Origin of the sequence: Streptomyces sp. NPDC094448 (assembly GCF_044763775.1) — a bacterium.
Lineage (GTDB): Bacteria > Actinomycetota > Actinomycetes > Streptomycetales > Streptomycetaceae > Streptomyces.
The window spans coordinates 55,553-111,473 of the sequence record NZ_JBIWGU010000015.1 but is presented as its reverse complement, the minus strand read 5'-3'; the positions used below and the strand labels follow the sequence as shown (position 1 = coordinate 111,473).

Sequence of the window (55,921 nt, the reverse complement as noted above, 5' to 3'; positions counted from 1 at the left end):
GCGCGCCACCGACACCGAGGCTGCTTCGCTCGGCAGGGTGATCGAGTTCTCCAGGAGATCTGCCATCGCGACGCCGTCCTTTCCACCCGCGGCCGTGCTGTCCGAGGTCATGGCGGAGGTGTGCGCGGACGGCCACGGCTCGCGCTGAGCGCCGGACTGCCCCCATCCTCCCGCCGCAGACACGATCCGCCAAGATCTGCGGACAACAGTCGCTCAAAGCGGTGAACCATGCGACGCAAGACCGTTTCCGGCCATGCGCAGGCGCTTTGTCCGCCCTTCGGGTGCCCAGGGACCGGGGAGGCTCCGGGTGCCCAGGGGCCGCGGAGGCCCCCCTTCCGGAGACTCGGCCCGCGCCGCGGGCGCGCCGTCCCCGGCCTTCCGGGCGTATGCCCGGCCCCGGGCCGGATCCGGCGCTCCGCCCGCCCTGCCGTACGCCTGCCGGAAATCACGGCTCCGGCCCGGTGTCCGGGGGCACGGTTCGGGGACACGGGCTCGGGGGCTCGGTCCGGGGGCACGGTTCGGTGCCGGTGCTCGGGCCGGAGCCGTACGCCTGGCCGGTACTTACCACTCCGGCCCGGGGCACGGTGCCCCGGTTCGGGCCCCATGCCCACGGCCCGCAGCCCGGGGCTCGGTGCCCACTGCCCGGGGCTCGGCGCGGTGCCCGCTGACCCGGGCCCGGATACCGGGCCCGGGTCAGCGGCCGGAGCGGGCGCCGGGCGGTGCCGTCCGGACGACCACCGCCACCGCCTCCGCGAGCTGCTCGTCCGTCAGATCCGCGCGGGCCGTCAGCCGCAGCCTGGAGACCCCGTCCGGCACCGAGGGCGGCCGGAAGCAGCCCACCAGCAGCCCGGCCGTCCGGCAGTCCGCGGCCCAGCCCACGGCGGCCTCGGGTGAAGGCGCCCGTACCGACACCACCGCCGCGTCGGGCCGGGCGGCCGTCAGCCCCGCCGCCGTCAGCCCCGTGTACAGGGCGCCGGCCGCCGACCGCACCCGCTCCGCCCTGCCCGGCTCACGGGCCAGGATCCGCAGGGACTCCCGGGCCGCGCCGACCGCCGCCGGGGCCAGTCCGGTGTCGAAGATGAACGTCCGGGCGGTGTTGACCAGATGGGCGACGACCCGCGCCGGGCCGAGGACGGCACCGCCCTGACTGCCCAGCGATTTGGAGAGCGTGACCGTCGCCACCACGCCCGGCGCGCCCGCGATCCCCGCGGCGTACGCCGTACCGCGCCCGCCCTCGCCGAGGACGCCGAGACCGTGGGCGTCGTCCACCAGCAGCGCCGCGCCCCGCCCGGCCGTGATCCGGGCCAGCTCCGCGAGCGGAGCGGCGTCGCCGTCGACCGAGAAGACGGAATCGGTGACCACCAGCGCCCGCCGCCCGGGGTGCGCGTCGAGGATCTTCCGTACCGCGGCGGGATCCCGGTGGGCGGCGATCTCGGTCTGCGCCCGCGACAGCCGGCAGCCGTCGACGATGGAGGCGTGGTTGGCCGCGTCCGAGACGATCAGCGCCTCGCGCCCGCTCAGCGCCGTCACAGCGGCCAGGTTGGCCGCATAGCCGGAGGCGAGGACGAGCGCGGCCTCGAAACCGCAGTGGGCCGCCAGTTCGCGTTCGAACTCGGCGTGCAGTTCGGTGCTGCCGGTGACCAGCCGGGAGCCGGTCGAGCCCGCGCCCCAGCGGTGGGCGGCGGCCGCCGCCGCCGCGGTCACCTCGGGGTGGCGGCTCAGCCCGAGATAGTCGTTGCCCGCGAGATCCACCAGGGCCGGCCCGGCGGAGCGTGGCCGCAGCGTCCGGGTCAGCCCGGCGCGCTCCCGGCGCGCGGATTCCTCGTCGAGCCACTCGAAGGGGTCGTCGGGCATGGTGGCGTGCTCCCCCGCTCTCTGGGTGTTCCGGCGGTCCGGCCGCTGAAGGGTTCCGGCGGTCCGGTGCTCCGTACGGCGGCCGTTGAAGGCCCCGCCCGCCGCCGCCGCTTTTGTAGGCAGCGCACAGAGGCTAACCGGGTGCGCTCCCGCTCCCCATGTGGTCATGCACACACTTCGGTGAAGGTCTGTTGTGAGATTCCGACTTTCCCACGGGGAGTTCCTTAGGCCAGGATCGGCGCCATGGAGCTTCTCGGGAGACTGGTGGAGAAGGGGCTGCGGCGCGAGCCGCCGACCCGGGACGAGGCGCTGGCGGTACTGGCGACCTCCGACGACGATGTACTCGACGTGGTGGCCGCGGCGGGCCGGGTACGCCGTCAGTGGTTCGGCCGCCGGGTGAAACTCAACTATCTGGTCAATCTGAAGTCCGGGCTGTGCCCCGAGGACTGCTCGTACTGCTCGCAGCGGCTCGGTTCGACGGCCGGGATCCTCAAGTACACCTGGCTGAAACCGGAGGAGGCGTCGCAGGCGGCGGCCGCGGGGGTCGCGGGCGGCGCCAAGCGCGTCTGTCTGGTGGCCAGCGGCCGCGGTCCGACGGACCGCGACGTCGACCGGGTGTCCCGGACGATCGAAGCCATCAAGGAACAGAACGAGGGCGTCGAGGTGTGCGCCTGCCTCGGACTGCTCTCCGCGGGGCAGGCGGAGAGACTGCGCGGAGCGGGAGCTGACGCGTACAACCACAACCTCAACACGTCGGAGGCGACGTACGGGGAGATCACGACCACCCATACCTACGCGGACCGGGTGGAGACCGTGCAGCAGGCGCAGTCCGCCGGTCTGTCGGCCTGTTCCGGGCTGATCGCGGGAATGGGCGAGACGGACGAGGACCTGGTCGACGTCGTCTTCGCGCTGCGGGACCTCGACCCCGATTCGGTACCGGTGAACTTCCTGATCCCCTTCGAGGGCACTCCGCTGGCGAAGGAGTGGAACCTGACGCCGCAGCGCTGTCTGCGGATCCTCGCCATGGTGCGGTTCGTCTGCCCGGATGTGGAGGTACGGCTCGCGGGCGGCCGCGAGGTCCATCTGCGGACCCTCCAGCCGCTCGCGCTGCACCTGGCCAACTCCATTTTCCTCGGCGACTATCTGACGAGTGAGGGACAGGCCGGCCGGGCCGACCTCGACATGATCGCGGACGCCGGTTTCGAGGTGGAAGGAGCCGGGACGACCACCCTGCCCGCGCACCGGACGGGCGGGGCACCGGACGGCACGCCGGACCAGGGACCGGGCGGGGGACCGGGCTGCGGATCGCACCCGGCCGCGGGCGGGACCGCGGGATCCGTCTGCGGCCCGGCCGCGGAGCCCGGTTGCGGCTCGGGCTCAGGTTGCGGTCATGCCACCGGTCCCGGCTGCGGTTCCGTCGCAACGACCGGAACGAGCGGGGCGGGCGCGGAGCCGGCGGCTCCGGGAGCCGGGCCACGACCCGATCTGGTGACGGTACGCCGCCGGGGCGCGGGCACCGAGGTGGCGCCCAATGCCTGAGCTGCCGGTCCCGGAGCTGCTCGCGCTCGACCGGGCGCACGTCTGGCATCCGTACGCCCCGATGCCCGGCCGCACCGACCCGCTGGTCGTCGCTTCCGCTTCGGGGGTACGGCTGCGGCTGGCCGAACCGGCGCACGGCCGGCACGAACTCATCGACGGCATGTCGTCCTGGTGGTCCGCGCTGCACGGCTACAACCACCCGGTGCTCAACGAGGCCGCGCGCGGCCAGCTCGACCGGATGAGCCATGTGATGTTCGGCGGGCTCACCCACGAGCCCGCCGTACGGCTGGCGGCCCGGCTCGTGGAGATCACCCCCGAGCCGCTGCGCCATGTCTTCTTCAGCGACTCGGGCTCCGTGTCCGTCGAGGTCGCGGTGAAGATGTGCCTCCAGTACTGGCGTTCGGCCGGGCGCCCCGCCAAACAGCGGCTGCTGACCTGGCGCGGCGGCTACCACGGCGATACCTGGCAGCCGATGTCGGTATGCGATCCCGACGGCGGGATGCACCAGCTCTGGTCGGGCGTACTGCCGGAGCAGATATTCGCCGACGCGCCCCCCGCCGGGTACGACGCCTACGACGAGACGTACGCGGACCATCTGCGGGACATGGTGGCCCGGCACGCCGACGAGACGGCGGCGGTCATCGTGGAACCGGTGGTGCAGAACGCGGGCGGGATGCGTTTCCACTCACCCGCCTACCTCCGGGTCCTGCGGGAGGCCTGCGACGAGCACGGGGTGCTGCTGGTCTTCGACGAGATCGCCACCGGCTTCGGCCGCACCGGAACGCTCTTCGGGGCCGGTCACGCGGGCGTATCGCCCGATGTGATGTGTCTGGGCAAGGCGCTCACCGGCGGCTATCTCTCGATGGCCGCGACGCTGTGCACCCCGGAGGTCGCCGAGGGGATCTCCCGCGGCGAGTTCCCCGTACTGGCGCACGGGCCCACGTTCATGGCCAATCCGCTGGCCGCGGCGGTCGCGCACGCCTCGATCGGCCTGCTGCTGGACCAGGACTGGGCGTTCGAGGTCAAACGCATCGAGACCGGCCTGCGGGAGGGTCTGGCGCCCGCCGCGGAGCTGCCGGGGGTCACCGGCGTCCGGGTGCTCGGCGCGATCGGGGTCGTCCAGCTCGACCATCCGGTGGAGATGGCGGCCGCCACGGCCGCGGCGGTCCGCGCGGGCGTGTGGCTGCGGCCGTTCCGGGATCTGGTGTACGTGATGCCGCCGTTCGTGACGGGCGACGAGGATCTGGGCACGCTGTGCGAAGCGGTCCTCGCGGCCGCCGCCGCGGGATGAGGCGGACATGGGCAGGGAGAACGGTATGACGCCGGGAGTGGTGATCGTCTCCGGGACGGGCACCGAGATCGGGAAGACCGTGGTCACGGCCGCGGTCGCCGCGCTGGCCCGGGCCCGGGAGGTGAGCGTCGCGGTGGTGAAACCCGCCCAGACGGGTGTCGGACCTGATGAACCGGGTGATATCGGCGAGGTCGCGCGGCTCGCGGGCCCGGTGCGCGGGATCGAGCTGGCGCGCTATCCCGAGCCACTGGCTCCGGCGACGGCGGCGCGGCGCGCCGGAGCACCGGCCGTACGGCCCCGGGACACGGCGGACGCGGTGGCGAAGGCCGCCGTGGAACACGGTCTGGTGCTGGTGGAAGGTGCGGGCGGGCTGCTCGTCCGGTTCGACGACGACGGGGGCACGCTCGCGGATGCGGCCGCGCGGCTGGACGCCCCCGTGCTCCTCGTCGCGCCTGCCGGGCTCGGCACCCTGAACGGCGTGGCGCTGACGGCCGAGGTGCTGCGCGCCCGCGGGGTCGGCCTGCTCGGTGTGGTCGTCGGGAGCTGGCCCGCCTGCCCGGATCTGGCGGCCCGCTGCAATCTGACGGACCTGCCGGTGGTCGCGGGCGCGCCGCTGCTCGGCGCGGTTCCCGAGGGCGCGGGCGGTCTGTCCCCCATGGTCTTCCGGCAGCGGGCGGCGGACTGGCTGGCGCCGGAACTGGGCGGGCGCTGGGACGCGGCGGCCTTCACCGCCGCCGCGGGGTGACGCCGGTTCCGGAAGGAGTGCCGGGGCGTACGGTCCCGGGGGACGCGCCCCGGTGCGTCCCCTTGCGCCCCGCGCACTCCGCTCCGTTCCCCGTACGGCAGGGTGCGTCCGGGGCGGCAGGGGGAGAATGGGCGTGACGTATTCCGCCGGAGGAGGTTCTTGATGCCCCTGCGCAGAACGACCGCTCCGCCCCGGGACGCCGGCGTCGATCATCCGCTCTTCTCCCGTTTCTATGTGCGCGTCGCCGGCCGGCTCGACACCCGGGGCGGTCTTGCGGCCCATCGGCGGGAGCTGCTGGACGGGCTCTCCGGCCGGGTCGTCGAGGTCGGCGCCGGCAACGGTCTGAACTTCGCCCACTATCCGCGGGCCGTCTCCGAGGTCGTGGCCGTCGAACCGGAACGCGTCCTGCGGGCTGCGGCGCTGGAAGCCGCGCGGCGGGCCGGGGTGCCGGTGGACGTGGTCCCGGGCACGGCGGAGGCGCTGCCGGTGAAGTCGGAGGCGTTCGACGCCGCGGTGGTGTCGCTGGTGCTCTGCTCCGTACGGGATGTGCCACGGGCCCTCGCGGAGCTGCGGCGGGTGCTGCGGCCCGGGGGCGAGCTGCGGTTCTTCGAGCACGGACGGGCCGGGTCCGCGGGGAGGTTCCGGGTGCAGCGGGCGCTGGACGCGACGGTGTGGCCCCGGCTGTTCGGGAACTGCCATACGGCCCGCGATCCGCTCGCGGAGCTGTCGGCGGCCGGGTTCGAGCTCGGCGCGTACCGCCGGCTGACGGTCCCCGACGGCGGCCCGGCGATCCCGATGTCGCCGTTTGTGCTGGGCGTGGCCCGCCGTCCCTTCCCGCCCCCGGAGGACGCGCCGCCCGGCGGCTCGGTGCCGCGGCACTGAGGGCCCTTCGCGGCACGGAAAACGCCTGGCCTCCGCCGGTCCGCCGTGCTTGGGTCGGACCATGAGCGACCTGCGCATCCGCACCCGTACCGCCCGCGCCGACGAGGCCGGGGCCGTCCTCTCCTTCTGGAAGGAGGCGGCGGAGGGAACGAGTATCACCGACGACACCGACGGTGTCGTCGCACTGATCACCCGCGACCCCGATGCGCTGATCCTCGCCGAGACCGACGACGGCGAGCTGGTGGGTTCGGTGATCGCCGGTTACGACGGCTGGCGCTGCTCCCTCTACCGGCTCGCGGTGCTGCCCGCGTACCGCAGGCGGGGGATCGCGTCGGTGCTGCTCGCGGCGGCCGAGCGGCGGTTCGACGCCGTCGGCGGGCGGCGCGGGGACGCGATGGTGCTGGAGAGCAACGAACCCGCCCACCGGGCGTGGGCGGCCGCCGGCTACCACCGCGAGGACCGCTGGCGGCGCTGGGTCAAGCCGCTCGACCGGAGCACCGTCTGAGACCCGCACCGCCCGCCGTACGGCCCCGGGGAGTCCGCCCCGGGGCCGTCTCCGTCCCGTCACCCCGCTGCGGACGGTCACTCTCGGGGGCGACGGACGCAAGGCGCCACAGCGCATCACCGCCCGCGCGGGAGCGCCCCTCCCCCCGCTCGGGGGCCCCGGTCCCCCGAGCGGGGGGAAGCTCCGGGATGACACCATGGTTATGGATTGGTGCCGCTTCCCCGCGGTGCCCGGTCCGCCCCGTCCCCCCGTCTCCTTCGCCGGGGCACCGAGGGCCCCCGTAGAGGACTTTGCCGACCCTTTACGATGGGGGGACCCATCTGTCGTCACCGAGGAAAGGTGTGAGCGTCCGTCCATGGACGAGCCTCCCAGTAGCAGACATCAATTCCGCCTCCCGCCCCGATCGCGCCGTGGGACGGAGGTGGCCCGATGACCGAGGTGCTCCTCCTCTTCGTGGCGCTTCTGCTCTCCCTCGCGTGCGGTGTCTTCGTCGCGGCGGAGTTCTCTCTGACCACCGTCGAGCGCGCCGATCTCGAAGCGGCAGCGGCCCGCGGTGAGCGCGGGGCCGCCAGCGCCCTGAAGGCCGTCCGCGGCCTCACCTTCCAGCTCTCCGGCGCCCAGCTCGGCATCACCGTCACCAACCTGATCGTCGGCATGCTCTCCGAACCGTCGATCGCCAAGCTGATCCGCGGCCCGATGGAGGACCTGGGCCTGTCGCCGACGGCGGCGTCCTCCGTGGCACTCGTCCTCGGTACGGCCATGTCCACGGTCGTCCTGATGGTCGTCGGCGAGCTGGTCCCGAAGAACTGGGCGATCTCTTCGCCACTCGCGGTGGCCAAGGTCGCAGCCCCCCTCCAGCGGCTGTTCACCGCCGCCTTCAAGCCGCTGATCAGCCATCTCAACAACACCGCCAACCGCATCCTGCGCCGGCTCGGCATGGAGCCGACCGAGGAGCTGGCCTCCGCGCGCAGCCCGCAGGAGCTGGTGGCGCTCGCCCGCCACTCGGCGAAGGAGGGTGCGCTGGAGGCCGATACGGCCGAGCTGTTCGTACGGACCCTGAATCTGGCCGAGCTGACCGCGGAGAACGTGATGACCCCGCGGGTCCAGGTCACCGCGCTGGAGGTGCAGGCGACGGCCGAGGACGTGGCCAACGCCACCCGGGCGACCGGACTGTCCCGCTTCCCGGTCTACCGGGGCAACCTGGACACGGTCGTCGGTATCGCGCATATCAAGGACGTCCTGGCGATCCCGGCCGCCGACCGGCCGCGCACCGGCGTCTCCGAGGTGCTGCGCGAACCCCTGCTGGTCCCCGAGACGCTGACCGTGGACCGGCTCCTCGACCGGCTCGGCGGCCGCTCCACGATGGCCGTGGTCATCGACGAGTACGGCGGTACGGCCGGTGTGGCGACGATGGAGGACATCGTCGAGGAGGTCGTCGGCGAGGTACGCGACGAGCACGATCCGCAGGAGACCCCCGACCTGGCGGCCGCCGGGCTCGACGCCGACGGCCGCGCCCTGTGGTCGGCGGACGGCGCCGCCCGCACCGACCAGCTCGAACGGGTCGGCCTGAAGGTGCCGGACGGCCCGTACGAGACACTGGCCGGTCTGATCGCCACCGAACTGGGCCGGATCCCGGTCGAGGGCGACCGGATGGACATCCGGGGCTGGCGCCTCGACGTGGTCGACGCTTCGGGCCGGCGGGCCGCGCGGGTCCTGCTGCATGCACCGCTGCCGTCGGAGACCGAGGAGGCCGAAGGCCCCCAGGAACGGACCGGAACGGCGGAGAAGACCGCGAAGTCCGGGAAGACAGGCGATACCGGAGCCGACAGCCGTTCGCGCCGTGACGCCGGGGAGGCCGGACGATGACCGCCATCCAGTTGCTCATCGGTCTGGCGACCCTGGTCGTCAACGCCTTCTTCGTGGGTGCCGAGTTCGCCATGATCTCGGTACGCCGCAGTCAGATCGAACCCGAGGCGGAAGCGGGCAACCGCCGCGCCAAAAGCGTTCTGTGGGGACTGGAGCACGTATCGGCGCTGCTGGCCACGGCCCAGCTCGGCATCACGCTCTGCACCCTGGTCCTCGGTATCGTCGCCGAGCCCGCGATCGAGCACCTGCTGTCGCCGGTCCTCCACTCGATGGGCGTGCCGGAGGGTCTGATCCACCCGATCTCGTTCGTGATCGCCCTGTCGCTCGCGACGTATCTGCACATGCTCCTCGGCGAGATGGTGCCGAAGAACATCGCCCTGGCCGAACCGACCCGCAGCGCGCTGATCCTCGGCCCGCCGCTGGTCGCGGTGGCCCGGGCGCTGCGACCGGTGATCTTCACGATCAACGCCTTCGCCAACACCCTGCTGCGGCTGCTGAAGGTGGAGACGAAGGACGAGGTCGCGGCGACCTTCTCGGACGACGAGCTGGCCCGTATGGTCAACGACTCCGGCGACGCCGGACTGCTCGACGACCGGGCCGCCGAACGCCTGCGGGACGCCCTGGAGCTGGGCCGGCGCCCGGTCCGGGACGTGGTGATGCCCGCGGAGCGGGTGGTGTACGCACAGGCCGGGACCACTCCGGAGCAGCTGGAGCTGCTGTCGGCGCAGTCCGGGTACTCCCGCTTCCCGGTGATCGACGCGGGCCGCAGCATCCTCGGCTACCTCCATGTGAAGGACGCCCTGGACGCGGTGCCGCGCGATGTGCCGTTCCCGGCGACGGCCATGCGGCCGATCGCCCGGGTCCGGGCGGCGATGCCGCTGGACGACGTGCTGACGGCGATGCAGCGCAGCGGTACGCATCTGGCCGCCGTGCAGAACGACGACGGTGCGCCGGAGGGCCTGGTGACCATGGAGGACGTGCTGCGCGAGCTGGTGGGCCGCACGGACTGACGCCGGGCCTCGGGGCCCGTTCCCGGACCCGCACCCGAGCGGCCCGTCCCGTACTCCCTCCGGAGACACGGGGCGGGCCGCCGCCGTGTGCGCCCGGTACCTACCGGAGGGTAGGATCTTGCGGCCATGGAGACGAATCCGGACTGCACAAGCCTGGTCGCGGTGGGCGACTCCTTCACCGAAGGCATGTCGGACCTGCTGCCCGACGGTTCGTACCGCGGCTGGGCCGATCTGCTGGCCGCCCGGCTCGCCACCCGCTCCCCCGGTTTCCGGTACGCCAATCTCGCGGTGCGCGGCAAACTCCTGGGCCAGATCGTCCAGGAGCAGGTCGGCCCCGCCGCCGCGATGCGCGCGGACGTGGTGACCTTCGTCGGCGGGCTCAACGACGTACTGCGCCCCCGGATCGACATGGGCCGGGTCCACGCCCTGCTGGAGGAGGCGGTGGAGACCCTGGCCCCCTCCTGCCGGCAGCTGGTCCTGATGCACAGCCCCGGCCGGTACGGCCCGCTGCTGGATGCGGGCCGCCCGCGGATGGAGGAGCTGTACGCCCGGTTGGACGCGCTGGCCGCCCGCCACGGCGCGCTCGTGGTGGATCTGTACGGCGCCCCGGTGCTCGGGGACCCCCGGCTGTGGGACGCCGACCGGCTGCATCTGACGTCCGAAGGCCACCGGAGGGTCGCCGAGGCGGTCTGGCAGGTCCTCGGGCTGCCCGCGGAGGACGACTGGCAGGCACCGCTGCCGGCCGTGGACCCGGCCCGGTGGGGCGCCCGGCGGGCAGCGGACCTGCGCTTCGCCCGGCGCCATCTGGCACCGTGGGTCGGCCGCCGGCTGACCGGCCGCTCCTCCGGCGACGGCCGCCCCGCCAAACGCCCCGAGCTGCTTCCTTACGACCCCGGGAGCCGGACGCCCTGACCCGGCCCGGCGGACCCGGCCCGGCGGACCCGGTGCGGGTGCCCGGAACGCCGCGATATGCCCGCCGCATCACGGACCGCCGCACTGGCCTGCGCGGATCGCCAGTAGAATCAGGCCACGTGACTGCTCTGTCTGCGAAGCCCCGCATCCCCAATGTCCTGGCCGGCCGCTACGCCTCCACCGAACTGGCCGCCCTGTGGTCCCCCGAGCAGAAGGTGAAGCTGGAGCGGCAGCTCTGGCTCGCGGTCCTGCGCGCCCAGCGGGATCTCGGCATCGACGTCCCCGAATCCGCCGTCGCCGACTACGAGCGGGTCCTCGACCGGGTCGACCTGGGGTCGATCGCCGAACGCGAACGGATCACCCGCCACGATGTGAAGGCGCGCATCGAGGAGTTCAACGCCCTCGCGGGCCATGAGCAGATCCACAAGGGCATGACCTCCCGGGATCTCACGGAGAACGTGGAGCAGCTTCAGATCCGGCTCTCCCTGGAGCTGGTGCGGGACCGCACGGTCGCCGTACTGGCCCGGCTCGGGAAGCTGGCCGGGGAGCACGCCGAGCTGGTGATGGCGGGCCGCTCGCACAATGTCGCCGCGCAGGCGACGACGCTCGGGAAGCGGTTCGCGACCGCCGCCGACGAGCTGCTGGTGGCCTTCGGGCGGCTGGAGCAGCTGATCGCCCGCTATCCGCTGCGCGGGATCAAGGGCCCGGTCGGCACCGCCCAGGACATGCTGGACCTGCTCGGCGGCGAGGAGGAGAAGCTCGCGGAGCTGGAGCAGCGGGTCGCCGGTCATCTGGGCTTCGCGCGGGCGTTCACCTCGGTGGGGCAGGTCTACCCCCGCTCCCTGGACTACGACGTGGTCACGGCGCTCGTCCAGATCGCCGCCGGGCCGTCGTCGCTGGCGAAGACGGTCCGGCTGATGGCCGGGCACGAGCTGGTCACCGAGGGCTTCAAGCCCGGCCAGGTCGGTTCCTCGGCGATGCCGCACAAGATGAACACCCGCTCCTGCGAGCGCGTCAACGGGCTGATGGTCATCCTGCGGGGCTACGCCTCGATGACCGGCGAGCTGGCGGGCGACCAGTGGAACGAGGGCGACGTCTCCTGCTCGGTGGTGCGCCGGGTCGCCCTGCCGGACGCCTTCTTCGCCCTCGACGGCCTGCTGGAGACCTTCCTGACGGTCCTGGACGAGTTCGGTGCCTTCCCGGCCGTGATCGCCCGTGAGCTGGACCGCTATCTGCCGTTCCTGGCCACCACGAAGGTGCTGATGGGTGCGGTACGCGCCGGGGTGGGCCGGGAGGAGGCGCACGAGGTCATCAAGGAGCACGCGGTGGCGTCGGCGCTGGCGATGCGGGAGCAGGGCGCCGAGCGGAACGAGCTGCTGGACCGGCTGGCGGCGGACGAGCGGATTCCGCTGGACCGTGCTGCGCTGGACGCGCTGATGGCGGACCGGCTGTCGTTCACGGGCGCGGCAGCCGCGCAGGTGGCGGAGGTGGCCGCCCGGGTCGAGGACGTCGTCAAGCGGTACCCGGACGCCGCCGGCTACGCGCCCGGCGCGATTCTCTGACGTCCGCCGGTGTCCGTGCCGCTGCCGTCGCCCGAGGAGCTGAGGGCCGCCCGTGACGGGCTCGTCGACGATGTCGTCGCGCCGGGGCTGTCCGTACTGTTCTGCGGAATCAACCCGAGTCTGATGTCGGCGGTGACCGGACACCACTTCGCCCGCCCCGGGAACCGGTTCTGGCCGGTGCTCCGGCTGTCGGGTTTCACTCCCCGGCAGCTGGCACCGGCGGAACAGCACCGGCTGCTTTCGTACGGTCTGGGGATCACCAATGTCGTGGCGCGGGCGACGGCCCGCGCCGACGAGATCGACGCGGCGGAACTCCGCGAGGGCGGGCGGCTGCTGCGGGCCAAGGTGGCGCGGCTGCGGCCGCACTGGCTGGCGGTCGTCGGGATCACCGCGTACCGCACGGCCTTCGCCGAGCCGAAGGCCCGGATCGGCCCGCAGGAGCGGATGCTCGGCGGGACGGGGATCTGGGTGCTGCCCAATCCGAGCGGGCTGAACGCGCACTGGAGCGCGGGGAGCATGGCCGAGGAGTACGGGCGGCTCCGGGCGGCGGCCCTTGAGGAGCCGGGCCGGAGGGAGCCGTGACGGAGCGGCCGGACCGGTCCGGGGCGGGGCGGCCGCTCCGGACCGGGCGCAAGGGCCGTGCGACGGGGACGGCCAACGAGTACCATCCGGCAGACAACACGCCCGGGCTGCACCAGCCGGGGCTGGAAGGACACACGGTGGGGCGGCTGACCGGCGGAGATCCGTCCTTGCTGCGGCGGATCAACTCCGCGGTGGTACTCCACGCGCTCCGGGGCGCGGGTTCGCCCACGCTCACGGACCTGACCCGGGTGACGGGTCTGTCCCGGCCCACGGTCGAGGGCGTGATCGAAGGACTCATCGAGGCGGGCCTGGTCGCCGAGAGCGTGCCCGAGGAGGGCGGGACCCGGCGGCAGGGCCGGCCGGCCCGGCGGTTCCGGTTCCGGGTCGAGGCGGGCCATCTGCTCGGTATCGAGATCGGGCCGCACCGGGTGGCCGCCCTGGTCTCCGGGCTCGACGGACGGATCATCGGTGCGGCGTCGCGCGATGTTTCGGACACCGCGTCCGCGGACGACCGGCTGGACCGGGTCCGGGTCGTGACCGCCGATGTGCTGCGGCGTACCGGGGTCTCCCGTTCCAATCTGCGGGCGGTCGGGGTGGCCTGCCCCGGGATCGTCGAGACCGACGGAACGGTTCGCCTGGGGGTCGCGCTGCCGGGCTGGACGGGGCTGGCGCTGGGCCAGCGCATCCAGCGTTCGTTCCGCTGCCCGGTCCTGGTGGAGAACGACGCGAACGCGGCCGTCGTCGCCGAACACTGGAAGGGCGTCGCGAAGGACTGCGACGACGTGGTGTTCGTCCTCGCGGGGCTGAGCCCGGGGGCCGGTTCGCTGATCAACGGACGGCTGCACCGCGGCTTCGGCGGGGCCGCCGGGGAGATCGGGGCGCTGCATCTGCTCGGCCGGCAACTGCGGCCGGAGAAGCTGCTGTCGCGGACGGACGAGCCGCTGCACCCGCTGGACGAACAGGCCGTCACCGAGGTGTTCGCGCTGGCCAAGAAGGGTGATGTCCGGGCCCAGGCCGCCGTCGACCGCTATGTCCAGCGACTGGTCCACGATGTGGCGGCGCTGGCGCTGGCGCTCGACCCGGAGCTGGTGGTGATCGGCGGCTGGGCGGCCGGCCTCGACGGCGTACTGGAGCCGCTGCGCAACGAGTTGTCGCGGTACTGCCTGCGCCCGCCGAGGGTGGTGCTCTCGCTGCTGCGGGAGGCCGCGGTGGCCACCGGGGCGCTGCGGATAGCACTCGACCACGCCGAGGAGGAGCTGTTCGCGGTGGAGGGGACGGCGGCGCGCGACTGAGCGGCGCCAAGACCGGTTCGGTGAGCGGACAGGGGTCCGGTACGGGCTCCGCCGGGGCGGGCGTCCTTCCGCCATGGACCGCCGGGGGCTGCGGTGCAGAGGCGGAAAAGGTCGCGGACCGGGCCGCCGGTCGGTCCGGACCCGGTGGGGCGGATCCGGACGGACGGCGGAGCCGGTCCGTGGAGGTTGCTGTTGCGGGGAGAAGCGGGCCGGGGGTGGCGGGTCCGGCGCGCTCTTCCCGGAGCGTCAGGAGGCCCTGCGCTCCTCACTGTGGTGGCTGATCCGGACATCGCCGGAGTCGCCGAAGGTCAGCTTGCAGGTGTCCGCCCGGTAGGTGGCGACGGAGACCGCGACCGTACGCCCCTGGCAGAGGTAGCGGGTCGTGACCACCAGGACCGGTGAGCCGGGCAGCCGGTCCAGCTCCCGGGCGTCGTCGGCACGGGCCGAGCCCAGTTCGACCGCGCGGTCCTGGCCGTCGAGGTCGAGGCGCTGGAGCTCGCGCAGGACGCAGCGGGCTCTGGCCGCACCGGACGGAGCGTCTATGGCGGTCAGTTCGGGGACGGACGCGGCCGGAACGTAGAGCAGTTCCGCCGCGAGCGGCTGCCCGTGGGTGCCGCGCAGCCTGCGCAGGGCGTACGTCTCCTCCCCCGCCGCCGTTCCCAGAGCGCGGGAGACGGCCGCGGGCGGCACCACCTTGTCGCAGTCGAACGCCTGCCAGGCGTCCTGGGCGGCACCGGGGCCGGTGTGCTGGTTGGTGGAGACGTCCACACCGAGCCGCGGCGGGGCGACCGTGGTGCCGACGCCGCGACGGCGCTGGAGCCGTCCTTCGAGTTCGAGTTGTTCGAGGGCCTGGCGGAGCGTGGCCCGGGCTACCCCGAAACGAGCGGCCAGCTCACGTTCGTTGGGCAGGATCTCTCCTACCGCGAAGTCCGAGTCGAGGGCTTCGCCGATCACGTTCTTCAGGTGCCAGTACTTAGGCTCCGGCACAGTCTCCAGATGCGTGGTCCCCACCCTGATCCTCCGCGATCGCCGTGTCAGCGGCGGCTATTACGCGCCTTTGTTCGACATTGTTTTTTAAAGGTTCCTGCACTATCCCTGCGACCATAGGGCGGGCCGGAACCTTGGTCAAGACCAATCCTGCCCTGGTTACGCTCTGAAGTCGACCGGTTCCACTGTGCGTTCACGAGCTGTTAGCACCCTGTCGAACTAGATGCGGTCCGGTAGGTACTGGTTTCAGGACAACGCCACTGACGTGCGGGAAAAGCCCGTCGGGCCAGCGTGGCGGCGGGACGGTTTCCGGACGGGGGCCCGCTCTCGCGGGCTTGGGGCTTGTCGGAAATGCGGAGGATGTACACCCGGCGGATTGGTCCGCGACCACACCCGTATGGAGTAAGGCGCCGGGGTCGGCCGCCGGGGCGGGCCGCGCCCCGCGGCGGGAAATCCCCCGGTGATCTCCGGGTATCTCCGGGGTTCACCGGGGAGGGCAGAGACGCGGCGCAGGCCCGACGCGACCGGAGGCGGGTGTACGGGGGACACCGGCCCGGCGGACCCCGGCGGACCCCGGCGATCCCCGCTGATCCCCGGCGGACGTAACAGAGGCCATGGCAAAGGACCTGACGGAGGACATGACAGAGGCCGGCGGGAACCCCCGCCACAGGGGTCCCCGCCGGCCTTCGACGGCCCGGGTCGTTCCCCGGTGGACCGCGCCGCGCTCTCGGCGGGTCCACCGGGGACTTCCTAGGCCTTCTGGTCCCCCGAGGGGATGGGCGGGCGTTCCGCGCTGGTGAACGCCCGCCCCGGGGGAGCTGCTTCGCCCTCCGGCGGGTTCCCGTGCCGCGGCCGGCGCAGGGCGGCGACCCCGGAGCCGAGGGCCGCGCCCGCCCCCACCAGTACTCCGCCCGCCGCCTGGGCGGCGCCGAAACCGCCCGCGCCGACCAGGGGCGCGGTGAGGGCGGCGGCGACCGGGATCATGCCGGTGAACAGGGTGGCGCGTTCGGTCCCGATCCGCTGGATGCCCATGTACCAGGCGACGAACCCGATGACGGTGACCGCCGCGGCCTGCCAGAGCAGGGCGAGGGTTTCGGTCTGGGTCGGGACCCGGACCAGTCCCGCTCCGTCGACGACGGCGCCGATGACCAGCGACTCCACGGCGGCGACGGCACAGATGCACGCGGTGAGGAGCCGGGGGCCGAGGGGTTTGAGTACGGGCGCGGCGAGGACGGCGAAACCCACCTCGCCCGCGAGGGCGGCCACCGACCAGAGGATGCCCGCCGTGTCGGTGCGGCCCCAGCCCTGGACGGTGAAGGCACCGGCCGCGACCAGCAGGGCCCCGTACAGCACGGGTTTGGTGGGGCGGCGGCTGTTCATCAGCGGGACGAGGACGGCGACCACGACCGGCGCACAGCCGACGAACACGCCGGGCACGGCCGGTTCCGCGGTCCGCTCGGCCGCCAGGACCGCGAGGTTGAAACCCACCATCCCGATCCCCGCGACCAGCGCGATCCGGACCCACTGACGAGCCGTCAAGGTGCGGACGGGAGCCAGGGCCGACCGGCCGCCGAGCAGGGGGAGCAGCAGCAGGAAGGCGAGGCCGTACCGGATCGCCTGGCCGCCCGCGTAGGGGTAGTCGCCGAGGACGCTGTTCGCGGTGAAGGAGGCCCCGACCAGGCTGTAGGCGAAGGTGACCAGCAGGATGCCCTGGATCGCGGCGGAGCGGTCGGAGGCCGCGGCCGGGGCGGCCGGGGCGGCGCTTTGCTTCATGACGATCACGCTAGGGACGGTCGCGGTCCCCTTGAAGGGCCACTTCCGCGGCGCTGTAGGGGACCACTTCCCGCTGCGTCCGCGGTCTCCCCCGGGTAATCCGTTCGGCGGGCCGGTGGGACGGCAGAGGTTCGGCGGGACGGCAGGGGTTCGGCGGGGCGGGTGGGGCCCGGGGCGGCATACTCGTCGGGAGCCGACCGTACGGACGAAAGCGTGGGACAGCAGCCTCATGGCCCGGAACGAGACCGGCGCGGAGCGCCCCGAAGGGAGTCCGGAGCCGGGTGCCACCCGTACTCCGGGCGGCGGCCGCGCCCCGTCGCCCGGCGGCGGGTTCGCCTGGGAGCTGCTGCTGCCGGCAGCCGCGCCCGCCCGGCGGCGCGGGCGCACCCTCCAGTCGGCGCTCCGGGACGCCGTGCGGTCGGGCCGGCTCACCCCCGGCACCCGGCTGCCCTCCAGCCGGGAACTCGCCGCCGACCTGGGCGTCTCACGGGGGCTGGTCACCGAGGCGTACGAGCAGCTGACCGCCGAGGGCTATCTCCGCAGCGGCCGCGGTTCGGGCACCTGGGTGGGCGACGCGGTGCGGCCGGGCGGCCCACCGGCCCCCGGGCCCGTACCGGAACGGCCTTCTCCGGTGGTGGACTTCCGGCCGGGCAAACCTGATCTTTCGCTGTTTCCCCGGACCGCTTGGGCCGCGGCGCAGCGGACCGTCCTCGGCTCGCTGCCGCACCGCGCCCTGAGCTACCCGGATCCGCGGGGGCTGCCGGGGCTGCGGACCGCGCTGGCGGCGCTGCTGACCCGGCGGCGGGGGGTGGTCGCCGACCCGGACCGGCTGGTGGTGTGCTCGGGAGTCACCCAGGCCACGACCCTGCTGGGGCTGGTCCTGCACGGGCACGGGGAGCGGAGCGTCGGGGTGGAGGATCCCGGGAGCCCGGTGCACGGACCGGTGTTCGACGCCTGCGGGCTGCGGATGACGGCGCTGCCGCTGGACGGCGAGGGGCTGGCGATGGAACCGCTGCAGCGCAGTGGCGTACGGACGGTGATGACCACGCCCTCGCACCAGTTCCCCACCGGGATCGCCTATTCGGCGCGGCGCCGGACGGAACTGCTCGACTGGGCGCGGTCGGTGTCCGGGCTGGTCGTGGAGGACGACTACGACGGTGACTTCCGTTACGACCGGGCGCCGGTGGGCGCGCTTCAGGGGCTGGACCCGGACCGGGTGGCCTATACCGGTTCGGTCAGCAAGTCGCTCGCGCCGGGCCTGCGGATGGGCTGGCTGCTGGTGCCCGGGAAGCTGGTCGACGAGGTGGTGGAGCGGAAACGGACCATCGACCTCGGCAATCCCGCGCTGGACCAGGCGGTGATGGCGCATTTCGTCGAGCGCGGTGACTACGACCGGCAGTTGCGGCGCTGTCAGCGCGCCTACCGGGAGCGGCGGGACGTGCTCGTGGGCGCGCTGGCGGAACACTTCCCCGGCACCGAGGTGCGGGGGATCGCGGCAGGGCTGCACATCATCGCGGGACTGCCGCGGCGGTACGGACCGGAGGACCGGTTCGTGGCGGCGGCGCGGGAGGCGGGGGTGGCCCTGCGGACGCTGGCGGAGCACGAGATGTCGGCGGCGGGGCCGGATCCGGCGGAGGGGGTACGGCTGGTGCTGGGGTACGCGCATCTGGCGCCGTCGGAGATCGTGCGGGGGGTCGCACTGCTGGCGGCGGGTGTGCCGGTGCGGTAGTGCGGGGGGTGTCTCCTCCGTCGGCTCCGGCGTGCGCGCCCGGCGGGGCGGTGGTGCGGGCGTTCGGGCTCCGCGATGCGGGCGTGGTGCGGGCGTCGAGGCGGTGGTGCGGGGCCGGAGCGGGGGCAGGGCCGGGACGGGGCCGGGACGGGGTGCGCGTCTGCGGGCAATCGGTCCGCGGATCTGGCGAGTTGTCGCCACCATGTCCCGGCCTGTTGAGTAACGTCGCAGGTCGGAGCGGGGGTACGGGGTGCCGGGGCCGGGGTGCGGGCGGCCCGGGAGCGGCGGCCGGGGGCCGTTGTCGTCGGCGGTTGTCAGTGGCCGGCCCTAACGTCCCTTCCATGACGCGATCAGTGCAGGCACTCGCCTACGCCCGGCCCTCCGCGCTCCGTTCCGGTGCCGACGGAGGCCTTCTCGGACTGGAGACCTCGAGCGGGCTCACTCCGGCCGGGGCCGAGGCCAGTCCGACGTTCTTCTCCGGTTTCCTCGACTCGCCGCAGACGGCGGCTCGCGGGCTGCTGGCCGTCGCCGATGTGGCGGCCGCCCGCTATGTGCGGCCGGAGCTGCGCCGTCTGCTCGATCCGGTGGTGACGGGGAACGGAGACCGGCTGCGGTTCGAGTCGTTCTCCGGCTGCTGCGGGGTGTACGCCAGGCTGGACGTGCTGCGGGAGGGGCTCGGCGGGGCGGAGACCGGTCGCGGGACGACCAATGTGGACGTCAACGATCCGCTGCGGAACGCGCTGTCGCGGATGACCGGTGACAGCCCGCTCCATCTGCGGGTGGGTCCGGGGGAGATGGCGGTCACCACCCTGGACGGCTCGGTGGTGGAGAAGAAGGTTCCGCTGCCGGACCGCTGGCTGCGGGGGTTCGCCGAGGCACAGGTGGCGACAGCCGGATTCGATCTGCGGGCTGAGCTGCCGGCGGCGGAGGCGGTGCGGTTCCTGCGGTCGCTGCCCCGGTCCCGGACCGGCGGGTCGTCGCGGGGGGCGATGTGGGTGGTCCCGTCGGGGCGGACGCTGCGGCCGACGAGCCGGCCGGTGGCGGGCGCGGTGTGTCTGCCGGGGCCGGAGCGGCTGGAGGCGCTCGGCCGGGTGCTGCGGCAGGCGACGGCCCTGCGGGTGTACGGTCCCGCGGCCGTCGACGGGACCCCGGTGCCGACGGCGTGGGAGGTGGCGCTGCCGGGCATGCGGCTGACGCTGACCCTCTCCCCCGACGCCTGGCGCGGCTTCTCCGGGGAGGGCGGGGTGCTGGAGTCGCTGTCGGAGGAGGAGGCGGAGCAGGACGCGGATCTGCTGTCGGTGCTGCTGGCCTGGGAGCCGGAGATCGACCCGGCGGAGCTGGCGGAACGCTCCGGGCTGCCGGTGGCGCGGGTCCGCGCGGGCCTGGTGCGGCTGGGGACTTCGGGCCGCGTGGGGTACGACGTGGCGGACGCCGCGTACTTCCACCGGGAGCTGCCCTATGACGCCGGGCGGGTGGAGCGGCACAATCCGCGGCTCGTCGCCGCCCGGGAACTGATCGCGGCGGGGGCGGTGGTGCTGGACCCGGACGGTGTGTCGGCCGCGGTGACGTCCGCCGAGCGCACCTATCGGATACGGGACGCGGGCGGGCGGTTGCGCTGCACCTGCGCCTGGTGGGCCGAGCACCAGGGGGGCCGGGGGCCGTGCAAGCACGCGCTCGCGGTACGGATGGCCCGCCGCGGCGCTGACACGGGCCGGGAAACGGCAACAGGGGCCGGCACGGGTGCCGGCCGGATCGAAGGTCGGGGAGCGGCGCGATGAAAGAACTGATGCAGGCGGTCCGCAAGGGTTGGTCGGACAAGGTGCCGGGGCTGCTGGAGCCGCTGGGCCCGGCGGAGCGCAAGGAGGTGCTGGCCGAGCTGAAGAAGCTCCGGAAGGAACTGCGCGACTGGGACTGGCGGGAGCGGGGCAAGCGGGTCTCGGTGGCCCGGGCGGTGCTGGTGGCGGGCGCGGGCTGTCTGCCGGGGCCGGCGGCCGCCGCCGCGTGGATCGGGGCCCGGGAACTGCAGCTCGGCCAGTCGGGGCCGCCGAAGCTGCTGATGAGCGTGCTGCAACACCGGGACGACGATTTCCTGGGAAAGCTGGCGCACCGGCTGGCCGCCCGGCCCGGGCTGACGGACAGTGACGCGCTGCTCATCGACGCGCTGGTGCAGCGGTCCGGCTGTCCGCTGCCCACGGCCGACGGGTTCGTCAACGGCTGGGTGGAGCTGGTGACCCGGCAGGGCGACAAGGCCGTCCGGAGGCTGTGGGCGGACCCGCGGGCATCCGTGCTGGCCGTGCGGATCTTCGAGACGCCGCGGATTCCCCCTCAGGTGTTCCGCTATCCGCACCAGGACCCGCAGGGCCCGTGGCCGGCCGGGCTTGCCGCGCTGCCGGAGCACGGGGTGGTGGAGCGGTCGGTGCTGCTCGACGCGTGTGTGGCCAGGCTGCTGCGCGGGGGGCGGCCGCGGGAGTCGGCCTTCGCGCTCGCCGTGCTGCGGGCGCTGGCGCCCGACGGGGAGGAGTGCCGCTCCAGGGTGCCGGACTGGCTGGGGCTGGTCGCCGACGGTGTTCCGTCCGTGGCCGGCCATGCCCAGAAGCTGCTGACGGAGCTGGCCGGGCAGGGACAGCTGTCGGAGGAGTCACTGGTGTCGATGGCGGAGGCGGTGCTGTTCCGTCCGGAGAAGTCGCTGGTCCGTTCGCAGCTGGTGCTGGTCGACCGGGAGCTGAGGAAGCGGCCGGAGGCGGCAGCGGCGCTGCTGCCGGTGGTCGGTGAGGCCTTCGGCCATGCGGACATCGGTGTGCAGGAGCGGGCCGTGAAGCTGGTGGCCCGTCATCTCGCGGCCGCCGGGGACGGGGCGCGCGAGGAGCTGGCCGCGGCCGCTGAGCGGTTGAGCCCGTCGCAGCGGGCGGCGGCCCGGTTCCTCTTCGGCGACGAGGAGAACGAGGCATCGGCGGAGGCATACGAGGAGTTCCTCCCGGCTCCCGTGGTGGCGCAGCCCCTGGCACCGGCGCCCGGTTCGGTGGCCGAGCTGGTCGAGGAGCTGATGGTGATCATGCGCTCCGGGGAGCAGACCGTGGACTTCGAGCGGGTCTTCGACGGAATGGTCCGGCTCGGCGCGCAGGATCCACGGGTGCTGGGCAAAGCGGTGCGCGAGGCGATGCCCACCTTCTGGTGGGTCGACGGTTCCCCGGGGGTGCTGTCGTCTCCCCGACGGCTGGAAGGGTACTTCGGCCGGAGTACGCCGGAGATCTCGTACCTGGCGATCGCGTTGGCGATGGATCCGGTCGTGCCGGATCTGCTGGTGGACCGTTCGAGGCCGAAGGGGTCCTGTCCGCACGAGTCCCTGGAGTCGGTGCTCTCGGCCCGGCTGCGGGAGGCGGGGCACCGGGTCTGGACGGACCCGATGCCGTTCCTGCTGGCGACGCCGACCCGGTCCACCGGCGCACTGGATCCGCTGGTGCTCGTGGAGCGGCTGAGGGAGTACGGCCGGCTGGGCGCCCGGCCCGGGCCCGCGGACTTCGGACAGGCGCTGCTCCGGGTCCCCCGGGGCGGTGCAGGCGCGGCGGCGGACGCGGCGGCCGGACTGGGCACCCCCGAGGGCGACCGGCTGGCCGTCTGGCTGCGCGGGGAAGGGCCCCGGCTTCCGGCGCTCGTCCCCCGCTCCCGGGGCCGCAGAAGGGACCGGGAGGGCGACGGGCCCGCCGGGGACGGGCAGCAGGCGTCCCGGGGCAGATTCGGAAATGTCCGGGAGCAGCTGGCGGTCAGGCGTGAGTTCCCCCGCGCCTTCCACTGGCTGGGTCGGGACATGGAGCCGCACCAGAGTTGCGGCACCTGGTCGCGGTGGCAGCCGTACTGGGCCTTCGTCCTGCCGTACGAGCGGGAGGTCCTCGCGGACTGGCTGCACGACGCGATGGTGGCGGGCGTCGAGTGGGAGAGCCGGGATGTGGCCGCGGCCCTGCCGGTGCTCGCGGAGGCGGAGGGCGCCAACGGGCCCGCCGGGCCCCGGCTGCACCGGGTGGTGGGCATCGGCATGGGTTCCGCCGCGGCCGACGACCGGCTGGCGGCGGTGGACGCGCTGCTGATGCTGGCGGCCCGCGGGCAGCTCGATCACCGCGTACTGGGCCTGGAGCTGGCCGATCTGGTGAATCATGGAGTGGTGATGCCGACCCGGATCGCCGAGGCGCTCAACACGGCCGCATCGGGCGGAGCGTATGCCACGGTCTGGTCCGTGATCGGTCCGGCGCTGCCGGGGCTGATCCGTTCCGTCCCGGTGAACCGGGGCCTCGGGCGGATCCTCGCGATTGCCGCGGAGTGCGCGGAGCGCAGCCTTCCGGCGGGGGACGGGGAGATACCCGGCCTGGCGGAACTGGCCGCCCGGAAGGGCACCTCCCAGGCGGTGGTGCAGGCCGGGCGTCTGCGCCGGGCGCTCTCCGCAGCCTCCGGCTCGACGGACATCCCGCCAGGGGGCACAACTCACTGAACTCACCCATAGGACATCAAATGCACGATTTACCCATCAGTCACACACCGTTTGTGATCACGCAACACGCTGCCACCAGAGTGGTGGACATGACTGATGTGACCTCCTCAAAAAGTGCCCGCCGCCCCCACCACTGGCGGCGGGAGCTGGTCGAACTGGCCGCCGTCTTCACCGCGGTGGCGGTCGTCGACATGGTCGCCAAGCTGATCTCCTACACCCCCGACGGTCCGTTCTTACTGCTGGCGGCAGCCGTGGCCTTCCTGGCCACGGCCGGATTCCACATCTGGTGGGCCCGGCGCCACGGCCTCCGGCCGGAGCCTCCCGGCGACCGTGCCGGCAAGCCCGGCGATCCCGGCCCGGGCAGAGCGGTGCGCTCCGGCAGCGGTCCCGCGCCGGGCCGGGTTTCCGGTGCGGGAGACGGCAGCACCCCGGCAGCGGACGGCCCCGGGAACACCCCCGGGGCTCCCGCGGAGCCGCCGGTTCCGGAGGAGACCGTTCTGCGGCGGCTCAGGACCACGGTCCGCGACGAGCCGGGCAGCCTGGCCGTGCTCTGCGCCGCCCTGGCCGATCTCCGGGCGGACGTCGTCTCCCTCCAGACCCATCCGCTGGCCCAGGGGACCGTGGACGAGTTCCTGCTGCGTACCCCCGTCTCGCTGCCGGTCGAGCGGCTGCGGGCGGCCGTCGTCGCGGCAGGCGGTACGGATGTGTGGACCGAGCACGCCGACGCCCACGATCTGGTGGACACCCCCACCCGGGTGCTGGAACTCGCCACCCGGACCGCGCTGGACGCGGCCGAGCTGCCGCTGGCGCTCCGCCGGCTCCTGGGCCGCTGCACGATCCGGTCCCGTCCCGCCGTCACCGCCGCGGGGCGCCCGGACGGCGATCCGCCTCCGGTGGAAGGGGTGCTGGAGGGGACCGTCATCAAACTGCGCGACCCCCGGGGCGGCACGATCACCGTGGAACGCCACCATCTCCCCTTCACTCCGGCCGAGTTCGCCAGAGCCCGGGCCCTGATGGAGCTGGACGCCCGGCTGGGTCCCCGTACCCCGGACGGGGCGGACGTCCTCACCCTGCCCCGGGGCGAGGAGATCGTGGTGCGCCGCGCCGACCAGGACGATCTGGCGGCCGCCAAGGAGATGCAGGCCCGGTGCTCCGACCGGACGCTGCGGCTGCGCTACCACGGCCCGGCCGGTGACGCCCACCGCTATCTCGACCATCTGCTGAACCCCCGGCACGGCCGCACGCTCGCCGTGGAAACCTCCTCCGGTCTTCTGGTCGGCCTCGGGCATCTGCTCTGGGACGGGGACGAGACCGAGGTGGCACTGCTGGTGGAGGACGACTGGCAGCGCCGGGGCATCGGCTCGGAACTGCTCAAGCGGCTGGTCGCGCTGGCCCGGGATTCCGGTTCCCGAGGGGTGTACGCGGTGACCCAGTCCTCGAACACCGCGATGGTCGCGGCCATGCGGGGACTGCGGCTCCCCCTCGACTACCAGGTCGAGGAGGGCACCCTGGTGATCACGGCCCGGCCCGAACCCGCCGAGGCGGATCTCCGGTGCCTCCACGACCGCGCCGGGCGCTGAGCGGCGACGGCCGAGGCCGCCCACCGGGCGACCGTTGATATCGCGCCAAAGATCCGGGCCCTGTCCCGTGGACGGGCGGCAGCGGCAACCGTGGGCCACCCGGAGCCGGCGCCGCTCCGGGACGGCGCCCGCAGCGGTGGCGGCTCCGGCGGCGCCCGGTTGCCGGACGGGCGGCCGGGTCGGCGGCGGTCGGATCCCGAGCCTCCTGGGCGGGTTCCCCGGCCGCCGCACCACGGGCGCCCGGGGAACCTCCGTCCTCGGGACGGTCCGGACAGATGCGGCCGGATCCGGCCGGGCGGGCCGTCACCGGCGGGCCCGGATACCCCGAACGAGTGATGGGGCGGGGCGGAGGTCCGGACCCGGTGGGCGCCCGCCGTTCCGTACGGACGGAAGTGCAGGGGCCGGCCGGGGACGGGGCGATACGGCGGAAGGGCATCCGACCCCTGGGCCGGGGCCGTCCGGGAGGTTCCGCTTCCGGTCCGTCCGGGGGTGGTTCGGCGACGGGCGGCACCGGTGGCCGTCCGGCCATCGGACGGTCGTCGGGTGCCCCGCCGGTCCCTCACGATGGTGACGCCGACACCCCCACTCCTAGAGGATGTGTGCATGTCAGACACCGCCAGCACTCTGCTGCCCCGTCAGGTCGCCGACGCCTACCTCGACGAGCTGATCACCCTCGACCCGATCACCGGCACCTACCTCGGAGTACCCGAGAGCGCGGACCGGCTGCCCGACTTCTCCCCCGCGGGCCAGGAGGAGCGGGCCGTACTCGCCCGCAGGACCCTCGCCCGCCTCGACGAGGCCGAGAAGCAGCCCGCGGCCAGGAGCGACGCCGAGCGGCGCTGCGGACGGCTCCTCCGGGAGCGGCTCACCGCCGAACTCGCCGTACACGACGCCGAGGAGGGGCTGCGTGCCGTGAGCATCCTGGCCTCGCCCGCGCATCTGGTGCGGACGGTGTTCACGGTGGCCGCGACGGCGACCGCGGACGACTGGGCCGCCGTCGCACGACGGCTGAACGCCGTCCCGGCAGCCCTGGAGAGCTATCGCGCCGCCCTCCAGGAGGGGCTGGACCGCAAGCTGTACGCGGGGCCGCGCGCCACCGCGACCATGATCGCCCATATGACCGAGTGGCTCGGGACCGGCCGCAACTGGTTCGAGGACTTCGCCGCGGCCGGACCCGAATCCCTCCGCGGGGAGCTGACGGATGCCGCCAGGGCCGCGGGCGGCGCCCTGGCCGCACTCCGGGACTGGATGCGCGACGTCTACGCCCCGGTGGTGGCCGACGCTCCCGACATCGTGGGCCGTGAGCGCTATGCCCGCTGGTCCCGCTACTACAACGGCACCGACCTCGATCTCGACGAGGCGTACGCGTACGGCTGGGCCGAATACCACCGCATCCTGGCCGAGATGCGGACCGAGGCGGCGAAGATCCTGCCCGGTGCGGGCCCCTGGGAGGCGCTCGCACATCTCGATGTGCACGGCCGCCATATCGAGGGCGTCGAAGAGGTGCGGGAGTGGCTCCAGGGCCTGATGGACCAGGCCATCGAGGCACTGGACGGCACCCACTTCGAACTCGCCGAGCGGGTGCGCCGGGTGGAGTCGCGGATCGCGCCCGCCGGCAGCGCCGCCGCCCCGTACTACACCGGCCCCTCGGAGGACTTCTCCCGCCCCGGGCAGACCTGGCTGCCGACCATGGGCGAGACCCGGTTCCCCGTCTACGACCTGGTGTCCACCTGGTACCACGAGGGTGTGCCCGGCCACCACCTCCAGATCGCCCAGTGGGCGCACGTCGCCGACCGGCTCTCCCGCTACCAGGCCACGGTCGGCGGGGTCAGCGCCAACTGCGAGGGCTGGGCGCTCTACGCGGAGCGGCTCATGGACGAGCTGGGTTTCCTCACCGACGCCGAGCAGCGGCTCGGGTATCTGGATGCGCAGATGATGCGGGCCTGCCGGGTCATCGTCGACATCGGCATGCATCTGGAGCTGAAGATCCCGGCGGACTCCCCGTTCCACCCCGGTGAGCTGTGGACCCCCGAACTCGCCCAGGAGTTCTTCGGCAAACACAGCGGCCGGCCCGCGGATTTCGTGGAGAGCGAGCTGACCCGCTATCTCTCCACCCCGGGCCAGGCCATCGGCTACAAGCTCGGCGAGCGGGCCTGGCTGCTGGGGCGGGACCGGGCGCGTGCGGCGCGCGGTGACGCCTTCGACGCCAAGGCGTGGCATATGGCCGCACTCTCCCAGGGCTCCCTCGGCCTCGACGATCTGGTCGACGAGTTGTCGAAGCTCTGACGCGGATCCGAGTCGGCTCGGGGCCGGTGGCGGGGTGCGGGCCGCGTCCGTACCCCGCCCGGCACGGCGCAGCACCGCACCGGAGGGGTCAGCGGCGGAAGCCGCCCTCCGAGTTGATGACCTCCCCGGTGATCCACTCGGCCTCGTCCGTAGCGAGCCAGGCGATCAGCCGGGCGGGGTCGTCGGGTACGCCCCAGCGTCCGGCCGGGAACCGCTCCGCGACCGAACGATGGGCCTCGCCCTCCAGATAGCCGGTGTCCACCGGGCCCGGATTGACCGTGTTGACGGTCACCGCCAGGGAGGCCAGGTGCGTCGCGAGGGAACGGGTGACGGACGCCAGGGAGCCCTTCGCCAGGGCGTAGGCCAGCTCGCCGGGCATCCCGCCCGCGATGTCCTGGCCCGAGGTCATCATCACCACCCGGCCGCCGGGCGTCCGGTGCGGCAGCCCGGCCCGCAGCCGCGCGAAGGCCTGGACCAGGAGCAGTACGGAACGGGCGTCGACGGCGAAATGCGCGTCGAGCATCTCCGCGTCGATCGTGTCGAGGGTGCCGTCGTGGCCGCTGAGGGCGTGGTTGGCGACGACGATGTCCAGCCTGCCGCCGAAGGCCTTCGCGGCGACGGCGACGAGCCGGGCCGGGGCGGCGGGACCGGAGAGATCGGCGGGGCCGTGGAAGACCGGTGCGCCGGGATCGCCGAGAGCGGCCCTGACCCCTTCCGCCAGGGCCTCGGGGCCGCCGGGGGCGGCGCCCCACGGCTGGGCCTCGTCGTGCGGCACATGGTGGTGCAGATAGACCCCGGCGCCGTAGGCGGCGAGCCTGCGGGCCACGGCGTAGCCGATGCCGTCTCTCCTGCCGGCCCCGGTCACCAGGGCGAAGCGGCCGCGCAGGGGAAGCGGGTCACGGCGGAGGTCCGAGGGCGCGGGCGGGGGAGGTGTCGGCATGGTGCCCCATCGTGGCGGCCCGCCCCGGATATGTCATGCGATTAACACCGCGCCCGCCCGCCGCCGGTAAGGGAACCGGCCCTCGTGGCGTGAGTCGGCCGGCCCGTTCCCGCGCACGGGCCATGGGTCAGCAGCCGCAGTCGCCGTCTGCCGGGGCGGTCAGCGGGTCGGGGTCGCGGCGGGCGCCGCCCTCCCAGGTCTCGTACGCGAAGCCCTCCCGGGCCCAGTACTCGAAGCCGCCGAGCATCTCCTTGACGCGGTAGCCGCGTTCGGCGAGGGCCAGGGCCGCGCGGGTGGCACCGTTGCAGCCGGGGCCCCAGCAGTACGTGACAACGGGAACGGCCGGGTCGAGCAGCCGCTCGGCCTGCTCGGGGATGAGGGCGTTCGGCAGGTGGATCGCGCCGGGAACGTGCCCCTGGTCCCACGCCGGGCCGGAACGCGAGTCGACGACCACGAACCCGGGGTCGCCGCCCGCGGCGAGCGCGGCGGCGACGTCCGAGACGTCGGCGTGGAAGACCAGGCTCGCCCGGAAGTAGGCGGCGGCCGCGGCCGGCTCCGCCGGGGGGACCCCGAGCACGGGGCCGGGGGCGGCCGGGGACGGGGCGGGGGCGATGGTGTTCGATGCGCTGTTCATGACCATGAATCTACGGACGATTTCCGGGCCCCTAAAGGGAGATCACCCGGCTCGGGGCTTGATTGCCCGGGGATTCCCCGGTTGCCTTGGGCTCATGACTGAGTTTTCCCCGGACGCCACCGACTGGCGTCTGCTGGAGCTGCTCCAGCGCCGTGGCCGGGCCGGTTTCGCGGAGCTGGCGCGGGAGGTGTCCATGTCGGCGAGCGCAGTGACCGAGCGGGTCCGCAGGCTGGAGGAGGCGGGGGTGATCACGGGGTACGGCGCGATGGTGGACCAGCGCAGACTGGGGCTGATGATCACCGCGTTCGTCCGGCTGCGCTATCCGAACGGCAACTACAAGCCGTTCCACGATCTGCTGGACACCACCCCCGAGGTGCTGGAGGCGCACCATGTCACGGGCGACGACTGCTTCGTGCTGAAGGTCGCCGCCCGGGACATGGAGCATCTGGAGCACATCACGGGCCGGATCGGGGCGCTGGGATCGGTGACCACGAGCGTCGTCTACTCCTCCCCACTCGCCCGGCGTCCCCTCGGCCGCTGAGTCCACCCTCGGCAGAACGCCGCCCGCCTCCCGCTCTGCCGCTGAATCCGCCCGCTCAGGGCTGCCGGGGCGCCGCCGGGTCCCGGGGCGGCCCGTTCAGTCGCCGGATCCGCCCGTCCGCAGGACGGCCGTCGAGCCGTGCCGCTCCTTGACCACTTCGAGCTGGGTGGGGATCCGGCGGCGCAGATCCGCGACATGGCTGACGATGCCGACGCTGCGGTCGCGCTCCCGCAGCGAGTCCAGCACGTCGAGCACCTCGTCGAGGGTCTGTTCGTCGAGGCTGCCGAAGCCCTCGTCGATGAAGAGCGTGTCGAGCCGGATACCGCCGGCCTCCTCGGTGACCACGTCGGCGAGGCCCAGGGCCAGTGCGAGGGAGGCGAAGAACGTCTCGCCGCCGGACAGGGTGGCCGTATCCCGCTCCCGGCCGGTCCAGGCGTCCACGACGTGCAGGCCGAGGCCGGATCTCCGGCCGCCGGAGCGGGCGTCGGAGTGCGTCAAGGTGTAGCGCCCGGCGGACATTCTGTGCAGCCGTACGGTGGCGGCGGCGGCGACCTGTTCGAGACGGGCCGCCAGGACGTACGACTCCAGTCGCATCCGGCGTTCGTTCTCGGCGGAGGTGCCCGCGGTGAGGGCGGCGAGCCGGGCCACCCGCTCGTACTCCTCGCGCAGCGGGCGCAGTTCCCGGGCCGATCGGGCCGCGTCGCCGGAGAGGGTGTCGAGGGCGGCGCAGCGCTCCCGCGCGGTGTCCCGGGCGGACGCGGCGTCCCGCGCGGCGCGTTCCGCGGCGGCCAGTACGCCCGCCGCGGCCTCCGGCTCGGCAGGGGGCAGTGCGGCGGCGTCCCGGGCAGCGGATTCGGCGAGCCGGTCGGCGACGGCGGCGGCCTCGGCCTGCCAGTCGTCGGCCCGGTGCTGGAGTGCCCGGTGCTCCGGGTCCCCGAGCAGGGCGCCGGCCGCCTCCGCGGGGGTGGCGAACCCGGCCCGGTAGGCGGCGTCGGCGACCTGGCCGTCGGCCTCCTTGAGCCGGCGGGCGGCCCGGTCGGCGGCGTGTACGGCCTCGGCGGCGGTGGTGATCAGCCGGGTCTTCCGCTCCAGGACGGCGGCCCGTTCGGCGACGCTGCGGGCCCCGCCGCGCGCCTGTTCCAGCTGTTCGGCCAGGGCGGCCTGCTCCCGGTCGAGTGCCTCACGGGCGGCGGTGCGGGCCGCGCCGCGCTGGTCGAGGAGGTGCCGGGCGGAGAGGCGGTCCTCGTGTTCGCGTTCGACGCGGTCGAGTGCCTCACGGGCGGCGTGGGTTCCGGAGGCGCGGTCGCGGGCACCGCGGTGGTCCAGCTCCAGTTGCGCCACGGCGGCGGCCAGTTCGGCGGCGACGGGGTCGTGCGCGTCCGGGCGGTTTCCGTCTGCGGCGGGCGGTGCTCCGTCCGCGCGGGCCTGCCGCCGGGCGGCCGCACGGGCCTCGTGGATACGGGCCGCCCGCCGCCCTGCTGCGGCCGCGGCCTCCTCGGCGCGGGTGTGGTGTTCGTACGCGGCGTCCTCGTCGGCGCGGGTCACCCCGCCGGGGCGGGGGGCGGCGGGTGCCGGGTGGTCGGCGGAGCCGCAGACGGTGCAGGGGTCGCCGGGGACGAGCGCGGCGGCCAGTTCGGCGGCGAAGTCCGCCAGCCGCCGCTCCTTGAGGTCGAGCCAGACGGTACGGCCGGTGAGGGCGGTGTCACGGGCGGCGCGCAGCGCTTCGTCGGCGGTATCGGCGTCGGCGGTCAGCCGGTCCCGTTCGAGGGCGGCGTCGCGCCGCCGGCGGGCCGGGCCGAGGAGGCCGGCGAGCTGTTCGGCGCGGGTGGCCGCGTCCTGGGCGGCCGTCAGTTCGTCCTGGTGTGCCCGGCGGAGCACCTCCCAGCCCTGGAGCCAGGCGTCGTCGTCCTGCCGGGCGTCCTCGTCGGCGCGGGCCGCCCGCTCCAGCCGGGCCTTCTCCCGGGCGATCTCTTCGCCCCGGGCCTCGGCGCGGCGGGCGGCCGTCAGGGCGCCCAGTTCGCCGCGGAGGGTCCGCTCGGCTTCCGTGAGCCGGTCGGCGCCCGCGTCGGCGAGATCGCCGGGCAGGGCCGCGCGGGCTGCGGTGAGGGCGGCGGCCGCGGTGCGGTGGTCCCGGTCGGCGGTGGCGCGCAGGGTGAGCGCGGGGGCCACCCGCTCGGCCCTGCGGGCCCGTTCCAGTTCGGCCAGGACCGCCTCGTGGGCAGGGCGGGCGGCCTCGGACGCCCGGTGGCGCAGGCGGGCGTCCGCGTACCGCTGCTGGAGCCGGTCCCGTTCGCGTACGTCGTCGAGGGTGGTACGGGCCGCCGCCCCGCGGTGCTCGGCCAGGGCCAAGGCGCTGTCGGCGACCGTCAGGCGGTCCCGGGCGCCCGCGCGGGCGACGGCCGCCCACTCCAGGACGGCTGCGGTGAGCCCGGGTTCACCGGGCCGGTGGCCGGGCGGCGGGAGATCGCCGGCCGCACCCGCGGCTGCTTGTTCCATCCGGTGCGCCAGGGCCAGCAGGTGTTCGTCCCCGGCGCGTACCCGGGCTTCGGCCGCCCGCCGCCGTTCCGCGAGGCGTTCCTCGACGGCGGCGTAGCAGCGGGTGTCGAAGAGCTTGCCGAGCAGCCGGCCGCGGGCCTCCGCGTCGGCACGGAGGAAGCGGGCGAAGTCGCCCTGGGGCAACAGGACGACCTGGCAGAACTGCTCCCGGCTCATCCCGAGGAGCTGCTCGATCTCCTCGCCGATCTCGTCGTGGGAGCGGCTGAGGGCCCGCCAGGCCCCGGTCGTGGCATCGTGTTCGCGCAGTCTGCTCTGCGCCTTCTCGGTGGTGAAACCGGTGCCGCGCCTTTTGGGGCGGGGCTGCGCAGGGCTGCGGAGGATCTCCAGTCTGCGTCCGCCGACGGTGAGGTCGAGGAGCACCTCGGTGGAGGTGTCCACGGGGGCGTGGTCGCTGCGCAGGCTGGTGCCCGGGCTCTGCCGGGCGCCGGGCACCTTTCCGTACAGGGCGAAGCAGACGGCGTCGAGTACGGAGGTCTTCCCGGCGCCGGTGGGGCCGTGGAGCAGGAAGAGCCCGTCGGCGGTCAGGGCGTCGAAGTCGATGTCCTGGGTGGTGGCGAAGGGGCCGAAGGCGGTGACGGCGAGCCGGTGGAGCCTCATCCGGCGGCCTCCGCATCGGCCGCGCGGACCGCGTCGAACGCGGCGCTCAGCACCGCGCGTTCGGCGTCGTCCGGTCCGGCGCCGCGGACATGGGCCACGAAGTCCTCCGCGATCTGCTGCCGGGTCCGGCCGCGCAGCATCCGGGCGTAGGAGGGGGTGTCGTCCTCGGGCTGCCGTTCGGGGGCGAAGACGAGGCTGAGCGCGTGGGGGAAGCGGTGGCTGAGACGGGCCATCGGGTCGGCGGGGCGGACGGGGTCGGTGAGGGTCGCCTCGACGAAGGAGTCCTCGTGGCGCTCGTGGGCGGGGTCGTCCAGGAGTTCGTCGAGCCGTCCGGTGAGCCGGGCCAGGGGGCGGGGGACGGGGCAGTCGATCCGCTCGGCCGTCACCGCCCCTGCGGCGCCGAGGTCGACCAGCCACATCGTCTTGCGGTGGGCCGACTCCGAGAAGGAGTAGGCGATCGGGGAGCCCGAGTATCTGACCCGGTCGGTGAGGGTCTGGCAGCCGTGGAGATGGCCGAGGGCGGCGTAGTCGACGCCGTCGAAGACGGCCGGGGGCACGGCGGCGACCCCGCCGACGGTGATGTCCCGCTCGCTGTCGCTGGCGGCACCGCCCGCGACGAAGGCGTGGGCGAGGACGACGGAGCGGGTGCCGGGCGGCCGGGCGGCGAGGTCGGCGCGGACCCGGTCCATGGCGGCGGCGAGGACCGTCTCGTGCCGGGCGCGGGCGACTCCGAACTCGTCCTTCACCAGGGCGGGTTCCAGGTAGGGCAGTCCGTAGAGGGCGATATCGCCGTGGTCGTCGGTGAGGACGACGGGGGTGGCACAGCCCGCCGGGTCGGTACGGAGGTGGATCCCGGCCCGCTCGATGAGTCCGGCGGCGACTCCGAGCCGCCGCGCCGAATCGTGGTTGCCGGAGATCATGACCGTCGGCACCCCGGCGTCGGCGAGGCGGTGGAGCGCGCGGTCGAAGAGTTCGACGGCGGCCAGCGGTGGCACGGCCCGGTCGTAGACGTCTCCCGCCACCAGGACCGCGTCCACGTCGAGGGCGCGGGCCCGGTCGACCAGATGGTCGAGGAACGCGGACTGGGCGCCGAGCATGCTCACCCGGTGCAGCGACCGGCCGAGATGCCAGTCCGACGTATGCAGGAATCTCATGATCCCGGAGCGTAACGGCGGGGTGTGACAGCGCGGGCGGCTTCGGGCGGACGGGCGGGAGTGGACCAGGGTGCGGCTACGAGTGCGGGGACTCGGGCAGGGGCGGGGTGCTCAGGCATCGCCGTACGCCTCGCCGCCCAGTTCGAGGGCGGCGCTGCCCGCGGTGGTGTCCGCCAGCCAGCGGCGGAAGGTGTCGACATCGGCGTCGGGGAGACCGATCTCGATCGCGACGCGCTCCCCGTAGTGGACGGACCGGACCGTGCGGCCGGTGGCCCGCAGATCGTTCTCCAGCCGTCCGGCCCGCTGGTGGTCGACCGTGACGACGGCCAGCCGGAACCGGCGGCGGGTGACGGTGCCGACGGCGTCGAGGGCCTCGCCGACGACTCCCCCGTACGCCCGGATCAGCCCGCCGGCGCCGAGCTTGACGCCGCCGTAGTAGCGGGTGACCACGGCGACGGCGTAGCGGACGTCGCGCCGGATGAGCATCTGGAGCATGGGCGCTCCGGCGGTGCCGCCGGGCTCCCCGTCGTCGCTCGCCTTCTGGACCGCCGCGTCGGCGCCGATGACATAGGCGTAGCAGTTGTGGGTGGCGGTGGGGTGCTCGCGGCGGATACCGGCGACGAACGACTGCGCCTCCTCCTCGGTCGCGGCGGGCGCGAGCGCGCAGATGAAGCGCGATCTGTTGATCTCGGTCTCGTACACGCCCGCGGCGGCGACCGTCCGGTACTGCTCCTGCATCCGACCACCCTATGCGCCGCCCACTCCGGACTTTCACCCGATCAGGTGGTCACGGAGGGGAATGGTCCGTACGGGCGGCTCGTTGTCGGAAGCATGTACGCAGATGACGAGACCATCCGCAGGATTCTCACCTCGACGGGCTCCACCTGGGCGGTGGTGGGCCTCTCGGCCAACGAGTCCCGTGCGGCATACGGCGTCGCGCGCTTCCTCCAGCAGCACGGCAAGCGGATCGTGCCGGTCCATCCGAAGGCCGAGACGGTCCACGGCGAGCAGGGGTACGCGAAGCTGGCGGACATCCCCTTCGAGGTGGACGTGGTCGATGTGTTCGTGCACTCCGCATGGGCCGGCCAGGTGGCGGACGAGGCCGTCGCCAAGGGGGCCAAGGCGGTCTGGTTCCAGTTGGGGGTCGTCGACGAGCAGGCCTATGAGCGGACCCGGGCGGCCGGGCTCGATATGGTCATGGACCGCTGCCCCGCTATAGAGATACCCCGGCTGGGCTGATCCCGGGCCCGCGGCGGCGGACGGCCCGGCGCCGGGGCCGGTCGGGCGTGGGCCTGCGCCGGAAGGTGCCGGGACCGGTGGCTCAGATCCCGAGGCCCTCCAGGACCACCGCGCCCGGCAGGGTCGCGAGGGCCTTGCCGGGGACGATCAGCTTGCCACGGCGCAGCCCGCTGCCGATGAGCACCCACGGGGTGTCGACGACGGCCGCGTCGACGAGCACCGGCCATGCGGCGGGGAGCCCGATCGGGGTGATCCCGCCGTACTCCATACCGGTCAGCCCGGTGGCGGTGTCGTGCGGGGCGAAGGACGCCTTGCGGGCGCCGAGCTGCTTACGGACGGCACCGTTGACGTCGACCCGGTCGGTGGAGAGCACCAGACAGGCGGCGAGTGTGGTCTCCCCGCCCCGCTTGCCCGCGACGACGACGCAGTTGGCCGACAGACGGGTCAGCTCCTCGCCGTAGTGGGCGACGAAGACCGCGGTATCCGCGATGGCGGGGTCGGTGTCGACATGGAGGAGCTGGTCGGCGGGGATGTCACCGGTCCAGTTCCGTACCGCGTCGGCGACGGGGGCGACCAGGAGGTCGAGGACCTCGGGGGCGGGACGGGCGGAGTCGAAGGAACCGATGGGTGCGCGCATGGCGGCACGGTAGCAAGCCGCCCCGGCACCATCCGCCCCCGGGCAGGCAGCCCGCGGGCGGTCGGCGCCGAGCGGTCAGCGCGCGGGCGGTACGGAGACGGCCATGGTCATGGCCAGGGTCTCGGTTCCGTCGTTGCGGTACGCGTGCGGGGCATTGGCCTCGAAGACGGCCGAGCACCCTGCGGCCACCGTATGCGGTTCGCCGTCCACGATCAGGGTGAGCACGCCCTCGGTGACATGGATCAGCTCGGCCGTACCGTCGGGGTGGGGGTCCGAGCTGCTGCCGTCGCCCGGCTCCAGCCGCCAGGACCACAGCTCGACCGGTCCGCGCAGTTCGGTGCCGACGAGCAGTTCGTTGAAGCTGCCCGTGGGGGTCGACCACATCCGCATCCGCTCGCCGGGGGCGACCACCCGCACCTGGGGCCCGTGGTCGCGGTCGAGCAGCGTGGCGATGCTGACCCCGAGCGCGTCCGCCAGTTTCACGGCCGTGCCGACGCTGGGGTTCGTCCGCGCCTGCTCAATCTGGATGATCATGCCCCGGCTGACCCCCGAGCGGGCGGCGAGGGTGTCGAGGGTGAAGCCCCGCTCGCCGCGCCAATGCTTCAGATTGCGGGCGAGCGACTGGCTGAGGTGTTCGAGGTCCGACACAGTCCGTCCACTATATTCAATGCGGCAGTTTAATATCTTGCACTACGGTGTGCTGTACTGCATTGTCCAGCACACTGTACTGCGAGGTCCTTCCATGGTCGCATTGTTCGCCCTGACCACAGCCCTTCTCATGGGATTGGCGGACTTCGGCGGCGGGCTGCTCACCCGGCGCGCCCCGGCGCTCACCGTGGTCTTCGCCTCGCAGAGCATCGCGGTCGCCGTCCTCGGGGTGATCGTGGTGGCGACTGCGGCCTGGCAGGAGGCGGGTCCGCGGCTCTGGTACGCCGTCGCGGCGGGCGTCATCGGCCCGGTGGCACTGCTCTCCTTCTACAAGGCGCTGGCCCTCGGCCCGATGGGCGTGGTCTCCCCGCTCGGCTCCCTCGGAGTGGCGGTCCCCGTGGCCGTGGGGCTGGCCGCCGGTGAACGCCCCGGCCCGGTCCAGCTCGCCGGGATCGGCACGGCCGTGCTGGGGATCCTGCTGGCGGGCGGCCCGGAACTGCGCGGCGCTCCGGTGCGGCGGCAGGCGGTCGCCCTCACCTTCGTCGCCGCGTTCGGCTTCGGCACCGTGATGACCCTGATTGCCCAGGCGTCGTCCAGCGTCACCGGACTGTTCCTGGCGCTCTTCGTCCAGCGGACGGTCAACATCGCGGTCGGCGGCACGGCGCTGGCGGTCACGGCCCGGCGCGGCCGGCCCGTACTGCCCGAAGACGGCGGACTCCGGGTGCTCCGGTCCTCGCTGCCCCTGCTGGCGTTCGTCGGTCTCGCGGACGTGGCCTCCAACGGCACCTATGCGCTGGCCGCCCAGACCGGTCCCGTGACCGTCGCCGCCGTCCTCTCGCATCTCTATCCGGTGGTCACGGTGATGGCGGCGCTGATCGTGCTGAAGGAGCGGTTGCGCGGGGTCCAGGCGGCGGGCGCGGGGCTCGCCCTGGCGGGTTCGGTACTCCTGGCGGGCGGCTGACGACCGGCACCGGGGAGCCCCGCGGCACGGGACCGGCCAAGGCGCCGGGGCACCCGGGCGCTCACCCCTCCCCGCGCCGCTCCCACTCGGCGAGGGCCCGCAGCTGGCCGGGGGTGATGCCGTCGGGTATCGGCACCGGCGGCGGTGTCCGCAGCGGCGGCTCCCAGCCGCGCTCGGGATGCCAGCTCCGGACGGTACGGGCGGGCGCGCCCGCCACCACCGCGTGATCGGGCACCTCCCCCCGGACCACCGCACCGGCCGCGACGACCACATTGCGGCCCAGCCGCGCCCCCGGCAGCACCACGGCACCGGTGCCCAGCCAGCAGCCGGGGCCGATGGTCACGGGCGCACTCCGCGGCCACTGCTTGCCGACGGGCAGGTCGGGATCGTCGTAACTGTGGTTGGTCGAGGTGATGTAGACGTACGGTCCGCAGAACGTCTCCCGCCCCACGGCCACCCGGGCATCGGCGACGATATGGCTGCCGCGCCCCAGGACGACCCCGTCACCGAGGCTCAGTACGGGATCGGGCCCCAGGTCGAGGCCGGGCATCATGCCGGCGGTGAGCGTGACCTGCTCGGCGATGATGCAGTGCTCACCCAGTTCGATCCACGGCTCTCCGAAGACCGTGCCCTGGGGGAACGCCAGCCTGGTCCCCGGGCCGATGCTCCGGAACCGGAGCCGTCCGGGCCGCTCGGCCGTCACCGCACCCGCGCGCTGCGCCCCGTGCCACATCCGGTGGACGGCACGGTGCAGCGCCTTCTGCCACCAGGCGGAAGGCGAGGGCAACGAGAACGTGTTGCTGTTCCTGGGCACCCGCATACGGTAGTCGGCGGAAGCAGCCCGGTTCAGGGCCCCCGGCTGTGACGTTCGTCCCGGTCGCGCCCGCAGCCCCGTCGGACGCCCATCCCGCGCATGCCGCCCCGCGCCGGTCCCGGCCGGAAGTCCGCCCTCCCGCCCCGGACGCCGGCCCGGGGCGGAGCCACCGATACCACGATCCGGGCCCCCGCCGGGCGACTTCGCTGCGAAGTCCTCCGTTCTGTGGGGAGTCCCCGCGGTCCGGGCTCGCCGTGGACGGCCCGTGGCTAGCATGAGCGCCACGCCCGTGCGGAAGATCACCGTCAACTTCCGGTGTCCGCCCACACGTTCGGCCGATGCGCGCGGATCGGCCCACCGCACCCCTCCGTTCCCGGCCCTGTCTCCGGGCATGCCGGTCCGGACCCCCAGCGGCCGCCGGCTCGCCGCCGACGGGGCCGGCAGACTCCAGCAGCGAAGGACCCCATGTCCGTGCAAGTCGCCCCGAAACCGCATCGGATACGCACCCCGCGGCCCCTGCCGCCCGCCGTCGCCCCCGCCGCCGTCGCGCTGGCCGCCGTCGCCGGGGTCACGGCCATCGCCGCGGCCCCCGCCCCGGCCCGTGTCTGGGCGGCGGTCACGGTGACCCTCGCCTGGGCCACGATCACGGCCGGGGTCGTGTTCGGCACGCTCAACGCCCGGCGGCTGCGCGCCGCGGCGGCCGCGTCCGACGAGGTGGCACGGGCCCTGCGGATCCGCTCGGCCCGGTCCGACGAGGACGTGGTACGGCTGCTGGAGGTCACCCTCCCGCTGGTCGTGAAGCGTCTGCGGGACGGAGAGGGCGCGGACGCCGTACTCGGAGACGTACCGCAGCCCGCGCATCCCCTGCTGCGAGCGGTACTGGCCCACTGCGCGGCCGAACTCGCGGCGGGCGAGAGCGTCGCCAGGGCCGCGACCGCCGACAGCGTCACCGCGGTGCGCCGACTCGCCCGGTCCGCCGACGAACTGGACCTGCTCACCTCGTCGGCCCTGCCCGCGGCGCTGGCCCGGCTGCGGGCGGGCGATGCGGCGGACACCGTACTGGCCGGACTGAAGCCCCCCGGCGACGACCGGCTCCGGATCCTGCTGGACACGATCGTCCGCGAGGTGGCCCGGAGCGAGCGGCGGGCAGCCGCCGTGATGGGCGCGGGCACCAAAACCCTCAGCCGGGTCCAGGCCATGGCCGTGAGCATGCTCGCCGATCTCCGCGAGATGCAGGATCGTCACGGCGGTGAGGTCTTCGGCGAACTGCTGGGACTGGACCACAAGACCTCCCAGCTGGGGCTGCTGGCGGACCGGCTGTCCCTGCTGATGGGCGGCCGGACCAGCCGTACCTGGAACCGCCCGATCGGTATGGAGTCGGTGCTGCGCGGGGCGGTGGGCCGGATCTCCGCGTACCGCCGGGTCCGGCTGCACTCCACCAGTACGGCGCGGATCGCGGGGTACGCGGCCGAGGCGGTCATGCATCTGCTGGCCGAGTTGATGGACAACGCGGCCAACTTCTCCCCTCCCGTGGACGAGGTGCACGTCTATGTCGAGGAGCGGGCGGCCGGTCTGGTGGTCACCGTCGAGGACAGCGGTCTGAAGATGGCGGAGGCACAGCTGCGGCGGGCCGAGGAGGCGGTGTCCGGGCGGGCCGCCGACCTCTCGTATCTGCCGAGCACCCGGATCGGGCTGGTCGTGGTGGGGCTGCTGGCGGTCAAGCACCGTGTAACGGTGACCTACCGGCCGTCGTCGCGGGGCGGCACGGGCGTGGTCGTCCTGCTGCCCCCGCAACTGCTGCACCAGGAGCAACTCCCTTACCAGGAAGCGGGGCAGAGTGCCGAGGGGGATCCGGAGGCCCCGGTCCCCGGCGAGCGCCGGGCCCCCGGGCCGTCGCCGGAGCGCGGGACGGACCCTTGGCCCTCCGACGCGCTGCCCGGACCCGCACTCCCGGACCCGGTGCTGCCCGGACCCGTACCGCCGGATCCGCGGTCCCCGTATCCGGGCCCCGGTGCCGTACCGCCGGCCGCCGCCCCGGGCCCCGGGATCCCGCCGCCCCGCTCCTCCGGAACCCCCGCCGGGCCGCGTCTGGCGACACCCAACGGGCTGCCGGTACGGCCCCGCGGCCGCACCATGGCGGCGGCCGACCGAGGCCGGCCGGAGGCTCCCGGGGACTTGTCGGGCACGACCGGCACGACCAGTGCCACCGGCGGGGGCGGACGGAACGCGGGCGCGCAGTTCGGCGCCTTCCACCGCTCGATGGTCCGCTCGACGGCCGCCCGCGGCCCGGTGCGCGGCGACGCCGTCGGGGCCGCCGGATCCCGTGACCCGGCGGGAGGGCCGGGGCCGCTCGACGGGCCCGTGCACGGTACGAGTCCGATCCCCGCGCGGGCAGGCGGACGGACCGGCGGTGAACCGGTTGCGGAGCCCGCCGCGGACGGCTCCCGCCCATGACGGCCGCGACCACGGCCACCGGTCCCGTACGGCTCCGTCCGTCCCGGCCCGGCCGGCCCCGTCCGCACGCCCGCCGGACGCCCGTACGACGCGGTACGGGAACGGACCGAACCGGACCGGTCAGCGGGCCGGGGCGGCCGACCCGAGCGCCACGAACACCCTCGTCACCCCGACGATCCCGACGATCCCCACGACAGGAGGCACGGGCCGGCGCCCCGGCCGAGGCCGGCGCCCGCCCCAACCGACCATGCAGCAGACCACCGATACCAGCCTCACCTGGCTCCTGGAGGGCCTCATCGACCGCACCCGGGGCACCCGGCACGCCCTGGTGCTCTCCCGCGACGGTCTGAAACTCTGCTGGACCCCGCGGCTCACCCTCGACCAGGCCGATCAGCTCGCCGCGATCTGCTCGGGCATCCAGGCCCTCGCCCAAGGGGCGTCCGTCGAGTTCGGCGACGGCACCGGCGGCGTACGGCATTCCATGACCGAGTTCCACGGCGGTCTGCTGTTCATCGTGGAGGCCGGGGAGGGCGCCCATCTCGCCGTGGTCGCCGACGACGGCGCCGATCCGGGCGCCGTCGGCCACCAGATGACCGAACTCGTCGACGGCATAGGGCACCACCTGCGCGCCGAGCCCCGTATCCCGCCCGGTCCGGAGAGTACGCGCCCATGACCCGTCACCCCGTCGACCTGGGGGAACCGGACCGTCTGTACACCGTCACCGGAGGCCGCTGCACCGTCGGCGCCGATCTGGAGCGCACCTTCGACCTGGTCACCCTGGTGGTCGGCGAATGCGGCCCGGCACCGGGCATGCAGTCGGAGCACGCCCGGATCCTCGGTCTGGCCCGGCATCCGGTCTCCGTCGTCGAACTGTCGGCGCAGCTGAGGCTGCCGGTCACGGTCGTACGGATCCTGCTCGGGGATCTGCTGGCGACGGGGCGTATCACCGCACGGCGGCCGAGGCCGGCGCGTTCACTCGCCGGTCTGCCCGATTCGGCCCTTCTGGAAGAGGTGCTCCATGGACTCCGCAACCTCTGAGCTGTCCGCCGGGCCACCGGCGTTCACCCCGCTGACGGATTCGGCCGACACCGGGCTGAAGATCGTGATCGTGGGCGGTTTCGGCGTCGGCAAGACCACCCTGGTCAGGTCGGTGAGCGAAATCCGGCCCCTGAACACGGAGGAGGTGATGACCCAGGCGGGGCTCGGCATCGACGAGACCGCCGGTCCGACCGCCAAGTCGACCACGACGGTCGCCTTCGACTTCGGCCGGATCAGCCTCAACGAACGGCTGGTGCTCTATCTGTTCGGCGCGCCCGGCCAGGAGCGGTTCTGGTTCCTGTGGGACCGGCTGTTCGCGGGGACGCTCGGCGCGGTGGTCCTGGTGGACACCCGCCGGATGAGCGACTCCTGGTACGCGATCGACCGGCTGGAGAACCACGGCACGCCGTTCGTGGTCGCGGTCAACCGCTTCGAGAACGACCCGGCGCTCTTCTCGCTCCGGGAGATACGGCAGGCGCTGTCGCTGGCCCCGCATGTACCGCTGGTCGACTGCGACGCCCGGGTCCGCGCCTCGGGCAAGTACGTGCTGCTCAGCCTCGTCAACCACCTCCGTGATCTGACCCTGGCCCGGGAGACCGCCCCATGACGAACCGCGGCGACACCGCACGGCCCGCCCCGGGCCCGGACACTGCCCTTCGTGCCCGCACGCCCGCGGACGAGCGGCTCGTAGCGTCCGGGCCGCCGCCCGGTCCGGTTCCGGGCACCGTCGGCGGCGGGGGTTCCGAAGGCCCCGGCAGGACCGGGAGCGGCCCGGCCCAGGACGGTGCCGTCGAGTTCGCCCCCTCGGCCGGCGCCGGGATGCCCGGACGGTACGCGGCCCTGCGGCGCGCGCACGGGAGCGTCGCCCCCGTCGTCCTGGCCGGGGGCGTCCGGGCGTGGCTGGTGCTGGGCTATGCCGAGGTGGCCCATGTCACCGGCCACGACGAACTGTTCGCCCGGGACGCACCGGGTCCCGGACCGTGGCCGGGAGCGGACGGCGGGCCGGGGGCCGGACCGGCGACGGACCTGCGGCGGGTGCCGTCGGTGGCCCGGGCCCTGGAGTCCGTGGACCACTTCGAACTGGCCCAGGGCTGCCGGGGTATCGCCCAGCGCCTCATCGACGCCTTCGCGGGCAGCGGCCGGGCCGAGCTGATGGGCGCCTATGCCCGGTCGCTGTCGCTGCGCGCCGCGGTCCTGATGTGCGGGCTGCCGCCGGGGACGGAGGCGACCGAAGGGCTGGTACGCGATCTGGGCACCGCACTCGCGGGCGACGGGGAGCCCGTGGCGGACCGGGCGGAGAGGGCCCGGCCGGGCGGGAACGGGGCGAGTGGAGGGGAGTGCGCCGGTGCCCGGGGGGACGAGGCGGTGGCCGCGTACGTCCGGGCCGGTGAGCGGGTACGGCGGCTGGTCGCCGTGCGGCGCGCCGCACCCGGCCCCGACGTGGTCTCCGCACTGCTGGCGGATCCGGCCGGAGCGACCGACGAGGAGGTGACCCGGCAGGTGCTGGGGCTGGTCGCGGCGGCCCATCGGCCGACGGCGGACTGGATCGGGAACACCCTCCGGCTGCTGCTCACGGACGAACGGTTCGCCCGGGACGTCTCCGGGGGGCGGCTCAGCGTCGGGGAGGCGCTGAACGAGGTGCTGTGGCTGGACACACCGGTACAGCTCGCCGCCGGGCGCCGCGCCCGGCGCGATACCCGGCTCGGCGGACAGGGGATCCGGGCCGGGGACCGGGTGGTGCCGGGGCTGGGGGCGGCCAACACCGATCCCGGGATCTGGCCGGGCGGCCGGACGGGCGCCGGGAACGCGGCGCACCTCTCCTTCGGGGGCGGCGCCCACCGCTGCCCCTACCCCGCGCCGCTGCTCGCCGACGTCATGGCCCGTACCGCGGTCGAAACGCTGCTGGAGCAACTGCCGGACACCGTGCTCGCGGAGGAGGCGGCGGAGCCGGCCTGGCGCCTCTCGGTCCGGTCGCGGGGGCTGGTCGCACTCCCGGTGCGGTTCACCCCGGTCGTCCGCTGAACCTGCCCGGGGCTCCCCGGGCCGGCCGCCGCGCGGGGCGGGCGCACGGCCGGATCAGGCGGAGGGGCGCAGGGTCCAGGTGATGGTCATCAGCCCGGTCACCGCACCGTCCGCGCGCCGGATCTCGACCGTGACGTCGAACTCGGGCCGCTCCCCCGCGTCCAGTTCGGCGACGACGGCGGCAGCCGGGCGGGCGAGCGTCGCGGTGGCCGTCACCTCGCCCTTGGCCAGTTTCCGGTAGCCGATCTCGGCCTTCACGGCGAGCGGCACCGCACGGTGCAGCTGATCGCCGAAGGCGGCGAGGACGATCGCGCCGCTGGCGGACTCGGCGAGGGTGAACATCGCACCGGCGTGGGGTCCGCCGACATGGTTGTGGAAGTCGGCCTGGTCCGGCAGGCGCAGCACCGCGCGCTCCGCGGTCGCTTCGATGAACTCCAGATTGAGGGTCCGGACCATGGGGACGGTGGCGGCGAGCAGCTCGCCCACGGACTTCTGATCAGCACTCATGGCCGCGATGTTACCGACGGGTAGAACTCTTGGCCAGACCCTTCCGCACACCGGATCCGGGCCTCCCGGCTCCCCGCCGGGGCGATCGGCGGAGCCGGGCCACGGCCGCCCGCGGGACCGGCCGGCCGGACGCGGGGGCCACCCTTTAGGGTTACTCGCCATGTGGCCAGCAGGACAGCAGCAGCAGCCCGGCGACGGGGACCCTCCGCAGCAGGGCCCGCAGGGCCCCGGCCCGCATGCTCCCTACTCGTATCAGCAGCCCGGATACCAGCAGCCGGATCATCAGCAGCCCGGGTACCGGCCATCCGGCTATCAACAGCCCGGGTATCAGCAGTCCGGGTATCAGCAGCCGAACCCCTATCAGCAGCCGCCGGGCCCGGGCGGGCGGCCGGGCTACCAGCAGCCGGGGCTCCACCAGCAGCCCACCGTCTCCCAGGCCGCTGCCTCACCCTGCGCCGTCTCCGGTCCGCCGCCCGGACCGCCGGGGGACCGCCGGAAGACGGCCGTCGTCGCCGTGGTGGCGGCACTGGCGGTCGTCGCGGCCGCCGTCGTCACCGGGGTCGTCGTGCTGGGCGGGGACCGGGACACCGGCGACCGGGCGGCGGACCGGCAGGGCGGCGGCGCCTCCGCGGGGCCGGCGGATACCGCGCAGACGGCGGGGACTCAGCCACCGCCCCCGGTCACGTCGACGGAGGAGAACCCGCGCGCGGGCAAGGACGCCGAACCGGCCGTCCCCGGCTGGAAGGTGGTCATCAATCCCCAGCACGGCACGATGTTCGACGTACCGCCCGAATGGACGCTGATGGGTGCCGGGATGCAGACGGGCTACGAGGACGAGAAGCTGGGCAACGGCACGCCCGCGGTCGTGATGTCGGCCCCGGCCCAGCTCCGGCCCGCCTGGTGTCTGTACGACTACGACAAGGACGGCACCAAGGAGGACTGGGGTCTGGCCACGGCGGGCACCAAAGGCGCGCGGGGCGCCCGGAACACCGCGGACGCCGCCTACAACGAGGCCTGGAACTGGGCCTGGGCGGCCTATGCACAGAGAGATCCGGCGGGCACGGTGAAGGTCGCGCGGGCCAGGCCGTTCACGACCGCTTCGGGGCTGGCCGGCAGCGTCGCCACGGCCACGGCGAACGGTACGACGAAGCGTCACGCCTGCGAGACCGACGGCAAGTCGACGGCGTTCAGCTTCAAGGACTCCACCGGCGAGATCAAAACCTTCGTCCTGCACGGGGTCAAGGGTGTCAAGGGCGAACTCCCGGAGGCCACGGTGCAGAAGATCCTGGGCACCGTCCGCCAGGTGAACGCGGCCGGGGGGTAGTCCGCTCCGGCGCCACCCCGTCAGCACCGGCCCCGCCGGTTGTTCCGTCTCTCGCGTCAGTTCCGTCAGTTCCGTCAGCCGATGCCGAACGCCCCGGCGGGCGGCTCCGGCGAATCCCGTGCTTCGGCGTCCCGTACCGGCCGGGCGTCCCCGGCGAAACGTACCAGCGCGGGCCCGTGTTCGACCCGGGCGGGGAAGACGTCCGCCGCGGTGCGCCGGGCGAGGGCCGCCGTGTCGAGGGGTGCGTGGGACGCGAGGAGCAGCACATTGCCGAAACGGCGCCCCCGCAGTACGGCGGGCTCCGCGATCAGCGCCAGTTCACCGAAGACGGTGCCGAAGGTGGCGAGCTGGGAGCCGAGGAAGCCGAAGGGCGCGCCGTCGGCCAGGTTGGCCGCGTACACCCCGCGGGGCCGCAGGACCCGCTCGGCGGCACGGGCGAATTCGACGGACGTGAGGTGCGCGGGCACCCGCGAACCGCCGAAGACATCGGCGACCAGGACGTCGGCGCTGTCCGCCGGGGCCGCTTCGACATGGGCGCGGGCGTCGGCGGTGTGGACCGTGATGCCCGATCCGGCGGGCAGCGGCAGCTGCTCGGCGACCAGCTCCAGCAGCCCGCGGTCGGCCTCCACCACGTCCTGCCGCGATCCGGGCCGCGTCGCGGCGGCGTAGCGCGGCAGGGTCAGTGCGCCCCCGCCGAGGTGGAGCAGGTCGAGCGGGGCACCCGCCGGGGCGCAGGAGTCGAGCAGGTGCGCGATCCGGCGGGTGTACTCGAACTCCAGGTAGGTGGGGTCGTCGAGGTCGACGTACGACTGCGGGGCGCCGTCGACGGTCAGCAGCATCGCCCGCTCCCGGTCGACGTCGGGCAGGAGCCGGGCGAAGCCGTGGTCGACGGCCCGTGCGACGGGTATCGCCTCGGCCGGTGCGGGGTGTCGGTCGTTCTCCACTCCCCCATTGTCGGTGCCGCGGGAGCAGGGCCGGAGGGGCCCGCGAGCCGGCCGGGCTCCGTACGGGATCGTACGGAGCCCGGCCGCCCGCGCCCCCCCCTACAGCAGTTCGGTCACCGTGCCCGCGCCGACGGTACGGCCGCCCTCGCGGATCGCGAAGCCGAGGCCCGCCTCCAGCGGGACGTCCCGGCCCAGCTCGACGGTCATGGTGACCGTCTCCCCGGGGCGGGCGACGCCCTGCTCGCCGAGGTCGATGTCCCCGACGACGTCCGCGGTGCGGAGGTAGAACTGCGGCCGGTAGCCGGTGGCGACCGGTGTGGTCCGGCCGCCTTCGCGCCCGGAGAGGAGATAGACGCGCGCCGTGAAACGCCGGCCCGGGGTGGCGCTGCCCGGTGCGACGACGACATGGCCCCGGCGGACCGCGTCGCGCTGGAGTCCGCGGAGCAGCAGCGCCACGCTGTCCCCGGCCTCGGCGTACTCCATCGGCTTGCCGAACGTCTCCACGCCGGTGACGACGGTCTCGGTGTCCGCGCCCAGCACCTGGACCCGGTCGCCGACGCGTACGGTTCCGCGCTCGACGGCGCCGGTGACGACCGTGCCGCGCCCGGTGATGGTGAGGACGTTCTCCACCGGCATCAGGAACGGCGCGTCGGTGTAGCGGACCGGCAGGGGCACATAGGTGTCGACCGCGTCGAGGAGCGCCTCGACGGCTCCCGTCCAGCGCGGGTCGCCTTCCAGGGCGCGCAGGCCCGAGACCCGGACGACGGGCGCGGCGTCGCCGCCGTAGCCGTGCCGGGTGAGCAGATCGCGGACCTCCAGCTCCACCAGGTCCGTCAGCTCGTCGTCGCCCGCATCGGCCATGGTGAGCGCGGTGACGATGTGGTCGACGCCGACCTGGCGCGCGAGGAGGACGTGCTCGGCGGTCTGCGGCATGACGCCGTCGAGCGCGGAGACCACGAGGATCGCCCCGTCCAGCTGCGCTGCGCCGGTGATCATGTTCTTGACGTAGTCGGCGTGGCCGGGCATGTCGACATGGGCGTAGTGGCGGGTGTCGGTCTCGTACTCGACGTGCGCAATGTTGATGGTGATACCGCGCGCCGCCTCCTCGGGAGCCTTGTCGATCCGGTCGAAGGGCACGAAGCCGCTGCCGGTGCCGCGGTCGCTGAGGACCTTGGTGATGGCGGCGGTCAAGGTGGTCTTGCCGTGGTCGACGTGCCCCATGGTGCCGATGTTGAGGTGCGGCTTGGTGCGTACGTAGGCGGTCTTGGCCATGTGTGATCGTCCTCGAAGCTCAGGAGGTGTGGTGTGGAACGGGACCCCTGGGGCCTGCCGACCCTCCCCCTTGGGGGTCCCACCGGACGATCCGGGAAGGGTCAGCTTCGGGCGCCGTCGGCGACGAGGATCACGGCAGCCCTCACCGTCGCTGCGACAAGGCAGCGATCAGGGGAAAGGGCGGGCCGGAACATGGGTCGATCATGGCGGAGGAGCCCCCCGGCGGTCGACCGGTTTTCCCACGGCGCGGACGGGCGGACCCGCCCCGCGCCACCGGCGGCCCAGCCACCGGCGGCTCAGCGGCTCAGCGGCTCAGCGGCTCAGCGGCGATCATGCCCCGGGGCCCCGCCGTCCCCCACCGACCTCGCCGAGCCCCGCCGAGCCGCGCCGAGCCCGCGGACTGCCGCCGATGCCCACCGGACTCCACTGAACCCCGCCGATCCCCGCCGGGAGGTGAGGCGCCCATTACGGCGCCCTGACGGCCGCGTCGGTTACGCTCCCCGGATGTTCGAACCCGCGCCCGGGCCCGTCGCGGGCCCCCGGCCCGCCACCGCCCTCGCCGCCCGCTGCGGCAGGGCACTCCTCTCCCCGTGGTCGAAGCTGTCGCTGCTGGCGCTGATGCTGCTGTCGGCGGGTGCGCTGGTGCTGCTGTACGAGCCGCAGCGGGCGCTGGCCGACGGATGGCCGCCGTTCGCGCTGAGCGGTCCGGCCGCGGTCGTCCTCTTCGCCGCGGCATACGGGGCGTGTACGGCGGCCTTCGTGCCCCGGCCGCTGCTGAACCTGGCCGCGGGGGCGCTCTTCGGCTCCCAGGCCGGACTGGTCGCGGCGCTCTCGGGCACGGTGCTCGGCGCGGGTATCGCCTTCACTCTCGGCCGGCTGCTCGGGCAGGACGCGCTCCGCCCGCTGCTGCGGGGCCGCTGGCTGAAGGCGGCGGACCACCAGTTCAGCGCGCACGGCTTCCGTTCGATGCTGGGGGTACGGCTGTTCCCCGGGGTGCCGTTCGCGGCGGCCAACTACTGCGCCGCGGTCTCCCGGATGGGCTATGCGCCGTTCCTGCTGGCGACGGCCATCGGGTCGATCCCCAACACCGCCGCGTATGTGATCGCGGGCAGCCGGGCGGGTTCGCCGACCTCCCCCGCCTTCCTGGTGTCGACCGGGTTCATCGTCGTCACCGGAGTGGTGGCGAGCGTTGTCGCCTGGCGCAAACGCCATCGCCTGCGCGGGAATTGATCCAGGAGTTAACCGGACGTTCACCCCTTAGGGTGCATGCACGTACATCTCGCTGCGGGAGGGTACTCTTCCTGCCCATCGGCGCAGGAACGGACACCGTGCGCCCCGGAACACTCCGGGGCCGCCGGATCGCGGACTCTCCCTTGGGTGGCGTACTTCTACATGTCGTGGTTTGAATCCCTGATCCTCGGACTCGTACAGGGCCTGACCGAGTTTCTGCCCATCTCGTCGAGCGCCCATCTGCGGCTCACGGCCGCCTTCGCGGGCTGGGAGGATCCGGGTGCGGCGTTCACCGCGATCACCCAGATCGGCACCGAGACGGCGGTACTGATCTACTTCCGTGCGGATATCGCCAGAATCGTCTCGGCGTGGTTCCGGTCCCTGACGGACAAGGGCATGCGCGCCGACCACGACGCGCAGATGGGCTGGCTGGTCATCGTCGGGTCGATTCCCATCGGAGTCCTCGGCATCACCCTCAAGGACCAGATCGAAGGCCCCTTCCGGGATCTGCGGCTGATCGCGACGACCCTGATCGTGATGGGCATCGTCCTCGGCATCGCCGACCGGCTCGCGGCCCGCGACGAGACGGGCGGCCGGCACCGGGCCGCCAAACAGCGCAAGACGCTCAGGGAACTGAATGTCAGGGACGGCCTGATCTACGGCTTCTGCCAGGCGATGGCGCTGATCCCCGGCGTCTCCCGGTCGGGCGCCACGATCAGCGGCGGCCTGCTGATGGGCTACACCCGCGAATCGGCGGCGCGTTACTCGTTCCTCCTCGCCATCCCGGCCGTTCTGGCCTCCGGCGCCTACGAGTTGAAGGACGCGGGCGAGGGGCATGTCTCCTGGGGCCCGACCATCTTCGCCACCGTGGTCGCCTTTTTTGTGGGATATGCAGTTATCGCATGGTTCATGAAGTTCATTACGACCAAGAGCTTCATGCCGTTCGTGGTCTACCGCATCCTGCTGGGCCTTCTGATCTTCGCCCTGGTCGGGGCGGGTGTCCTCAGCCCCCATGCGGGCGAGTCCGGAAGCTGACGGACTCCCGCGGACGCCGCGGGACACCCTCCGGAGGTACTCCGCGGGTGGCCCGCAGGGGCTGCCGGAGGGCCGGAGAGGGCTTCGGGGACCGATAAGACGCGATGACACCCGGTGGCAACCGATGACATTCGTCACGGCACTCGGTGCCAGGCGACAGGCAACCATCCTGCGCTACCCGGTGTTCGCCCTGTTCAAACCGGATACCCCGGGCGCTTGGGAAGCACTGAAGTCGGCCAAGGTGGCACTCCGGGCGTGCAGCAGGGGTTCACGACCGCCCGGCAGGCCGTAATCTGGAGCCATGTCGCCCCTTCAACACGAGTCCGAGGCTGTCACGTCCTCGGCGCCCGTCCCGTCCGCCGCCGAGCTGAATGCCCGTATCCGGGAGCTGTGGGCCGACGGACGGCTGCCCGAGGAGCGGCGCGGTGAGTACGAGGCGCTGGTACTGAAGTGGGCGACGACGCTGGAGCACATCGAGCGCGCCGCCTGAGCGACCGGGCGGCGGACCGGCGCCCGGACCCGGTCGGCCCGGCCGCCCGCGGGCGGCTAGCCTTGTCTCCACGATGAACCGTCTGACCACCCCCTGGGGCGAACTCGCCCTCACCCGTTTTCCCGAGGACCCGCGCGACCCCCTTCGCGCCTGGGACGCCGCCGACGAGTATCTGCTGCGGTACCTCGCGGAGCAGGGCACGGACCTCTCGGGGGAACTGGTTGTCCTGGGTGACCGGTGGGGCGCGCTGACCGCCTCGCTCGCCGCGTACCGTCCCGTACAGATCACCGACTCCTTCCTGGGGCAGCGGGCGACCGCCGTCAATCTGGCGCGCAATGGCGCGACCGAGGGCGCCGCCGAGCTGCGGAGTGTGCGCGACACCCCGCCGGAGCGGATCGACGTCCTGCTGGTACGGGTGCCCAAGAGCCTGGCACTGCTGGAGGACCAGCTGCACCGGCTGGCGCCCGCCGTCCACGAAGGCACGGTCGTCATCGGCACCGGCATGGCAACCGAGATCCACACCTCCACCCTGAAGCTGTTCGAGCGGATCATCGGCCCGACGCGGACGTCCCTCGCGGTGCGCAAGGCGCGGCTGATCTTCTCGACGCCCGACACCTCGCTGCCGCGGACACCGGGCCCCTGGCCGCTGCGGTACGGCCTGCCGGACGATATCGGCGTGATGTCGGGCCGTACGGTCACCAACCACGCGGGCGTCTTCTGCGCCGACCGGCTGGACATCGGCACCCGGTTCTTCCTCGGCCGGCTCCCGGTCCCGCGCGGTCCGGTCCACGTCGTCGACCTGGGCTGCGGGAACGGTGTGGTCGGTACGGCCGCGGCGCTGGCCGGGCCCGAGGCATCGGTGACCTTCGTCGACGAATCGTTCTCCGCCGTGGCCTCGGCCGAGGCCACGTACCGCGACAACGTTCCCGAGGGCGGCGGCGGAGCCGCGTTCACCGTCGGCGACGGACTCGCCGGGCTGCCGGACTCCTCCGCCGATCTGGTGCTGTGCAATCCGCCCTTCCACAGCCACCGGGCGACCACGGACACCACGGCCCGCCGGATGTTCACCGACGCCCGGCGGGTGCTGCGGCCCGGCGGCGAGCTGTGGGTGGTCGGCAACCGCCATCTGGGCTACCACGTCACCCTGCGCCGTGTCTTCGGCGATTGCGAGGTGGTGGCGGGCCATCCGAAGTTCGTGGTGCTGCGGGCGGCTGTGCGGGCCGCTCCGCTCCGCCGTTCGCGTGCCGGGACGCGCTGACGGACCCGCACGGGTCTTGGCCCCGGGGGAAAGCTGCCGGACACTGAGCCGATGACGCAGCGCGTGGATCTTTCGACCGTGATGGACAGGCTGGCCGTCGACGATCTGGTCACGGAGTACGCGGTGGCCGTGGACGACGGGGACTGGACCGCCTACCGGGCCCTGTTCACCGACGACGGCCGGGCCGACTACCGCTCTTCGGGCGGTATCGAGGGCCCGGTGTCCGAGGTCGCCGTCTGGCTGGCGGATGCCGTGGGCCGGTTCTCCGTACGGCAGCACCTCATCGTCAACCGGCGGGTGAGCATCGAGGATCTGGGCGGCTGGCCCGGTGACCGGGCGGAGGTCCGGGCCGACTACGTCTGTCCGATGCGGCTCGGCCCGGACCAGCATCTGGTGAGCGGCGGCCGGTACACCTTCGCCCTGGCCAGGACCGGCGGCGGCTGGAGGCTCCGCGGGGTGGTCGTCGACGAGAGGTGGCGGCACGGGCCCGGGTAAGTCCGCGGGCGGCTCCCGGAGGGCGGCCGCCGCTGAGCACGGCGGCCCTCCGGCTGCTGACCGGTTCAGCCGGCCTGTTCGAGGGCCCGGACGACGATCTGCTCGCACAGTTCGTGGGTCCGCAGGGCGTCCCGGGCGCTGAGCACCTTGCCCGCGCGGACCGCGTCGACGAACCCCAGGACCGCCTGCTCCAGACCTCGCTGGCGGGCGACCGGCACCCAGTCGCCGCGACGGCGGACGCTGGGCTGCCCCTTGTGGTCGATCACCTCGGCCAGATTGCGGACCTCGCGCTTGGAGTCCTGGCCGGAGAGCTCCAGGATCTCCTCGGTGGAGCCGCTGAGGTGGTTCATCGTGCCGATGGCGGTGAAGCCGTCACCGGAGAGCTGGAGGACGACGTGGTGCATCAGCCCGCCGTCTATCCGGGCCCTGACGTCGGTGTGGGTGACCGTGCCGGGGACGAGGAAGCGCAGGGTGTCGACGACGTGGATGAAATCGTCGAAGACGAAGGTGCGCGGATTCTCGGGGAGTCCGATGCGGTTCTTCTGCATCAGGATCAGCTCGCGCGGATGCTCCAGGCACTGGGCGTAGCCTGGCGCCAGACGGCGGTTGAAGCCGACGGTCAGGGAGACCCCGCGGGACTCGGCCAGCTCCACCACCCGCCGAGCCTCGGCGTAGTCGTACGCGATCGGCTTGTCGACATAGGTGGGGACACCGGCCTCCAGCAGGGCCGTGACGATCTCCGGGTGGACCGCGGTCGGGGCGTGGACGAACGCCGCGTCCAGCCCTGCCGCGATCAGGGAGCCCAGGTCGGTGTGGCGGGCCGGGTCCGGAACGCGGTAGGTGTCGCCGGTCCGGGCGAGGGTCTCGGCACTGCGGGTCTGCAGATGCAGTTCGACCCCGGGCAGGGTGCCCAGGACCGGGAGGTAAGCCTTCTGCGCGATATCGCCGAGACCGATGCAGCCGACCTTCACTGAGCCTCCTGGTGCTTGTCGCCGTCCGCCCTGGTGCGGGCCGGTTCAGCATACGTGCGGTGCGGCGGCCGCCAGTCGGCGATTCCGTCGAAGGCCCGGACCGCGGCTCCGGGGCCCGGACGGGCGGTGAGGGCCATCAGCCCGTCCCGGAGCGCGACCGCCGGGCGGCTGTGCAGGGACTGGAGGCGGAACACGCGGGCGGCGCGGCGGACGATGCGGGTGGTGCGGGGCAACCGGTCGGCGGTGTACGCGGCGAGGCCTGCGCCCAGGTCGGCGCCGGCGCAGTGGTGGGCGAGGACGACGGCGTCCTCCACGGCCTGGTTGCCGCCCTGGCCGAGCGAGGGTGCCATGGCGTGGGCCGCGTCTCCGACGAGGACGGTACGGCCGCGGTGGAAGGCGGGCAGCGGATCGGTCATGTGGTGGACGTCGTGGCGGAGGACGCCGTCCGGTGCCGCGGCGGCGATCAGCCGGGGAATCGGGTCGTGCCAATCGCCGTAGCGGCGCAGCAGCTCCTCCCGTTCGTCGGCGGCGTGTTCGCCCTCGGGTGCCACGGCCGCCGCATACGCGTAGGTGCGCCCGTCCTTGAGGGGTTGGCTGCCCCAGATACGGCCGGCGCCCCAGGTCTCATGGGGGTGCACGCCATCTACACCGCGGGCACCGAAGCCGCCGGAGATGACCATGCGCCAGGTGGTGAGGCCGGAGTAGCGGGGTCCGGGGTGGCCGGGGAAGAGGGCCCGGCGTACGGCGGAGTGGATGCCGTCGGCACCGACGACGAGATCGGCCTCGATCCCGGTCTCCGTCCCGGCGGCGGATGCCGTTCCGTCGGGTCCGGTCCCGGATCCGGATCCCGTCCCGGCGTACCCGACGGCTACCCGCGCGGGCCGGCCGCCGGGCGCTCCGGGGTCGACGAGCCGGGCGGGGCTGCCGGTGCGTACGGTGCCGTCCGGCAGGCGGCTCAGGAGCCGTTCGATCAGGGTGGCCCGGTGCAGCAGCACGACGGGGCCGCCGAACCGGGCGGCCAGTGCTTCGCTGTTCATCCGGGTGAGCCACCGGCCGCCGGGGGTACGCAGTCCGCCGCCGCCCTGCCAGGCGGCGAGGGAGCGGATCTCGTCGCCCAGCCCCACCGTATCGAGGGCGCGCTGGGCGTTGGGGGCGAGGGCGATCCCGGCCCCGACCGGTTCGAGGGAGGGGGCCCGCTCCAGGACGGTGACCTGCCAACCGTTCCGGTGGAGGGCGACGGCCGCGGTCAGCCCTCCGATTCCGCCGCCGATCACGACGGCACGCTGCTTCCTCATGGGCACCCCTCCCGTTAACTACACCTGTAGTGACGGCATCGAAGCTACTACACATGTAGTACGGGCGGTAGATTGGGCCGTATGACACCACCCCAGGCCTCCGGATCCGCCGGGGCCGGACCCGCGGCGAACCGCGCCGGGCTGATCGCCGACACCGCCCTGCGGCTGCTGGCGGAGCGCGGGATGCGCGGACTCACCCACCGGGCCGTGGACGAGGTCGCCGGACTTCCCCAAGGCTCCACCTCGAACGGCGCCCGCACCCGGCTCGCCCTGCTGGAGCTGGCGGTACGGCGGCTGGCCGAGCGCGAGGCCGAGGTGCTCGGCATGGCCGGTCTCCCGCCGGGCAACGGGCTCACGGCCCTCGCGGACGCGTTCGCATCCGCCGTGCACCGCTATCTGACCGGCCATCGCCCGCTGGTCGTGGCCCGGTACGAACTCGCTCTGGAGGCCACCCGCCGCCCCGAACTGCGCGCCGTCTACGACGCCGCGGGCGGCCGGCTGCGCGCCCCGCTGATCGCCCTGATGGCGGGGGCGGGATCGCCCGCACCGGAACGGCACACGCTGTCCCTGATCGCCTGGGCCGACGGGCTGATGTTCACCTGTGCGGCGGGCTCGTACCACGACGCGGTCCCCAGCCGGGAGGACCTCAGGACCGGCTTCGGCGAACTCCTGCGCGGCATGCTCGCACCTCCGGAGCACACCCCGGCCCACCCGCCCGCTTCCTGAGGCCCGCGCCCCGCCTGCACCTGCCTTCCGCACCGGGCGCGGTCCTGCCCCCGGGCAACCCGACCGCCGCCACTCGTACGGAGCAACGTGCGCGCGTACGGCTCCGTACGCGCCCCCCGGCCCAGCAGAGTGGCGACCGTGCCGCGAACGACGAACGCCACCGCCGCCCTGACCGCGCTGACGGTCTGGGCCCTCCTGGGTATCAGCGCCACCGGCTGTGTGACGGTGGCCCCGCAGCCTTCCGCGCAGCCCGCGCCCGCACCGCCCACCAGTGCGCCGCCGCCCCCCGTCGTACACCCCCAGATCGTCCGTCAGCCGGCGCTGGAATCACTGGTCCGGCCGTCCGAGCCGGCGCCGCCGCCGAGCGTCTCGCGGACCGTGCGCCCGGCGGCTCCCCCGCCCCGGACGGAGCGCCGGCGGCCGCCCGCCACCACCCCGGAACGCCCCCGGCACCGCCCTGTGCAGCCGCCGCGCCGGCCCGTTCCCGCGGTACGACCGGAGTCGGTGCCGGACGTCTGCGGACTGGCCGAAGCGTACGGCGGCTGGAGCCGGAACAGCGCCCAGGCCAGGATCTGCCGGGACGCAGCCCGCTACTGAGCCCGGCCCGGGGCGGATCACCCGGGCGGACCGCCCGGGTCCCGGTCGAGCCGCCGCGCCAGTTCGTCGATACCGGCACGGATCCGGCGTACATGACCGTCGTCCCCGCCGAGGGCGTCCAGCGCGGCACGGGCCCGGTGGAGATGGAGCCGGGCCGCCTCCGGGTGGTGCAGCCGCAGATAGCCCGCGGCGAGGTCGAGATGGAGTGACGGGCCGAGCGCGCGCAGGGCCTGCGCGGTCCCCGGGGACGCCCGCCCGGTCCCTCCCGCGCCGGCCGCGGCGAGGGCCCGCAGATCCCAGGCCAGGGCATCGCCCGGATCGTCCTGCGCGTCGGCGAGATAGCGGGCCAGCGTACAGCGGTGGAGCGCCTCGCCGCCGTCACCGAGTTCCGACCAGAGTGCGGCGAAGCGGTTCCGGGCCTCTTCCCGGTCGCCGGCGTGCAGCAGCATGGCGGCCTGCCCGATCCGGGTCGTCAGGGCGTCGTCGAACGCCTGTTGCTGGGTCACCGCGGCCTCCCGCGTCGGTGCGGCGCCGGGGCGGCGGCTCCCGCCCGGCGGTGGCGCTCATTCCGCCGGGAGCGACGCTAACCGCAGACCGTACGAATCCGTGTCAGGCCGGGCCCGGCGGCCCGGTCCGGCGCCGGGCCCAACCCACGGGACGCCGCGAC

At 73.9% G+C, this 55,921-nt stretch carries 51 protein-coding genes (1 of these 51 only partly in view); 32 read left to right on the top strand and 19 right to left on the bottom strand.

Translation table 11 applies throughout. The annotated features are described in order from the left end of the window. Together ACIQ9E_RS26455 and ACIQ9E_RS26450 are read right to left on the bottom strand one after the other, a co-directional pair. A protein-coding gene (locus ACIQ9E_RS26455) for an ATP-binding protein (protein WP_403711111.1) crosses the window boundary here: on the bottom strand, window positions 1–66 show its beginning. The gene continues 381 nt to the left of window position 1, outside the view; the window shows 66 of its 447 coding nt (coding positions 1–66); its start codon is at window positions 64–66; the stop codon falls past the left edge of the window. A gap of 627 nt (window positions 67–693) precedes the next feature. Further along, complete coding sequence (locus ACIQ9E_RS26450) at window positions 694–1,854, bottom strand: 8-amino-7-oxononanoate synthase (protein WP_403711261.1); 1,161 nt, start codon at window positions 1,852–1,854, stop codon at window positions 694–696. Window positions 1,855–2,097: 243 nt separating this feature from the next. Between ACIQ9E_RS26450 and bioB the strand changes: the two genes are divergently transcribed. The 11 genes from bioB to ACIQ9E_RS26395 all read left to right on the top strand — a co-directional run bounded on the left by bioB (window position 2,098) and on the right by ACIQ9E_RS26395 (window position 14,040). Next, window positions 2,098–3,393, top strand: a complete 1,296-nt coding sequence (gene bioB / locus ACIQ9E_RS26445) for a biotin synthase BioB (RefSeq protein WP_403711109.1) — start codon at window positions 2,098–2,100, stop codon at window positions 3,391–3,393. Beyond that, window positions 3,386–4,684, top strand: a complete 1,299-nt coding sequence (locus ACIQ9E_RS26440; RefSeq protein WP_403711107.1) for an adenosylmethionine--8-amino-7-oxononanoate transaminase — start codon at window positions 3,386–3,388, stop codon at window positions 4,682–4,684. Before bioB ends, ACIQ9E_RS26440 begins: the two co-directional genes overlap by 8 nt. A 7-nt stretch (window positions 4,685–4,691) precedes the next feature. Next, window positions 4,692–5,429 (top strand): dethiobiotin synthase, encoded by a 738-nt coding sequence (bioD, locus tag ACIQ9E_RS26435; protein ID WP_403711105.1) that lies wholly within the window; start codon window positions 4,692–4,694, stop codon window positions 5,427–5,429. Window positions 5,430–5,591: 162 nt separating this feature from the next. Next, window positions 5,592–6,311: a class I SAM-dependent methyltransferase gene (locus ACIQ9E_RS26430; protein WP_403711103.1), complete on the top strand. Its 720-nt coding sequence runs from the start codon at window positions 5,592–5,594 to the stop codon at window positions 6,309–6,311. 61 nt (window positions 6,312–6,372) lie between these two features. Then, window positions 6,373–6,816 (top strand): GNAT family N-acetyltransferase, encoded by a 444-nt coding sequence (locus tag ACIQ9E_RS26425; RefSeq protein WP_403711101.1) that lies wholly within the window; start codon window positions 6,373–6,375, stop codon window positions 6,814–6,816. A 429-nt stretch (window positions 6,817–7,245) separates the two neighbouring features. Then, window positions 7,246–8,682, top strand: a complete 1,437-nt coding sequence (locus ACIQ9E_RS26420) for a hemolysin family protein (protein WP_403711099.1) — start codon at window positions 7,246–7,248, stop codon at window positions 8,680–8,682. Beyond that, a complete protein-coding gene (locus tag ACIQ9E_RS26415; RefSeq protein WP_403711097.1) occupies window positions 8,679–9,692 on the top strand; it encodes a hemolysin family protein in 1,014 nt (337 codons plus the stop codon). The genes ACIQ9E_RS26420 and ACIQ9E_RS26415 overlap by 4 nt, the downstream gene beginning before the upstream one ends. Window positions 9,693–9,818: 126 nt before the next feature. Then, complete coding sequence (locus tag ACIQ9E_RS26410) at window positions 9,819–10,604, top strand: SGNH/GDSL hydrolase family protein (protein WP_403711095.1); 786 nt, start codon at window positions 9,819–9,821, stop codon at window positions 10,602–10,604. 119 nt (window positions 10,605–10,723) lie between these two features. Beyond that, window positions 10,724–12,166 (top strand): adenylosuccinate lyase, encoded by a 1,443-nt coding sequence (purB, locus tag ACIQ9E_RS26405; protein WP_403711093.1) that lies wholly within the window; start codon window positions 10,724–10,726, stop codon window positions 12,164–12,166. A 9-nt stretch (window positions 12,167–12,175) separates the two neighbouring features. Next, window positions 12,176–12,748, top strand: coding sequence for a G/U mismatch-specific DNA glycosylase (gene mug, locus ACIQ9E_RS26400; protein ID WP_403711091.1), 573 nt, complete (start codon window positions 12,176–12,178; stop codon window positions 12,746–12,748). Window positions 12,749–12,885: 137 nt separating this feature from the next. Beyond that, complete coding sequence (locus tag ACIQ9E_RS26395; RefSeq protein WP_403711259.1) at window positions 12,886–14,040, top strand: ROK family transcriptional regulator; 1,155 nt, start codon at window positions 12,886–12,888, stop codon at window positions 14,038–14,040. A gap of 246 nt (window positions 14,041–14,286) precedes the next feature. On the opposite strand, the gene ACIQ9E_RS26390 is transcribed toward ACIQ9E_RS26395, so the two are convergent. Beyond that, window positions 14,287–15,051, bottom strand: a complete 765-nt coding sequence (locus tag ACIQ9E_RS26390; protein ID WP_366258373.1) for a GntR family transcriptional regulator — start codon at window positions 15,049–15,051, stop codon at window positions 14,287–14,289. A 726-nt stretch (window positions 15,052–15,777) separates the two neighbouring features. Beyond that, window positions 15,778–16,800, bottom strand: coding sequence for a DMT family transporter (locus ACIQ9E_RS26385; protein ID WP_403711088.1), 1,023 nt, complete (start codon window positions 16,798–16,800; stop codon window positions 15,778–15,780). Window positions 16,801–17,029: 229 nt separating this feature from the next. On the opposite strand from ACIQ9E_RS26385, the gene ACIQ9E_RS26380 reads away from it, so the two are divergent. The 5 genes from ACIQ9E_RS26380 (at window position 17,030) to ACIQ9E_RS26360 (ending at window position 26,875) form a co-directional block, all read left to right on the top strand. Beyond that, complete coding sequence (locus ACIQ9E_RS26380) at window positions 17,030–18,529, top strand: PLP-dependent aminotransferase family protein (protein ID WP_403711086.1); 1,500 nt, start codon at window positions 17,030–17,032, stop codon at window positions 18,527–18,529. A gap of 341 nt (window positions 18,530–18,870) precedes the next feature. Then, complete coding sequence (locus ACIQ9E_RS26375) at window positions 18,871–20,307, top strand: SWIM zinc finger family protein (protein WP_403711084.1); 1,437 nt, start codon at window positions 18,871–18,873, stop codon at window positions 20,305–20,307. After that, window positions 20,304–23,009 (top strand): DUF6493 family protein, encoded by a 2,706-nt coding sequence (locus ACIQ9E_RS26370; RefSeq protein WP_403711082.1) that lies wholly within the window; start codon window positions 20,304–20,306, stop codon window positions 23,007–23,009. The genes ACIQ9E_RS26375 and ACIQ9E_RS26370 overlap by 4 nt, the downstream gene beginning before the upstream one ends. An 89-nt stretch (window positions 23,010–23,098) precedes the next feature. Further along, on the top strand, window positions 23,099–24,589 hold the full coding sequence (locus ACIQ9E_RS26365; RefSeq protein ID WP_403711080.1) for a GNAT family N-acetyltransferase: 1,491 nt from the start codon (window positions 23,099–23,101) through the stop codon (window positions 24,587–24,589). 603 nt (window positions 24,590–25,192) lie between these two features. Then, window positions 25,193–26,875 carry a DUF885 domain-containing protein gene (locus ACIQ9E_RS26360; protein WP_403711078.1) on the top strand — a complete coding sequence of 561 codons (1,683 nt, stop codon included), beginning with the start codon at window positions 25,193–25,195 and terminating at the stop codon, window positions 26,873–26,875. 88 nt (window positions 26,876–26,963) lie between these two features. Here ACIQ9E_RS26360 and ACIQ9E_RS26355 read toward each other — a convergent pair whose 3' ends face one another. Both ACIQ9E_RS26355 and ACIQ9E_RS26350 read right to left on the bottom strand, forming a co-directional pair. Further along, on the bottom strand, window positions 26,964–27,815 hold the full coding sequence (locus ACIQ9E_RS26355) for an SDR family oxidoreductase (protein ID WP_403711076.1): 852 nt from the start codon (window positions 27,813–27,815) through the stop codon (window positions 26,964–26,966). Between the two features lie 127 nt (window positions 27,816–27,942). Continuing rightward, window positions 27,943–28,455, bottom strand: coding sequence for a rhodanese-like domain-containing protein (locus ACIQ9E_RS26350; protein WP_403711074.1), 513 nt, complete (start codon window positions 28,453–28,455; stop codon window positions 27,943–27,945). Between the two features lie 88 nt (window positions 28,456–28,543). Between ACIQ9E_RS26350 and ACIQ9E_RS26345 the strand changes: the two genes are divergently transcribed. Next, window positions 28,544–28,990: an Lrp/AsnC family transcriptional regulator gene (locus tag ACIQ9E_RS26345; RefSeq protein WP_403711072.1), complete on the top strand. Its 447-nt coding sequence runs from the start codon at window positions 28,544–28,546 to the stop codon at window positions 28,988–28,990. A 96-nt stretch (window positions 28,991–29,086) separates the two neighbouring features. Here ACIQ9E_RS26345 and ACIQ9E_RS26340 read toward each other — a convergent pair whose 3' ends face one another. The 3 genes from ACIQ9E_RS26340 to ACIQ9E_RS26330 all read right to left on the bottom strand — a co-directional run bounded on the left by ACIQ9E_RS26340 (window position 29,087) and on the right by ACIQ9E_RS26330 (window position 34,035). After that, the gene (locus ACIQ9E_RS26340; protein WP_403711070.1) at window positions 29,087–32,143 is read right to left on the bottom strand and encodes an AAA family ATPase; all 3,057 of its coding nucleotides are present in this window, start codon (window positions 32,141–32,143) and stop codon (window positions 29,087–29,089) included. Continuing rightward, on the bottom strand, window positions 32,140–33,297 hold the full coding sequence (locus ACIQ9E_RS26335) for an exonuclease SbcCD subunit D (RefSeq protein ID WP_403711068.1): 1,158 nt from the start codon (window positions 33,295–33,297) through the stop codon (window positions 32,140–32,142). The genes ACIQ9E_RS26340 and ACIQ9E_RS26335 overlap by 4 nt, the downstream gene beginning before the upstream one ends. A gap of 111 nt (window positions 33,298–33,408) precedes the next feature. Next, window positions 33,409–34,035 carry a YigZ family protein gene (locus tag ACIQ9E_RS26330; RefSeq protein ID WP_403711066.1) on the bottom strand — a complete coding sequence of 209 codons (627 nt, stop codon included), beginning with the start codon at window positions 34,033–34,035 and terminating at the stop codon, window positions 33,409–33,411. A gap of 93 nt (window positions 34,036–34,128) precedes the next feature. On the opposite strand from ACIQ9E_RS26330, the gene ACIQ9E_RS26325 reads away from it, so the two are divergent. Beyond that, the gene (locus ACIQ9E_RS26325) at window positions 34,129–34,536 is read left to right on the top strand and encodes a CoA-binding protein (protein ID WP_403711064.1); all 408 of its coding nucleotides are present in this window, start codon (window positions 34,129–34,131) and stop codon (window positions 34,534–34,536) included. An 82-nt stretch (window positions 34,537–34,618) separates the two neighbouring features. On the opposite strand, the gene ACIQ9E_RS26320 is transcribed toward ACIQ9E_RS26325, so the two are convergent. After that, window positions 34,619–35,173 (bottom strand): YbaK/EbsC family protein, encoded by a 555-nt coding sequence (locus ACIQ9E_RS26320; RefSeq protein WP_403711062.1) that lies wholly within the window; start codon window positions 35,171–35,173, stop codon window positions 34,619–34,621. A 75-nt stretch (window positions 35,174–35,248) separates the two neighbouring features. Beyond that, entirely contained in the window at window positions 35,249–35,821 is a 573-nt protein-coding gene (locus ACIQ9E_RS26315; protein WP_403711060.1) for a helix-turn-helix domain-containing protein, read from the bottom strand. A 94-nt stretch (window positions 35,822–35,915) separates the two neighbouring features. On the opposite strand from ACIQ9E_RS26315, the gene ACIQ9E_RS26310 reads away from it, so the two are divergent. After that, a complete protein-coding gene (locus ACIQ9E_RS26310) occupies window positions 35,916–36,782 on the top strand; it encodes an EamA family transporter (protein ID WP_403711058.1) in 867 nt (288 codons plus the stop codon). A gap of 61 nt (window positions 36,783–36,843) precedes the next feature. On the opposite strand, the gene ACIQ9E_RS26305 is transcribed toward ACIQ9E_RS26310, so the two are convergent. After that, window positions 36,844–37,602 carry an acyltransferase gene (locus ACIQ9E_RS26305; RefSeq protein ID WP_403711056.1) on the bottom strand — a complete coding sequence of 253 codons (759 nt, stop codon included), beginning with the start codon at window positions 37,600–37,602 and terminating at the stop codon, window positions 36,844–36,846. A gap of 459 nt (window positions 37,603–38,061) precedes the next feature. On the opposite strand from ACIQ9E_RS26305, the gene ACIQ9E_RS26300 reads away from it, so the two are divergent. From ACIQ9E_RS26300 to ACIQ9E_RS26280, 5 genes are all read left to right on the top strand, one after another. Next, a complete protein-coding gene (locus tag ACIQ9E_RS26300) occupies window positions 38,062–40,050 on the top strand; it encodes an ATP-binding protein (protein ID WP_403711054.1) in 1,989 nt (662 codons plus the stop codon). A 247-nt stretch (window positions 40,051–40,297) separates the two neighbouring features. After that, complete coding sequence (locus ACIQ9E_RS26295; protein WP_403711052.1) at window positions 40,298–40,723, top strand: roadblock/LC7 domain-containing protein; 426 nt, start codon at window positions 40,298–40,300, stop codon at window positions 40,721–40,723. Beyond that, the gene (locus ACIQ9E_RS26290; RefSeq protein WP_403711050.1) at window positions 40,720–41,088 is read left to right on the top strand and encodes a DUF742 domain-containing protein; all 369 of its coding nucleotides are present in this window, start codon (window positions 40,720–40,722) and stop codon (window positions 41,086–41,088) included. Before ACIQ9E_RS26295 ends, ACIQ9E_RS26290 begins: the two co-directional genes overlap by 4 nt. Then, the gene (locus ACIQ9E_RS26285; protein WP_403711048.1) at window positions 41,069–41,695 is read left to right on the top strand and encodes a GTP-binding protein; all 627 of its coding nucleotides are present in this window, start codon (window positions 41,069–41,071) and stop codon (window positions 41,693–41,695) included. The genes ACIQ9E_RS26290 and ACIQ9E_RS26285 overlap by 20 nt, the downstream gene beginning before the upstream one ends. After that, complete coding sequence (locus ACIQ9E_RS26280; RefSeq protein ID WP_403711046.1) at window positions 41,692–43,110, top strand: cytochrome P450; 1,419 nt, start codon at window positions 41,692–41,694, stop codon at window positions 43,108–43,110. Before ACIQ9E_RS26285 ends, ACIQ9E_RS26280 begins: the two co-directional genes overlap by 4 nt. Window positions 43,111–43,164: 54 nt before the next feature. On the opposite strand, the gene ACIQ9E_RS26275 is transcribed toward ACIQ9E_RS26280, so the two are convergent. Together ACIQ9E_RS26275 and ACIQ9E_RS26270 are read right to left on the bottom strand one after the other, a co-directional pair. After that, complete coding sequence (locus tag ACIQ9E_RS26275; RefSeq protein WP_403711044.1) at window positions 43,165–43,617, bottom strand: DUF4442 domain-containing protein; 453 nt, start codon at window positions 43,615–43,617, stop codon at window positions 43,165–43,167. A gap of 151 nt (window positions 43,618–43,768) precedes the next feature. Continuing rightward, entirely contained in the window at window positions 43,769–44,032 is a 264-nt protein-coding gene (locus ACIQ9E_RS26270) for a hypothetical protein (RefSeq protein ID WP_403711042.1), read from the bottom strand. A gap of 99 nt (window positions 44,033–44,131) precedes the next feature. Here ACIQ9E_RS26270 and ACIQ9E_RS26265 point away from each other — a divergent pair, with 99 nt between their 5' ends. Next, a complete protein-coding gene (locus ACIQ9E_RS26265; protein ID WP_403711040.1) occupies window positions 44,132–44,941 on the top strand; it encodes a hypothetical protein in 810 nt (269 codons plus the stop codon). Window positions 44,942–45,015: 74 nt separating this feature from the next. On the opposite strand, the gene ACIQ9E_RS26260 is transcribed toward ACIQ9E_RS26265, so the two are convergent. Then, window positions 45,016–45,885 (bottom strand): spermidine synthase, encoded by an 870-nt coding sequence (locus ACIQ9E_RS26260; protein ID WP_403711038.1) that lies wholly within the window; start codon window positions 45,883–45,885, stop codon window positions 45,016–45,018. A 99-nt stretch (window positions 45,886–45,984) separates the two neighbouring features. After that, window positions 45,985–47,157, bottom strand: coding sequence for an elongation factor Tu (gene tuf, locus ACIQ9E_RS26255; RefSeq protein WP_403711036.1), 1,173 nt, complete (start codon window positions 47,155–47,157; stop codon window positions 45,985–45,987). A gap of 504 nt (window positions 47,158–47,661) precedes the next feature. Between tuf and ACIQ9E_RS26250 the strand changes: the two genes are divergently transcribed. The 5 genes from ACIQ9E_RS26250 to ACIQ9E_RS26230 all read left to right on the top strand — a co-directional run bounded on the left by ACIQ9E_RS26250 (window position 47,662) and on the right by ACIQ9E_RS26230 (window position 51,665). After that, window positions 47,662–48,387 carry a TVP38/TMEM64 family protein gene (locus ACIQ9E_RS26250; RefSeq protein ID WP_403711034.1) on the top strand — a complete coding sequence of 242 codons (726 nt, stop codon included), beginning with the start codon at window positions 47,662–47,664 and terminating at the stop codon, window positions 48,385–48,387. A 162-nt stretch (window positions 48,388–48,549) separates the two neighbouring features. Then, on the top strand, window positions 48,550–49,422 hold the full coding sequence (locus tag ACIQ9E_RS26245; protein ID WP_403711257.1) for an undecaprenyl-diphosphate phosphatase: 873 nt from the start codon (window positions 48,550–48,552) through the stop codon (window positions 49,420–49,422). A 301-nt stretch (window positions 49,423–49,723) separates the two neighbouring features. After that, entirely contained in the window at window positions 49,724–49,912 is a 189-nt protein-coding gene (locus ACIQ9E_RS26240) for a hypothetical protein (protein ID WP_403711032.1), read from the top strand. 73 nt (window positions 49,913–49,985) lie between these two features. Next, complete coding sequence (locus tag ACIQ9E_RS26235) at window positions 49,986–51,170, top strand: methyltransferase (RefSeq protein WP_403711030.1); 1,185 nt, start codon at window positions 49,986–49,988, stop codon at window positions 51,168–51,170. A gap of 51 nt (window positions 51,171–51,221) precedes the next feature. Next, on the top strand, window positions 51,222–51,665 hold the full coding sequence (locus tag ACIQ9E_RS26230) for a nuclear transport factor 2 family protein (RefSeq protein WP_403711028.1): 444 nt from the start codon (window positions 51,222–51,224) through the stop codon (window positions 51,663–51,665). A 65-nt stretch (window positions 51,666–51,730) separates the two neighbouring features. Here ACIQ9E_RS26230 and ACIQ9E_RS26225 read toward each other — a convergent pair whose 3' ends face one another. Further along, a complete protein-coding gene (locus ACIQ9E_RS26225; protein ID WP_403711026.1) occupies window positions 51,731–52,636 on the bottom strand; it encodes a Gfo/Idh/MocA family protein in 906 nt (301 codons plus the stop codon). After that, window positions 52,633–53,931 (bottom strand): FAD-dependent monooxygenase, encoded by a 1,299-nt coding sequence (locus ACIQ9E_RS26220; protein ID WP_403711024.1) that lies wholly within the window; start codon window positions 53,929–53,931, stop codon window positions 52,633–52,635. The genes ACIQ9E_RS26225 and ACIQ9E_RS26220 overlap by 4 nt, the downstream gene beginning before the upstream one ends. An 81-nt stretch (window positions 53,932–54,012) precedes the next feature. On the opposite strand from ACIQ9E_RS26220, the gene ACIQ9E_RS26215 reads away from it, so the two are divergent. After that, window positions 54,013–54,657, top strand: coding sequence for a TetR/AcrR family transcriptional regulator (locus tag ACIQ9E_RS26215; RefSeq protein WP_403711022.1), 645 nt, complete (start codon window positions 54,013–54,015; stop codon window positions 54,655–54,657). A 138-nt stretch (window positions 54,658–54,795) separates the two neighbouring features. After that, on the top strand, window positions 54,796–55,254 hold the full coding sequence (locus ACIQ9E_RS26210; protein WP_403711020.1) for a hypothetical protein: 459 nt from the start codon (window positions 54,796–54,798) through the stop codon (window positions 55,252–55,254). Between the two features lie 17 nt (window positions 55,255–55,271). Here the strand turns inward: ACIQ9E_RS26210 and ACIQ9E_RS26205 are convergent, their stop codons facing one another. Further along, window positions 55,272–55,760, bottom strand: a complete 489-nt coding sequence (locus ACIQ9E_RS26205; RefSeq protein WP_403711018.1) for a hypothetical protein — start codon at window positions 55,758–55,760, stop codon at window positions 55,272–55,274. Window positions 55,761–55,921 lie beyond the last annotated feature (161 nt).

Bases quoted from the DNA above. Each gene is read 5' to 3' on its own strand.
- ACIQ9E_RS26450 (WP_403711261.1), bottom strand. From the start codon at position 1,854: ATGCCCGACGACCCCTTCGAGTGGCTCGACGAGGAATCCGCGCGCCGG.
- bioB (WP_403711109.1), top strand. From the start codon at position 2,098: ATGGAGCTTCTCGGGAGACTGGTGGAGAAGGGGCTGCGGCGCGAGCCG.
- ACIQ9E_RS26440 (WP_403711107.1), top strand. From the start codon at position 3,386: ATGCCTGAGCTGCCGGTCCCGGAGCTGCTCGCGCTCGACCGGGCGCAC.
- bioD (WP_403711105.1), top strand. From the start codon at position 4,692: ATGGGCAGGGAGAACGGTATGACGCCGGGAGTGGTGATCGTCTCCGGG.
- ACIQ9E_RS26430 (WP_403711103.1), top strand. From the start codon at position 5,592: ATGCCCCTGCGCAGAACGACCGCTCCGCCCCGGGACGCCGGCGTCGAT.
- ACIQ9E_RS26425 (WP_403711101.1), top strand. From the start codon at position 6,373: ATGAGCGACCTGCGCATCCGCACCCGTACCGCCCGCGCCGACGAGGCC.
- ACIQ9E_RS26420 (WP_403711099.1), top strand. From the start codon at position 7,246: ATGACCGAGGTGCTCCTCCTCTTCGTGGCGCTTCTGCTCTCCCTCGCG.
- ACIQ9E_RS26415 (WP_403711097.1), top strand. From the start codon at position 8,679: ATGACCGCCATCCAGTTGCTCATCGGTCTGGCGACCCTGGTCGTCAAC.
- ACIQ9E_RS26410 (WP_403711095.1), top strand. From the start codon at position 9,819: ATGGAGACGAATCCGGACTGCACAAGCCTGGTCGCGGTGGGCGACTCC.
- ACIQ9E_RS26385 (WP_403711088.1), bottom strand. From the start codon at position 16,800: ATGAAGCAAAGCGCCGCCCCGGCCGCCCCGGCCGCGGCCTCCGACCGC.
- ACIQ9E_RS26380 (WP_403711086.1), top strand. From the start codon at position 17,030: ATGGCCCGGAACGAGACCGGCGCGGAGCGCCCCGAAGGGAGTCCGGAG.
- ACIQ9E_RS26375 (WP_403711084.1), top strand. From the start codon at position 18,871: ATGACGCGATCAGTGCAGGCACTCGCCTACGCCCGGCCCTCCGCGCTC.
- ACIQ9E_RS26370 (WP_403711082.1), top strand. From the start codon at position 20,304: ATGAAAGAACTGATGCAGGCGGTCCGCAAGGGTTGGTCGGACAAGGTG.
- ACIQ9E_RS26365 (WP_403711080.1), top strand. From the start codon at position 23,099: ATGACTGATGTGACCTCCTCAAAAAGTGCCCGCCGCCCCCACCACTGG.
- ACIQ9E_RS26360 (WP_403711078.1), top strand. From the start codon at position 25,193: ATGTCAGACACCGCCAGCACTCTGCTGCCCCGTCAGGTCGCCGACGCC.
- ACIQ9E_RS26355 (WP_403711076.1), bottom strand. From the start codon at position 27,815: ATGCCGACACCTCCCCCGCCCGCGCCCTCGGACCTCCGCCGTGACCCG.
- ACIQ9E_RS26350 (WP_403711074.1), bottom strand. From the start codon at position 28,455: ATGGTCATGAACAGCGCATCGAACACCATCGCCCCCGCCCCGTCCCCG.
- ACIQ9E_RS26345 (WP_403711072.1), top strand. From the start codon at position 28,544: ATGACTGAGTTTTCCCCGGACGCCACCGACTGGCGTCTGCTGGAGCTG.
- ACIQ9E_RS26340 (WP_403711070.1), bottom strand. From the start codon at position 32,143: ATGAGGCTCCACCGGCTCGCCGTCACCGCCTTCGGCCCCTTCGCCACC.
- ACIQ9E_RS26335 (WP_403711068.1), bottom strand. From the start codon at position 33,297: ATGAGATTCCTGCATACGTCGGACTGGCATCTCGGCCGGTCGCTGCAC.
- ACIQ9E_RS26330 (WP_403711066.1), bottom strand. From the start codon at position 34,035: ATGCAGGAGCAGTACCGGACGGTCGCCGCCGCGGGCGTGTACGAGACC.
- ACIQ9E_RS26325 (WP_403711064.1), top strand. From the start codon at position 34,129: ATGTACGCAGATGACGAGACCATCCGCAGGATTCTCACCTCGACGGGC.
- ACIQ9E_RS26320 (WP_403711062.1), bottom strand. From the start codon at position 35,173: ATGCGCGCACCCATCGGTTCCTTCGACTCCGCCCGTCCCGCCCCCGAG.
- ACIQ9E_RS26310 (WP_403711058.1), top strand. From the start codon at position 35,916: ATGGTCGCATTGTTCGCCCTGACCACAGCCCTTCTCATGGGATTGGCG.
- ACIQ9E_RS26305 (WP_403711056.1), bottom strand. From the start codon at position 37,602: ATGCGGGTGCCCAGGAACAGCAACACGTTCTCGTTGCCCTCGCCTTCC.
- ACIQ9E_RS26300 (WP_403711054.1), top strand. From the start codon at position 38,062: ATGTCCGTGCAAGTCGCCCCGAAACCGCATCGGATACGCACCCCGCGG.
- ACIQ9E_RS26295 (WP_403711052.1), top strand. From the start codon at position 40,298: ATGCAGCAGACCACCGATACCAGCCTCACCTGGCTCCTGGAGGGCCTC.
- ACIQ9E_RS26290 (WP_403711050.1), top strand. From the start codon at position 40,720: ATGACCCGTCACCCCGTCGACCTGGGGGAACCGGACCGTCTGTACACC.
- ACIQ9E_RS26285 (WP_403711048.1), top strand. From the start codon at position 41,069: ATGGACTCCGCAACCTCTGAGCTGTCCGCCGGGCCACCGGCGTTCACC.
- ACIQ9E_RS26280 (WP_403711046.1), top strand. From the start codon at position 41,692: ATGACGAACCGCGGCGACACCGCACGGCCCGCCCCGGGCCCGGACACT.
- ACIQ9E_RS26275 (WP_403711044.1), bottom strand. From the start codon at position 43,617: ATGAGTGCTGATCAGAAGTCCGTGGGCGAGCTGCTCGCCGCCACCGTC.
- tuf (WP_403711036.1), bottom strand. From the start codon at position 47,157: ATGGCCAAGACCGCCTACGTACGCACCAAGCCGCACCTCAACATCGGC.
- ACIQ9E_RS26250 (WP_403711034.1), top strand. From the start codon at position 47,662: ATGTTCGAACCCGCGCCCGGGCCCGTCGCGGGCCCCCGGCCCGCCACC.
- ACIQ9E_RS26245 (WP_403711257.1), top strand. From the start codon at position 48,550: ATGTCGTGGTTTGAATCCCTGATCCTCGGACTCGTACAGGGCCTGACC.
- ACIQ9E_RS26240 (WP_403711032.1), top strand. From the start codon at position 49,724: ATGTCGCCCCTTCAACACGAGTCCGAGGCTGTCACGTCCTCGGCGCCC.
- ACIQ9E_RS26235 (WP_403711030.1), top strand. From the start codon at position 49,986: ATGAACCGTCTGACCACCCCCTGGGGCGAACTCGCCCTCACCCGTTTT.
- ACIQ9E_RS26230 (WP_403711028.1), top strand. From the start codon at position 51,222: ATGACGCAGCGCGTGGATCTTTCGACCGTGATGGACAGGCTGGCCGTC.
- ACIQ9E_RS26220 (WP_403711024.1), bottom strand. From the start codon at position 53,931: ATGAGGAAGCAGCGTGCCGTCGTGATCGGCGGCGGAATCGGAGGGCTG.
- ACIQ9E_RS26215 (WP_403711022.1), top strand. From the start codon at position 54,013: ATGACACCACCCCAGGCCTCCGGATCCGCCGGGGCCGGACCCGCGGCG.